54 protein-coding genes and 2 tRNA genes (2 of these 56 only partly in view) are annotated in these 57,671 nt (G+C 32.5%); 34 read left to right on the forward strand and 22 right to left on the reverse strand.

From position 1 onward, the window contains the following. The 10 genes from SM9_RS01680 to alaS form a co-directional block, all read left to right on the forward strand. A protein-coding gene (locus SM9_RS01680) for a pyruvate kinase alpha/beta domain-containing protein (RefSeq protein ID WP_058738491.1) crosses the window boundary here: on the forward strand, positions 1–230 show its 3' end. Its footprint begins 334 nt before the window's first position; the window shows 230 of its 564 coding nt (coding positions 335–564); the start codon falls outside the window, past its left edge; its stop codon occupies positions 228–230. Between the two features lie 125 nt (positions 231–355). Beyond that, complete coding sequence (gene ftsZ, locus SM9_RS01685; protein ID WP_058738492.1) at positions 356–1,492, forward strand: cell division protein FtsZ; 1,137 nt, start codon at positions 356–358, stop codon at positions 1,490–1,492. Between the two features lie 123 nt (positions 1,493–1,615). Further along, positions 1,616–1,795 carry a protein translocase SEC61 complex subunit gamma gene (locus SM9_RS01690; RefSeq protein WP_058738493.1) on the forward strand — a complete coding sequence of 60 codons (180 nt, stop codon included), beginning with the start codon at positions 1,616–1,618 and terminating at the stop codon, positions 1,793–1,795. Between the two features lie 237 nt (positions 1,796–2,032). Next, positions 2,033–2,500, forward strand: coding sequence for a transcription elongation factor Spt5 (locus SM9_RS01695; RefSeq protein WP_058738494.1), 468 nt, complete (start codon positions 2,033–2,035; stop codon positions 2,498–2,500). Next, positions 2,500–2,982, forward strand: coding sequence for a 50S ribosomal protein L11 (locus SM9_RS01700; RefSeq protein ID WP_058738495.1), 483 nt, complete (start codon positions 2,500–2,502; stop codon positions 2,980–2,982). Before SM9_RS01695 ends, SM9_RS01700 begins: the two co-directional genes overlap by 1 nt. A gap of 177 nt (positions 2,983–3,159) precedes the next feature. Beyond that, positions 3,160–3,798, forward strand: a complete 639-nt coding sequence (locus SM9_RS01705; protein ID WP_058738496.1) for a 50S ribosomal protein L1 — start codon at positions 3,160–3,162, stop codon at positions 3,796–3,798. Further along, positions 3,798–4,811 (forward strand): 50S ribosomal protein L10, encoded by a 1,014-nt coding sequence (locus SM9_RS01710; RefSeq protein WP_058738497.1) that lies wholly within the window; start codon positions 3,798–3,800, stop codon positions 4,809–4,811. The genes SM9_RS01705 and SM9_RS01710 overlap by 1 nt, the downstream gene beginning before the upstream one ends. Positions 4,812–4,874: 63 nt before the next feature. Further along, positions 4,875–5,180 (forward strand): 50S ribosomal protein P1, encoded by a 306-nt coding sequence (gene rpl12p, locus SM9_RS01715; protein WP_058738498.1) that lies wholly within the window; start codon positions 4,875–4,877, stop codon positions 5,178–5,180. A 254-nt stretch (positions 5,181–5,434) separates the two neighbouring features. Beyond that, on the forward strand, positions 5,435–17,698 hold the full coding sequence (locus tag SM9_RS01720) for an Ig-like domain repeat protein (protein ID WP_058738499.1): 12,264 nt from the start codon (positions 5,435–5,437) through the stop codon (positions 17,696–17,698). 233 nt (positions 17,699–17,931) lie between these two features. Continuing rightward, the gene (alaS, locus tag SM9_RS01725; protein WP_058738500.1) at positions 17,932–20,631 is read left to right on the forward strand and encodes an alanine--tRNA ligase; all 2,700 of its coding nucleotides are present in this window, start codon (positions 17,932–17,934) and stop codon (positions 20,629–20,631) included. 44 nt (positions 20,632–20,675) lie between these two features. Here alaS and SM9_RS01730 read toward each other — a convergent pair whose 3' ends face one another. Beyond that, positions 20,676–21,428 (reverse strand): zinc-ribbon domain-containing protein, encoded by a 753-nt coding sequence (locus SM9_RS01730; RefSeq protein ID WP_083495805.1) that lies wholly within the window; start codon positions 21,426–21,428, stop codon positions 20,676–20,678. Positions 21,429–21,579: 151 nt separating this feature from the next. Here SM9_RS01730 and thiI point away from each other — a divergent pair, with 151 nt between their 5' ends. From thiI to fbp, 3 genes are all read left to right on the forward strand, one after another. Next, complete coding sequence (gene thiI, locus SM9_RS01735; RefSeq protein ID WP_058738502.1) at positions 21,580–22,728, forward strand: tRNA uracil 4-sulfurtransferase ThiI; 1,149 nt, start codon at positions 21,580–21,582, stop codon at positions 22,726–22,728. Positions 22,729–23,006: 278 nt separating this feature from the next. After that, a complete protein-coding gene (locus SM9_RS01740) occupies positions 23,007–23,405 on the forward strand; it encodes a PaaI family thioesterase (protein WP_058738503.1) in 399 nt (132 codons plus the stop codon). A 145-nt stretch (positions 23,406–23,550) separates the two neighbouring features. Continuing rightward, complete coding sequence (fbp, locus tag SM9_RS01745) at positions 23,551–24,645, forward strand: fructose-1,6-bisphosphate aldolase/phosphatase (protein ID WP_058738504.1); 1,095 nt, start codon at positions 23,551–23,553, stop codon at positions 24,643–24,645. 71 nt (positions 24,646–24,716) lie between these two features. Here fbp and SM9_RS01750 read toward each other — a convergent pair whose 3' ends face one another. After that, complete coding sequence (locus SM9_RS01750; RefSeq protein ID WP_058738505.1) at positions 24,717–24,956, reverse strand: DUF3781 domain-containing protein; 240 nt, start codon at positions 24,954–24,956, stop codon at positions 24,717–24,719. 74 nt (positions 24,957–25,030) lie between these two features. On the opposite strand from SM9_RS01750, the gene SM9_RS01755 reads away from it, so the two are divergent. The 3 genes from SM9_RS01755 to SM9_RS01765 all read left to right on the forward strand — a co-directional run bounded on the left by SM9_RS01755 (position 25,031) and on the right by SM9_RS01765 (position 27,565). Further along, positions 25,031–26,140: an ABC transporter permease gene (locus SM9_RS01755; protein WP_058738506.1), complete on the forward strand. Its 1,110-nt coding sequence runs from the start codon at positions 25,031–25,033 to the stop codon at positions 26,138–26,140. An 8-nt stretch (positions 26,141–26,148) separates the two neighbouring features. Beyond that, the gene (locus SM9_RS01760) at positions 26,149–26,853 is read left to right on the forward strand and encodes an ABC transporter ATP-binding protein (protein ID WP_058738507.1); all 705 of its coding nucleotides are present in this window, start codon (positions 26,149–26,151) and stop codon (positions 26,851–26,853) included. Positions 26,854–26,926: 73 nt separating this feature from the next. After that, entirely contained in the window at positions 26,927–27,565 is a 639-nt protein-coding gene (locus tag SM9_RS01765) for a hypothetical protein (protein ID WP_157064632.1), read from the forward strand. Between the two features lie 8 nt (positions 27,566–27,573). Here the strand turns inward: SM9_RS01765 and SM9_RS01770 are convergent, their stop codons facing one another. Continuing rightward, on the reverse strand, positions 27,574–27,825 hold the full coding sequence (locus tag SM9_RS01770; RefSeq protein ID WP_058738509.1) for a DUF357 domain-containing protein: 252 nt from the start codon (positions 27,823–27,825) through the stop codon (positions 27,574–27,576). Then, complete coding sequence (pgsA, locus tag SM9_RS01775; RefSeq protein WP_058738510.1) at positions 27,822–28,388, reverse strand: archaetidylinositol phosphate synthase; 567 nt, start codon at positions 28,386–28,388, stop codon at positions 27,822–27,824. The genes SM9_RS01770 and pgsA overlap by 4 nt, the downstream gene beginning before the upstream one ends. A 59-nt stretch (positions 28,389–28,447) precedes the next feature. Here pgsA and SM9_RS01780 point away from each other — a divergent pair, with 59 nt between their 5' ends. Further along, the gene (locus tag SM9_RS01780) at positions 28,448–29,029 is read left to right on the forward strand and encodes an L-threonylcarbamoyladenylate synthase (protein WP_058738511.1); all 582 of its coding nucleotides are present in this window, start codon (positions 28,448–28,450) and stop codon (positions 29,027–29,029) included. Positions 29,030–29,037: 8 nt separating this feature from the next. On the opposite strand, the gene SM9_RS01785 is transcribed toward SM9_RS01780, so the two are convergent. Beyond that, entirely contained in the window at positions 29,038–30,639 is a 1,602-nt protein-coding gene (locus tag SM9_RS01785; protein WP_058738512.1) for a hypothetical protein, read from the reverse strand. Positions 30,640–30,752: 113 nt separating this feature from the next. Here SM9_RS01785 and radB point away from each other — a divergent pair, with 113 nt between their 5' ends. The 4 genes from radB to SM9_RS01805 are packed head-to-tail and all read left to right on the forward strand — an operon-like array spanning position 30,753 to position 33,796. Beyond that, positions 30,753–31,457 (forward strand): DNA repair and recombination protein RadB, encoded by a 705-nt coding sequence (radB, locus tag SM9_RS01790; RefSeq protein WP_058738513.1) that lies wholly within the window; start codon positions 30,753–30,755, stop codon positions 31,455–31,457. 58 nt (positions 31,458–31,515) lie between these two features. Continuing rightward, the gene (locus SM9_RS01795) at positions 31,516–32,679 is read left to right on the forward strand and encodes a pyridoxal phosphate-dependent aminotransferase (RefSeq protein ID WP_083495806.1); all 1,164 of its coding nucleotides are present in this window, start codon (positions 31,516–31,518) and stop codon (positions 32,677–32,679) included. Between the two features lie 15 nt (positions 32,680–32,694). Beyond that, positions 32,695–33,414 (forward strand): DUF362 domain-containing protein, encoded by a 720-nt coding sequence (locus tag SM9_RS01800; RefSeq protein ID WP_058738514.1) that lies wholly within the window; start codon positions 32,695–32,697, stop codon positions 33,412–33,414. Positions 33,415–33,418: 4 nt separating this feature from the next. Then, positions 33,419–33,796, forward strand: a complete 378-nt coding sequence (locus SM9_RS01805; RefSeq protein WP_058738515.1) for a putative zinc-binding protein — start codon at positions 33,419–33,421, stop codon at positions 33,794–33,796. A 66-nt stretch (positions 33,797–33,862) separates the two neighbouring features. Here the strand turns inward: SM9_RS01805 and SM9_RS01810 are convergent, their stop codons facing one another. Then, positions 33,863–35,641 carry a ribosome biogenesis/translation initiation ATPase RLI gene (locus tag SM9_RS01810; protein WP_058738516.1) on the reverse strand — a complete coding sequence of 593 codons (1,779 nt, stop codon included), beginning with the start codon at positions 35,639–35,641 and terminating at the stop codon, positions 33,863–33,865. Between the two features lie 142 nt (positions 35,642–35,783). Between SM9_RS01810 and pth2 the strand changes: the two genes are divergently transcribed. The 6 genes from pth2 to SM9_RS01840 all read left to right on the forward strand — a co-directional run bounded on the left by pth2 (position 35,784) and on the right by SM9_RS01840 (position 39,321). Further along, complete coding sequence (pth2, locus tag SM9_RS01815) at positions 35,784–36,122, forward strand: aminoacyl-tRNA hydrolase (RefSeq protein WP_058738517.1); 339 nt, start codon at positions 35,784–35,786, stop codon at positions 36,120–36,122. A 56-nt stretch (positions 36,123–36,178) separates the two neighbouring features. Beyond that, complete coding sequence (locus SM9_RS01820) at positions 36,179–36,835, forward strand: amino acid kinase family protein (RefSeq protein WP_058740290.1); 657 nt, start codon at positions 36,179–36,181, stop codon at positions 36,833–36,835. Continuing rightward, a complete protein-coding gene (locus tag SM9_RS01825; protein ID WP_058738518.1) occupies positions 36,836–36,997 on the forward strand; it encodes a zinc finger domain-containing protein in 162 nt (53 codons plus the stop codon). An 18-nt stretch (positions 36,998–37,015) separates the two neighbouring features. Then, positions 37,016–37,285 carry an elongation factor 1-beta gene (locus SM9_RS01830; RefSeq protein WP_058738519.1) on the forward strand — a complete coding sequence of 90 codons (270 nt, stop codon included), beginning with the start codon at positions 37,016–37,018 and terminating at the stop codon, positions 37,283–37,285. Between the two features lie 93 nt (positions 37,286–37,378). Then, a complete protein-coding gene (locus SM9_RS01835; protein WP_058738520.1) occupies positions 37,379–37,837 on the forward strand; it encodes a MarR family winged helix-turn-helix transcriptional regulator in 459 nt (152 codons plus the stop codon). Between the two features lie 230 nt (positions 37,838–38,067). Next, positions 38,068–39,321: a tripartite tricarboxylate transporter permease gene (locus SM9_RS01840; protein ID WP_058738521.1), complete on the forward strand. Its 1,254-nt coding sequence runs from the start codon at positions 38,068–38,070 to the stop codon at positions 39,319–39,321. Positions 39,322–39,333: 12 nt separating this feature from the next. Here SM9_RS01840 and SM9_RS01845 read toward each other — a convergent pair whose 3' ends face one another. After that, positions 39,334–40,272 (reverse strand): methyltransferase, encoded by a 939-nt coding sequence (locus tag SM9_RS01845; RefSeq protein WP_058738522.1) that lies wholly within the window; start codon positions 40,270–40,272, stop codon positions 39,334–39,336. Positions 40,273–40,380: 108 nt separating this feature from the next. On the opposite strand from SM9_RS01845, the gene SM9_RS01850 reads away from it, so the two are divergent. After that, positions 40,381–41,814: a CpaF family protein gene (locus SM9_RS01850; protein ID WP_058738523.1), complete on the forward strand. Its 1,434-nt coding sequence runs from the start codon at positions 40,381–40,383 to the stop codon at positions 41,812–41,814. A gap of 4 nt (positions 41,815–41,818) precedes the next feature. Further along, entirely contained in the window at positions 41,819–42,706 is an 888-nt protein-coding gene (locus SM9_RS01855; protein ID WP_058738524.1) for a type II secretion system F family protein, read from the forward strand. 30 nt (positions 42,707–42,736) lie between these two features. On the opposite strand, the gene SM9_RS01860 is transcribed toward SM9_RS01855, so the two are convergent. Beyond that, positions 42,737–43,456, reverse strand: coding sequence for a DUF4012 domain-containing protein (locus SM9_RS01860; protein ID WP_058738525.1), 720 nt, complete (start codon positions 43,454–43,456; stop codon positions 42,737–42,739). Positions 43,457–44,182: 726 nt separating this feature from the next. Between SM9_RS01860 and feoB the strand changes: the two genes are divergently transcribed. The 3 genes from feoB to SM9_RS01875 all read left to right on the forward strand — a co-directional run bounded on the left by feoB (position 44,183) and on the right by SM9_RS01875 (position 46,829). Then, positions 44,183–46,201 (forward strand): ferrous iron transport protein B, encoded by a 2,019-nt coding sequence (gene feoB, locus SM9_RS01865; protein WP_058738526.1) that lies wholly within the window; start codon positions 44,183–44,185, stop codon positions 46,199–46,201. 151 nt (positions 46,202–46,352) lie between these two features. Then, complete coding sequence (locus SM9_RS01870) at positions 46,353–46,580, forward strand: FeoA family protein (RefSeq protein ID WP_058738527.1); 228 nt, start codon at positions 46,353–46,355, stop codon at positions 46,578–46,580. A 48-nt stretch (positions 46,581–46,628) separates the two neighbouring features. Continuing rightward, positions 46,629–46,829: a hypothetical protein gene (locus SM9_RS01875; RefSeq protein WP_058738528.1), complete on the forward strand. Its 201-nt coding sequence runs from the start codon at positions 46,629–46,631 to the stop codon at positions 46,827–46,829. On the opposite strand, the gene SM9_RS01880 is transcribed toward SM9_RS01875, so the two are convergent. The 7 genes from SM9_RS01880 to SM9_RS01910 form a co-directional block, all read right to left on the reverse strand. Further along, the gene (locus SM9_RS01880; RefSeq protein ID WP_058738529.1) at positions 46,826–47,665 is read right to left on the reverse strand and encodes an energy-coupling factor ABC transporter ATP-binding protein; all 840 of its coding nucleotides are present in this window, start codon (positions 47,663–47,665) and stop codon (positions 46,826–46,828) included. The two genes, SM9_RS01875 and SM9_RS01880, sit on opposite strands and share 4 nt — an antisense overlap. A gap of 16 nt (positions 47,666–47,681) precedes the next feature. Then, positions 47,682–48,512 carry a cobalt ECF transporter T component CbiQ gene (gene cbiQ, locus SM9_RS01885; protein WP_058738530.1) on the reverse strand — a complete coding sequence of 277 codons (831 nt, stop codon included), beginning with the start codon at positions 48,510–48,512 and terminating at the stop codon, positions 47,682–47,684. Between the two features lie 103 nt (positions 48,513–48,615). Beyond that, positions 48,616–48,903 (reverse strand): PDGLE domain-containing protein, encoded by a 288-nt coding sequence (locus tag SM9_RS01890; RefSeq protein ID WP_058738531.1) that lies wholly within the window; start codon positions 48,901–48,903, stop codon positions 48,616–48,618. A gap of 1 nt (position 48,904) precedes the next feature. Beyond that, entirely contained in the window at positions 48,905–49,552 is a 648-nt protein-coding gene (gene cbiM / locus SM9_RS01895) for a cobalt transporter CbiM (protein ID WP_058738532.1), read from the reverse strand. A 258-nt stretch (positions 49,553–49,810) separates the two neighbouring features. Beyond that, positions 49,811–51,094, reverse strand: coding sequence for an oligosaccharide repeat unit polymerase family protein (locus SM9_RS01900; protein ID WP_058738533.1), 1,284 nt, complete (start codon positions 51,092–51,094; stop codon positions 49,811–49,813). Between the two features lie 12 nt (positions 51,095–51,106). After that, a complete protein-coding gene (locus SM9_RS01905; RefSeq protein ID WP_058738534.1) occupies positions 51,107–51,883 on the reverse strand; it encodes a hypothetical protein in 777 nt (258 codons plus the stop codon). A 6-nt stretch (positions 51,884–51,889) separates the two neighbouring features. Further along, positions 51,890–52,057 (reverse strand): 4Fe-4S dicluster domain-containing protein, encoded by a 168-nt coding sequence (locus tag SM9_RS01910; protein ID WP_058738535.1) that lies wholly within the window; start codon positions 52,055–52,057, stop codon positions 51,890–51,892. 178 nt (positions 52,058–52,235) lie between these two features. Between SM9_RS01910 and SM9_RS01915 the strand changes: the two genes are divergently transcribed. After that, positions 52,236–52,318: transfer RNA gene (locus SM9_RS01915), tRNA-Leu, on the forward strand. A 38-nt stretch (positions 52,319–52,356) separates the two neighbouring features. Beyond that, positions 52,357–52,429: transfer RNA gene (locus SM9_RS01920), tRNA-Thr, on the forward strand. A 15-nt stretch (positions 52,430–52,444) separates the two neighbouring features. Here SM9_RS01920 and SM9_RS01925 read toward each other — a convergent pair. From SM9_RS01925 to hmd, 7 genes are all read right to left on the reverse strand, one after another. Next, positions 52,445–53,005: a UPF0254 family protein gene (locus tag SM9_RS01925; RefSeq protein ID WP_058738536.1), complete on the reverse strand. Its 561-nt coding sequence runs from the start codon at positions 53,003–53,005 to the stop codon at positions 52,445–52,447. Between the two features lies 1 nt (position 53,006). Continuing rightward, positions 53,007–53,660 carry a thiamine biosynthesis protein ThiF gene (locus SM9_RS01930; RefSeq protein WP_058738537.1) on the reverse strand — a complete coding sequence of 218 codons (654 nt, stop codon included), beginning with the start codon at positions 53,658–53,660 and terminating at the stop codon, positions 53,007–53,009. A 5-nt stretch (positions 53,661–53,665) separates the two neighbouring features. Further along, the gene (locus SM9_RS01935) at positions 53,666–54,364 is read right to left on the reverse strand and encodes a Nif3-like dinuclear metal center hexameric protein (RefSeq protein WP_058738538.1); all 699 of its coding nucleotides are present in this window, start codon (positions 54,362–54,364) and stop codon (positions 53,666–53,668) included. Next, the gene (locus SM9_RS01940) at positions 54,365–55,150 is read right to left on the reverse strand and encodes an SAM-dependent methyltransferase HcgC family protein (RefSeq protein ID WP_058738539.1); all 786 of its coding nucleotides are present in this window, start codon (positions 55,148–55,150) and stop codon (positions 54,365–54,367) included. Then, complete coding sequence (locus SM9_RS01945) at positions 55,151–55,630, reverse strand: DUF3236 domain-containing protein (protein WP_058738540.1); 480 nt, start codon at positions 55,628–55,630, stop codon at positions 55,151–55,153. A 36-nt stretch (positions 55,631–55,666) separates the two neighbouring features. Then, on the reverse strand, positions 55,667–56,665 hold the full coding sequence (gene hmdB, locus SM9_RS01950) for a 5,10-methenyltetrahydromethanopterin hydrogenase cofactor biosynthesis protein HmdB (RefSeq protein WP_058738541.1): 999 nt from the start codon (positions 56,663–56,665) through the stop codon (positions 55,667–55,669). Between the two features lie 123 nt (positions 56,666–56,788). Further along, positions 56,789–57,671, reverse strand: partial view of a 5,10-methenyltetrahydromethanopterin hydrogenase gene (gene hmd / locus SM9_RS01955; protein WP_058738542.1) — the 3' portion only. It continues 131 nt past the right edge of the window; 883 of the gene's 1,014 nt are visible here — the last part of the coding sequence; its start codon lies beyond the right edge, outside the window; the stop codon is at positions 56,789–56,791.

Here is a 57,671-nt window from a genome sequence, read left to right on the forward strand (position 1 = left end):
CTTTGGATATAGTTTCAGACACACTACGTATGTTTTCTCATGGTGTAAAAGTGGCATGTGAAATATCAATAATGGCTGCGGATGCTGGTTTAATTCCAGTAGGTGAAGAAATTATCGCAATCGGTGGTAGGGGTTCTGGTGTGGATACTGCAGTTATTTTAACTCCTGTTAATGCTAAAGATTTGTTTAATTTGAAAATTCATGAAATTATAGCTATGCCAAGGGATTAATATAATTAATTGCTAATTTTAATGAAAATCCTTAATATTTTTTATTTTTATAGTTGCATTTAAATATTAGTTTAAACAGAAATATTTAACAATTATTTTTTAAGCAGAGTATGTGGGGTTAATTCGTGAAATTTATAGATGATGCAATTAAAGAATCTGAAGAAAGAATGGAAAAAGTAGATTCCAAAAAAACTATTTCATCCGATATAGACGAAGATTTAATCGGATTTATCAAAAAAACTAATATTTTTGTTGTTGGTGCAGGTGGTGCAGGAAATAACACTATTTCAAGATTAAATGAAATTGGTATTGAAGGTGCTGAAACAATTACAGTCAATACTGATGCTCAAGATTTATATTACAGTCAATCTGATAAAAAAATTCTCTTAGGTAGAAAAACTTCCGGAGGATTAGGTGCTGGTGGAGATCCAAGCATTGGTGAAGAATGTGCTGAAGAAACAGAAGATGAAATAAGAGAATCTCTTGAAGGCGCAGATATGGTATTTGTTACCTGTGGTCTTGGTGGTGGAACTGGTACAGGTTCAGCTCCTATTGTTGCTAAAATTGCTAAAAAATTAGGTGCTTTAACTGTTGCTGTTGTTACCATGCCATTTTCAGCAGAAGGTATTAGAAGAAGGAATAATGCTGATGAAGGTTTAGAAAAACTTCAAGATGCTGCTGATACTGTAATTATTATTCCAAATGATAAATTATTAGAAGTTGCTCCAAATCTCCCATTAACTAAAGCATTTTTAGTTTCTGATGAAATTTTGGGCAGGGCTGTTAAAGGAATCACTGAATTAATTACTAAACCAGGTATCGTAAGTTTAGACTTTGCTGATATTAAAAGTATCATGGAAGGTTCCGGTATGGCAATGATTGGTATGGGCGAATCTGACTCTGGAGACAGAGCATTGGAATCTGTACATGAAGCATTAAGCAGTCCTTTACTTGATATTGATATATCTAACGCTACTGGAGCATTAATTAATATTTCCAGTGGTGAAGATTTAACATTGCATGAATCTGAAAAAATCGTGCAAGTTGTTGCTGACAAGTTAGACCCTGAAGCTAATATTATTTGGGGTGCTCAACTTGATTCTTCATTACAAAGTACTGTTAGAACAACTATTGTTGTTTCTGGAATTAAAACTGGTGATGAAGAGGATATTGCAGATTTTGATGAAGATGATGATGAATCTGTTGGTGAAACTCAATCCAACAATGATCAATTAGATGATTTTATTGATGGAATTTTCTAAAACCATCTTCATTTTTTATAATTTTTTGGATTTATAGAAAACTTTATAAATAATAAATTTCTAAAATAATACTATTATTATTTTATTATAATTTACTAAATTTTTTTATTATTGGGTATTTAAATGAATGTACAAGAACGTTTAGACAAATTTGTTAAAGATAGTAAAAGGGTATTAAAAGTAGCAAGAAAACCTGATAAAGATGAATATTTTGATTTTGCTAAAGTTACAACATTAGGTATTATAGTTATTGGTCTTATTGGTTTTGTTATTTTCTTAATAGCTCAATTAATACATTTATAAAACTATTCTTTAATTTTTTTAATTTGATCCCAAATTAATTATGATGAAATTTTAATTTTTATTTTCAAAATTTTGTTTTTTTTGAAAACTTTATATACTATAATATATAGATATATTCATATTATAGAAATCTATTTTGCAAGATTTTTTTTATCTTGTTACATTGTTTTTATAATAACTTTTAACTTAATATATGATTTTATTAACAATAAGAATATTGAAATAGGTGAATTTTTCATGGAAGATACTAATAGTTCCATATATGCTCTTAAAACCTCTGTAGGTCAGGAAAGAAGTGTTGCTAGACTTTTAGCACGTAAAGCTAAAATGCCTGGTGTTGGCATTTCTTCAATTCTTGTTCCTGAATCCTTGAAAGGGTATATCTTAGTTGAATCTGATACAAAAATAGATTTAAGAAATCCTAATTTAAAAGTACAACATTTAAGAGGTGTTGTAGAAGGAAAAGGCGGTATTACCTTTGAAGAAGCAAAAAGATTCTTAAAACCAGAGCCTATTATTTCCTCAATCCAAAAAGGAAGTATTGTTGAACTCATTTCTGGTCCATTTAAAGGTGAAAGAGCTAAAGTGGTTCGTATTGATGAATCACGTGAAGAAGTTGTTCTTGAGTTAATAGAAGCAGCAGTTCCAATTCCGGTAACTGTTAAAGCTGATCAAATAAGAATAATTCAAAAGGAGGCTGACTGATGGCTAAAGATACAGTCGAAGTTCTTATCGAAGGTGGAAGCGCTACTCCTGGACCTCCATTAGGCCCAGCTTTAGGACCTTTCGGTATTAACATGATGCAAGTAGTTGACGAAATTAATAAAAAAAGTGCTGACTTTGCTGGTATGAAAGTACCTATTAAAGTTACCATTGATAGAGATACTAGAGATTTCGAAATCGAAATTGGTACTCCTCCAACTACAGCGTTAATCATGCAAGAATTAGGCATCGAAAAAGCTTCTCACGAACCAGGTTTGGATATTGTAAATGACTTACCAATCGAAACCGCTTTAAAAATCGCAAGAATGAAATTTGATTCATTACTTTCAAACGATTATAAAGCAGGTGTAAAAGAAGTCATGGGAACCTGTGTAAGTATGGGATTATCAGTTGATGGTAAAGACCCAAGAGAAGCACAAAAAGACGTAGATGCTGGAAAATATGATGATATCTTAGTAGAATAGATATCGGTTAATAAAATTTAAGTTAATATGTAACAGTGTATATGATGTTATGATTTACGGATTATAATTGATATACTGTTTTTTAATTCATGCAATCGTGGAGAATTTTTTCTTATAATCGATTCTCATGAAACCAAAATAAAACCAATGGACAGAAAATGTTCATGGGGGACGAATATGACACAAGATATAGTTAATGCGGTGAAGGAGGCTAAAGAACAATCTAAGCCGAGAAACTTCACTGAGTCCGTAGATATTATTATTAATATCCGTGACTTAGATGTCAAAAGGCCAGAAAATAGGTTTAATGAGGAAGTTACTCTTCCTAACGGCCGTGGCAAAGATGTAAAAATCGGAGTCATAGCTGATGGGGAACTCATTGTTCAAGCTAAAGATGCAGGCCTCGATCTTGTAATCAATAAAACTGATTTAGAAGAGTTAGGAAAAGACAGAAAAGCTGCTAAAAAAGCTGCAAATGCTGTTGATTTCTTTATAGCTCAGGCTGATATGATGCCACTCGTTGGTAGGTTCTTAGGTCCAATTCTTGGTCCTCGTAACAAAATGCCAAAACCAGTGCCAGCAAGTATCAAACTAGCTCCTCTTTTAGAAAGATTACAAAGTACTGTCAAAGTTGGTGTAAAACAACAACCAATCATTCAAATTGTTGTTGGAAGCCAAGACATGTCCGAGGAAGATATAGCTGAAAATGTGGAAACTGTTCTTACAGTCTTAGACCGCAATTTAGAAAAAGGAAGAAGTCAAATCAAATCCATGTTTATTAAAACAACTATGGGTCCAACTGTGAGGGTGATCTAATGGCTCATGTTGCTGAATGGAAAAAAGAAGAAGTTATAGAGCTCAAAGGTATCATAGACGAATATGATGTTGTTGGTATTGTCGATTTATTAAACATTCCAGCAAAACAGCTCCAAGAAATGAGAAGAAATCTCAAAGGCAAAGCTGTTATTAGAATGTCTAAGAAAAACCTTATTGATTTAGCTCTCGAAGATTGTAATGCTAGCAAAAACAACATTGTTGATTTATCTGGACACATGGATGGTCAAGTTGCAATTATTGCTACAGAAATGAATCCTTTCAAATTGTACAAAATATTGGAAGATAGTAAAACTTCAGCTCCTGCTAAACCAGGATCTATTGCTAATGACGATATTGTTGTACCTGCTGGGGATACCGGTTTTGAACCAGGTCCATTTTTAGGTGAATTACAACAAGTTGGAATTCCTGCAAAAATCGATAAAGGTAAAATTGTTGTTCAAAAAGATACTGTTGTTGTTGAAGCAGGTGAAGAAGTATCTAAAGATGTAGCAGCTACTTTATCCAGAATGGATATTAATCCAATGGAAGTAGGAATTGATTTAAAAGCAGTATATGAAGATGAAGCAATTTATACTTCAGACGTACTTGCAATCGACGAAGAACAAACATTAGCAGATGTTCAAAGCGCATTTGCTCAAGCATTCAATTTATCTGTTAATGCAGCTATACCTACTGATGAAACTATTTCCACAATTATTACTCTTGCTTACACTAGAGCAATTAATGTTGGTGTAGAAGCAGCAATATTAACTTCAGAAACTTCAGAACCAATTATCGGACTTGCACAAGCTAAAATGTTGGCTATTGCTTCTGCTGTTGCAGGCAAAGCAGGTGCAATCGACGATGAATTAGCTGAAAAATTATCTAACGTTGCTGTTGCAGCAGCTCCAGCAGCTGAAGAAGTTGAAGAAGAGGAAGTAGAAGAAGAGGAAGAAGAGGAAGAAGCATCCGAAGAAACAGCAGCAGCTGGATTAGGAGCTCTCTTTGGTTAAAATTTAATTTAAAATTTTTTAATTCATAAAAACATTATATTTAAATAAACTAATGGTGATAACATGGAATATATATATGCGGCAATGATTTTGCACAGTGCAGAAAAAGATATTAACGAAGAAAATGTTAAAAGTATTATTGAAGCAGCAGGAATCGAAGCTGATGATGCTAGAATCAAAGCTTTAATTGCAGCTTTAGAAGACGTCGACATTGACGAAGCTATGGAAACTACTGCTATGGCAGCAGCAGCTCCTGCAGCAGCTGCACCAGCAGCAGCTGAAGCTGAAGAAGAAGAGGAAGAAGAAGAGGAAGAAGAAGAAGCATCTGAAGAAGAAGCAGCAGCTGGATTAGGTGCTTTATTCGGATAGATTTTTTAAATCTATCACCTTATTTTCTTTTTTTATTTACTGTTTTTTTTTAAGATTTATTTTTTAAGATTGTTTTTTTTAATGGAAATTTTGAATTATTTCTTTGTTTTTTAGTTATCAATTGAATTATAGTTAATTTTATTGTTCCAAGAATCCACGAATTCTACAAGTCGTGGTAGTTCAATAGAAAATATATATTATGTCGTATTGACAAATATTTTAAACATATAATATAATTATAATCGAGTGTTTACATGAAGTTTAAAAGAATAATTTTAATTTCATTGATTCTATGTGTTTTATCAATGGCTTGTGTATCGGCCAGCGACAATCAAACATCTGCAGATAATCTGCAAATTAATGATATAAATGCTAATGTAATTAATGAAGAAATTAATGAGTATACTAATGATATGAATATTATGGAAGGAAATACTTCTGATAACGGAAGCGTTATCTCCGATAATCTTCTTTCCAGCAGCAATTCTGATGATAAGTTATCCGCTCCAAAAGAAGGAACACGTGATGAATTGAATAATTTGATTATTGCTGCAAAACCAGGCTCAACAATAACCTTGGATAAGGATTATATTTTTGAAAGTGATGTGAAAAGTGTTGATATAACAAAAAATATTGTAATTGACGGTAAGGGACATACTATTTATCCAGGATATAATCCTGTTTTTAATTTTAAGCATAACACCCCTAGTGGAAAGATAGAAATAAAAGATATCACTTTTGTACGTGGAATTGGCAGTGCAATTCATTTTAATGAAGAATCTTGTCCTTTTATAATTTCCAATTGTAGATTTATAAACTGTTCTTCCCAAATTGGAGGTGCAATCGCAGGGGCGGCAAAATATACCTCAAATATTATTAATTGCAGTTTTAAAGGATGCCATGGTATGGGTGAATCCAAGGTTGTTAGAAAAGAAACATTTAACAGTGCTTCATCTAGCGCATTCAGTAGCGGCGGTGCGATATACATGTCCGGTTCAGTTAATGTTAAATCCTGTAGATTTGAAGATTGTTCTGCTGGAGACGGCGGTGCGATAGAGGCATATGGTAACTTCCAAATAATAGATTGTGTTTTTGTTAAAAATTATGCCGGAAGAATTGATTCTTTTAACTCTTTAGAACATGGAGGTGCCATTCGTATTCATGGTGGATCTGGCGCTTTAATTAAGGGATGTACATTCAATGAAAATCATGCAGGACATTATGGAGGTGCAATATCCTCATACGGCAATAATGTCAGAATTGAAGATAATGTTTTCAATTCCAATTACATAGATAATAGTATAAGAAGAGAAGGGGGAGCAATATTTGTAGGTAAGGACTCCAAGATTGGTGACACAAGTATTCAAATAACCAGGTGTGCATTCAATAATAATGGATATAACAACAATAACCATTACTGTAAATATGGTGGAGCAATATATTTCCTGGATGGAATTATTTCAGGAACTGTTTCATATTGTAATTTTACAGGTAATGGTGCATCAAAAGAAGGTGGTGCAATATATGCCTCATCCGATTGCAAATTCCTTACTTTTAAAGGATGTGCGTTCACCAAAAATCAGGTTGAGAAATATGGTGGAGCCATATATCTTGATTCTAAATCTTCAACCATAGTGGATTGTGCATTTGTCGAACAGCCGAATGCAATATATTGCGACAATAAGGGATGCAGTGTTAAATTCTCCGCATTTTTAAATAACGGAAATTATAATGTCTGGTCTACTAAAGAGATAAATATTGCAAACAATTGGTTTGGAAATACTATGGATAACAGGTTTTACGATTTTTCTAAACTCAAAGGCAAAGCAGTCAACCTTAATAATGCGGAAAATCTATATCTAGCTGCCACATCTATGGATAAAAACTACCATAATGGACAGGAATCTACGGTTAATTTAAACTTTAGATATATGCGTGAGGAACCTACATCCTACAACAAATTACCACCATTTAACAATCCTGTGATTAGTTATGCTGTCAGTGGAGTAAATGCAGCTATAGTTTCCAAAAATCTTTATCTGGCTAACGGCAAATCAAGTTTTAAATTCGTATCAGATGCTTCTAAAACTTCATCTTCTCTTACTGTAGATTGTTATGGTGCAAAACTGACTTTAAAGTTTAAGATAAATCCAAATTCGTTCACTGCACTTCAAGCTCTTGTTGACAGTTGTCAAAATGGAGTTTTAAATCTGACTCATAATTATACTCGTGACAAATCTTTCGACGGTGACATGACCGTAACTATTTCAAAAGACCTTGTGATTAATGGTAACGGTTTTACTTTGGATTCAAAAAATAGTGGCGGAGTATTTTTTATGAGTAGCCGTCCTAATGTGGACATAAATAATTTGAACATTGTTAATAGTAAATCAAAGTGGGGTTCGGCCATTTGGGGTTATATAAATAATATGTCAATCAATAACTGCAGGTTCATTAATTGTTCAGCAAAATTTGAGGGAGGTGCGATTAATTTGGTTGGAAAAGTGCTTACAATAACCAATTCCACTTTCATTAACAATACGGCTGATGAAAATGGGGGCTCTTTGATTGTAATGGGTATTAAGACTGTAATTAAGGATTGCATTTTCATTAATTCCCATTCTGGTATGGAGGGATGTTTCATTTATCTTCACGCTAGCAGCAGATTAAATCTCACAGATTCAATATTGTTAACCAATTCAACATCAAAATATATTTCTAAGCCAGAGGGTGAATCACTACGGTGGAATATTTCAGCTAACATTGAGAACAATTGGTTTGGCGGTACAAATGATGATATCTTAAAGAATTATGACAGAATCAATGATTTCAAAGTCAAAAGTCTGCTTTATCTAAATGTCGCACCATCTTTGTATGATATTCCTATGGGAAACACATCAAAAATCAGCCTTAAATTTTATTCATATGATGTGAACTCAAGACGTAGTGCTGCCTTAACCAGCTTCAGAACCATGAAATTTAACGTTAAATTGTTGAAGGAGGGAGGAAGACTCAGTTCCAATTCAATAATATTAACCAATAATGAAGGAAATGTGGTTTATACTTCAAGCTCCAATGGCATAATGCCTGTTGAATTTAACTATGAATTATTCGGCCATAGAATTTATCTTAATCAGTACGGTGATAATTCTTTCACTGCCCTCCAATATTTGATTAATAGTTCAGGAAATGTCATAAACCTCACAAAGGATTATACTTTCTCAAATATTTCCGATTATAAACTGTTTGATGGTGTTTATATTAATAAAGATTTAACAATTAATGGTAATGGCCATGTTCTCAGCGGTAGTGGACAGGCCAGAATCTTTAATATAGACGGACATACAGTTGTTTTAAACAATATCACATTCATTAAGGGTAAATCTGATGATGGTGGAGCAATTTTCGCTTCCCCTACATCTTCCTTGTCTATCGATTCATGCAGATTCGAAAACAATACTGCGAAAAACGGCGGTGCGATTTATCTTAAATATTTCAAAAGCATAATCATGGAGTCATCTTTCTTCAAAAACAATTCCGCCACTGCAACAGGCGGTGCAATCTATTATTATGGAGACTATGGAAATAAGGAATTGTTTAACATAACAGGCACTTTCATAAATAACTGGGCCGGTGTGGATGGAGGTGCGATATATGAACATGATATTGCGAATTATCATCTAAAAGGTAATTTCACAAACAATACTGCCGGAAGAAATGGCGGTGCGGTCTGTTCAGATTCAGTTTTTGTCATTGGAACGATTTCCATTGACGGCATTTTCGATTCAAATGCGGCTGCTTTTGGTGGTGCTGTTTATAGTTTCAATCCATTCGGAAACTTCACAGGCATCTACCAGAATAACAGGGCATCTCAGGATGGAGGTGCAATTTACATGGTCAGAAGTTCTGTAAGATATGGAATGCCTAACACAATCAGCGGCGAATTCTATTCCAACACTGCAAAAGGTCAAGGAAGTGCAGTCTGTGCAATGAATCTCAGTGATAAGGATGTGGATTTACATGATTCCATTTTCATAAAAAATAGTGGAAAATCCACCCTATATTCATCAGGTTATACCTATCTTAATGTTCATGACTCCATTTTTGTTGAAAATAATGATGATAAAGTACTCGACACATCTAAGGATTATGCTGTTGACGGTCGTCTGAAAGCTTATAATAACTGGTTCGGCCACACGGTTGATAATTTTGATAAAAAGCCTTCTGTCGGTGAAAGAGTGATATTGAATGACTGGCTATATGTAGATGTGGATTACGGTAAAACAGAAACCGATCTTAAATCTAAAAATAACATTATTTTTACATTGAAATCATATGACGCTAAAAAAGAAAAAGTTTCAGATTATACTGGCAACTTTAAACTTAATTTAAGTTTAAAATCAGATAGCGGCAACTTCAGTACCAATTCCTTTATTTTAGACAATGCTCCTGTTAAAGTTACATATGTTCCAAACGATTATGGTGAAAATACAGTTGTTGTTTGGGCAAATCTGTCAAAATATTCCCATAAGACATACGAAATTAAATATAATGTAGTTGAGCATCCTAGCGATTCATTTTATGCATTACAATACGAAATAGATCATATGAAAGGAAATGTCCTTAACTTAACTAATAATTACGAGTTCTATCCGGAAAGTGATACTCCAAATGGAATAAAAATTAACAAATCCATAAGCATCAACGGAAATGGATTTGCCATTGACGGTAAAGGAAGCTCCAACATATTCAATATTTCAGCTGACAATGTTGTTTTGGAAAATATCTCCCTAATCAACGGTAATGACATTAACGGCAGCGCAATATACGCTGAAGGAAACAATATCATAATAAGGAATTCCATTTTATTGAATAACACTGATGTGGTTATCTATGCCACAAAATCATTAACTGCAAATTACAACTGGTGGGGAAATACTGCAGACACTTTCAATAAAAAAGCCAATGTCAGCAGCAATGTTATTTTAGATAATGCATTATTTGCAACTTTCAAAGCTAATTCAACTGTTATCGGTGCTGGAAATAATACAACAGTTGTTTTAAACTTAACCAATTTATACAACTTCAATACAAAAACAAATTCAACACATGATGGACTTAACCTGTTTTCATTTGACTTCAATGCTGAAGATGGAAAAATTAATAAAACTTCAGATAAACTCAATAAAGGAATAATTAACGTTTCATTTGAAGTAATAGGTCCACTTTACGCTGAAATTTATGCCAAATATAAAAATGTGGTGTTAAACTACACATTTGAAGTAGTTTATGATGACGATTCATTCACAGCATTATATGCTTTAATTAACAAAACAGCACCTAACGGCATTCTTAATCTGACACAGAACTATAGATTTTATTATTATGATGCGGATTATATTGAAGGTATTCCAATAGATAAGGCAATTACCATTAATGGAAACGGATTTAATGTTAATGGAACAGGTGAGTCCTGTGTATTCTTTGTATCTGCAGACAATGTCTGTCTGACAAATATTAATATTTATGATTCATTAGATGCTATCGAATGGCTTGGAGACAATGGATTGATAAACAATATCACAGTCAATAACAGTAACAGTTCATTAAACGCCTTTGGTTCTAATCTGGTTATAAGGAATTCAAATTTCACTCGTGCAAGCAGATATTCACTATATCTTGAAGATTCAAATAATGTTGTTGACAACTGCAGATTTGTGGACAATTCAGGTCCTTCAATAATTGGAGTTTGCATGAACAATTTAACCATTGAAAATTCAACATTTAAAAATATTAACAGTCCAATTTCAGGAATCGTTGAAATAATAGATTGTAAGGATGCAAATATCTCCGGCTGCATATTCAATAATCAAAATAACCAATCTATAATGATTTTAGAAGGTTCAACAGTTTATTTAAATAATAATACCCTCTCCAAATCAGATTACATCTATAACGATGGTACTATTCTTTCAAAGACATATGCACGCATGAACAAACTAAATTCAAGCTACATGGTCGACACCGAAATTTTATTAAACTCAACAATATACGACGATAACAATAATATTATATTAGTTGATGAGTTTTATTTCAAAATTGGAGAAGAACCTGGTAAGGCCAATCCAAATATTGACACATACGAATATAAATGGACATCAAAAAATGGAACTTGGCTTGTTATGCCAGACATAAACAAAACATCATTTACAAACTGTGATGTTGATTCAGCAGCAGTTAACGTGTTAAAATATAATTCATCCGTTATAATTACAAGCATTAGAGACATCATTTATGGTGAAGATGCAAACATAGAATTTGAGTTTAAAAACAGTACTGCAGTTTTAGTTACAGTGCTTCTGGGCTCTGATGTGATATTCAATGAAACCACAAATAAGACTAACATTACCCTTCATGATTTGAAAACTGGATTATATACTATAATAATCAGCACTTTAGAAACTGAACGTTATCAATCCAGTAATGCTACTTCAGATTTAAGAGTCAATAGAGCAGGATCTTCATTGACTCTTGAAGCAATAATTGATACCTATTACGGAAAAGATGTAATCATAAACTTCACTGTTGAAAATAGAACTGTCGTTACTGCTACAATTTATGATATTGATACCGGAAAATATGTTTTCAACGATGTCGTTGAAGGCAATTTATTAATCCTAAATAATTTGACTGTAGGTTCATACTCAATATCATTAAATAATCTCATTGATCCAAATTACAATCCTAGCGGAGATTATTCTACATTCAATGTTTTAAAAGTCAATTCCACAATCAATATGGATGATGAAACAGAATATGTTTATGACAATGTTACAATCAACTATACTGTTGATAATTTAACAGATATCCTGGTTACTATATTTGATTTGGAAAGTGGCGACATATATAATTTCACAACCACAAACTCAAGCATTAATCTTGATTTGGATGCAGGATCATACCAAATCACATTAATTAATATAGAAACCGAAAACGTTTTCCCAAGCGAGGATTCAAAAACAATCATTGTCCTACCTGCAAACACTTCCGTTAAAATAGATGACATAGACAATGTCCATTATGGAGAAGATGTTGAAATCATCTTTGATGTAATCAATGCTACAAATGTCACAGTCATAGTAAAAAATGAAAAGAATGTCATTATTTATCAAAACAATACAAATGAAAGCTATATATATCTTTCAGATTTAAATGTAGGCAAATATACTGTGGAAATTTATAATTCAGCGACCAATAATTACAAGCCTAGCAATGACACAAAAACATTTAACGTATTAAAAGCAGGATCATTTATTGAAATCGAGTATGATAATTTAACAACCTACGGAATACCATTCAGATTGGACTATGATGTGGAAAATGAAACACTTTTAAACATCCTCATTTATGATTCCAAAGGAAATATCGTTTATGACAAAAATTTCGATGAAATTAGCGAACTTCCAGATGATATGAGTAATCTGACCGAAGAAGCTTATTTAGGTTACTATTTCTTTATCCATAGAAACTTAACAGCCGGAAAATATACATTTGAATTAAGGAATTTAGACACATCCAATGTAATCGGATATATGGTTAACGGCAGTTTTGAAATAATAAAAACCACCTCCGAAGTTGAAGTCTATGTAGAAGACATTGTATACGGTGAAGATTTAGAAATCCATATCGGCGTTATCAATACCACGACCGTCAATATTATAATTAAAGACGATAAAGGTAGCATTGTTTATAATGATAATATTACCAGTTCCCCAGTCATAATCAAAAATTGGATTCCGGGCAATTATACTGTTATCGTTACAAACCTTGATACAGAAAACGTTATTGGAAATTCATCATCACAGGACTTCCAAGTCTTTAAAATCAATTCCACCATCAAATTAAACGACATATCAGACATTTATTATGAAGATAATGTTTCAATTAGTTTTGAAGTCGAAAATAAAACTATTGTAAATATCAGGATTCAAAATCAGGATGGCGAAGTAGTTTATGACAATAACGTCACATCAGACATGATTCAGGTTCCTAATTTGAATGCTGGAAACTACACAGTAACTGTTACAAATCTAGAAACCTTCAATATTACCAAAAGCAGCGATTCCAAATCATTCAGAGTTTTAAAAAGAAACATCAATATTTCAGTAACCGTTGAAAATAACATATATGGTGAGCCAACGGTCGTTAATGTATGCTCTGATATTGACGGCACATTCCCTGTTAATATAGGCACCCAACAAATATTAGTTAGTGTAAAAAATGGTCACGGAAAAAACACTACCAAACTTGGTGCGGGAAATTATACTGCTTATGTCAATTATACAAATGACAATTATAATATCAACATGACCAACAGTTCATTTATTGTATCTAAAGCAGATATCACTTTGAGCATTGAAGTTTCAGATAAAGAATACGCAGCTGATGTAACAGGCAAAGTATTTGCAAGCGTTGACGGCGAATATAGCATTGTCATCGGAGATATTATGAAACTTGTCACTGTTAATAAAGGCGTTGGGGAATTTAATTTGGGTATATTAAAAACCGGAAATTACACAATTAGCGTGATTTATAACGGAACTAACAATTATAAAGCCAATACCAACAAAACCACATTCAAAGTTAGTAAAAGCGAAACTAACTTCAACATAAAAACAGACACAAACAACATAACTTATGGAGACTCATTAAAAATCACTCAAACACTCCCAAGTGATGCAACAGGTACTATAACCTACACATATGCCAATGGAATCATAATAAAAGTTATCAAGGTTAATGAGTCATTTGTTTTATCGAATTTGGATGCTGGATCATATGTAATTTATGCCAATTACTCAGGAGATTCCAATTACAAATCCACCAGCGATAACATAACAGTAACTGTCAATAAGGCTATAAATAACATTATCGTATCTGGTGAAAACACAGTATACCCAGAAAACCCAACAATCCAAGTCATAGCAGATATTGACGGAGAATACACAGTTACTATCGCAGGTAAAAAAATCATTGTAAATGTAATAAATGGAATCGGAACCGGCTCAATCGCATTAGACGCAGGAAAATACACGGCTAATATCAAATACACAAACAAAAACTATGAAAACAACATCAAAACAACCGCATTCAATGTAGCTAAAGGAAACATTACTTTAAGCATTGAAGTCTTAGACAAAGTATATGGCGCTGATGTAGAAGGTAATGTATTTGCAAGCGTTGACGGCAACTATGTTATTGTCATTGGTGATATTACAAAAATCGTTAGTGTTAAAAACGGTATTGGAGAATTTAATTTAGGCATTTTAAATGTCGGCGATTATAATATTTCTGTGAATTATTACGAAAATGAGAACTATAACAGCAATTCCAACACAACAACATTTAAAGTAACAGGAACAGGTACTAACTTCAACATAATTGCCAACAGCACACAAATCACTTACGGTGAAAACATCAAAATAACACAAAAACTCCCTGGTGACGCAACCGGCACCATAACATACATATTCGATAATGGAACAGTTATTAAAATTACTAACGTTATTGAATCATTTGTTTTATCAAACCTTGATGCAGGATCTTATGTAATTTATGGATACTACTCCGGTGATTCCAATTACAAATCCGCCAGAGACAGTATAACAATAACCGTCAATAAAGCCATAAATAACGTAATTGTATCTGGTGAAAACACAGCATATCCACAAAACACAACAATAAAAGTCACAACAGATATTGACGGAGAATATGCAGTAGTAATAGGTGATAAAAAAATCATTGTAAATGTAATAAATGGAATTGGAACGGGCACAATTGTTTTAGATGCGGGAAAATACACAGCCACTATCGAATACACAAACAAAAACTATGAAAACAACATCAAAAGCATTCCATTCAATGTAGCCAAAGCAGATGTTACTTTAAGCATTGAAGTCTTAGACAAAGTATACGATTCTAATATAGGCGGTAACATATTTGCAAGCGTTGATGGCGAATATAATGTTATCATCAATGGCAAAACAATTCCAGTAACTGTTAAAAACGGTATCGGCGAATTTAATTTAGGCACATTAAAAGTCGGCGATTACAGCATTTCTGTAATTTATAACGGAAATAAAAACTACAATAGCAATTCCAACACAACAACATTCAAAGTAACAGAAACCGGTACTAACTTCAACATAATTGCCAACAGCACAAACATCACTTACGGAGAAGACATAAAAATAACACAAAAACTCCCAAGCGATGCAAAAGGCACAATAACATACACATATGCCAATGAAACCCTAATCAAAGTTATCAAAGTCGATGAATCATTCGTTTTATCCAATCTTGATGCAGGATCTCATGTAATTTATGGATACTACTCCGGCGATACCAATCACAAATCCTCCAGAGACAGTCTGACAATAACCGTCAATAAAGCCATAAATAACATAATTGTATCCGGTGAAAACACAGCATATCCACAAAACACAACAATAAAAGTCACAGCAGATATTGACGGAGAATACACCGTTACTATCGCAGATAAAAAAATCATTGTAAAAGTAATAAATGGAATCGGAACCAAATCAATCGCATTAGATGCAGGAAAATACACAGCCAATATAGAATACACAAACAAAAACTATGAAAACAACATCAAAAGCACAGCATTCAACGTAGCCAAAGCAAACATTACTTTAAGCATTGAAGTCTTAGACAAAGTATACGATTCTAATATAGACGGTAACATATTTGCAAGCGTTGATGGCGAATATAATGTTATCATCAACGGCAATACAATTCCAGTAACTGTTAAAAACGGTATCGGCGAATTTAATTTAGGCACATTAAAAGCTGGAAATTATAGTATTTCTGTGATTTATTATGGAAATGATAACTATAACAGCAATTTCAATACAACAACATTCAAAGTAACAGAAACAGGTACCAACTTCAACATAATTGCCAACAACACACAAATCACATACGGCGAAAACATCAAAATAACACAAAAACTTCCAAGTGACGCAACAGGTACCATAACCTACACATACGCCAATGGAACCATAATCAAAGTAATCAACGTCAATGAATCATTCGTTTTATCCAACCTTGATGCAGGATTTTATGTAATTTATGGATACTACTCCGGTGATTCCAATTACAAATCCGCCAGAGACAGCATAACCATTGTTGTCAATCCTAAAGGCAAAGAAAATGCTACAATTAGCATCGATGCCCCTAAAGTCACTGAAGGTGAAAATGTTACAATTACAGTAACATTACCTGATGATGCAACAGGAACAATAACTGCTACAGTCAACGGCAAAACATATTTCGCCTCTGTAGAAGAAGGTATAGCCATAATTACAATACCTGATTTGGATGCGGGCAACTACACAATACCTGTATACTACGCTGGTGATGACAAATACACATCACAAAGCAAAGATGCAAATGTTACTGTTGAAGAAGATAAATCAGACATTATCTCTGCTCAGGATATAACAAAATACTTCCACGGACCAGAAAGATTTGTTGTAACCGTAACAGATTATAAAGGTAATCCATTAGCAAACAAAACAGTTAACATCACTATAAATGGTGTTAAATACACCAGAACAACAAATGCAAAAGGAACTACAAGTATTGCAATAAACTTACCAAGCGGCACCTACGATGCAACCGTAACAGTCGACAATAAAACAATTAAGTCTGTTATCATTGTTTTACCTACCGTAAAAGGAAATGATCTTGTTAAAGTATTCAAAAATGCAACCCAATACTATACAACATTCCTTGACAGTCAAGGAAATTACCTTAAAGAAGGAAGCATTGTCAGATTCAACATCAACGGCGTAATGTATGAGCGTAAAATAACCGGCGATAAAGGCCTTGCAAAATTAAATATTAACTTGCCTGCAGGCGAATATATAATCACTGCAATAAACCTTGAAACCGGCGAAATGGCATCAAACAAGATTACAGTTATTCCAAGAATCATAGAAAACAATGATTTAATCAAATATTACAGAAATGCATCACAATACACAGTTAAATTGATTGGTGACGACGGCAACCCTGTAGGCGCAGGTGAAACAGTAACATTCAATATCAATGGAGTGTTCTACACACGTACAACCAACGAATCAGGTATTGCAAAATTAAACATCAACCTAGATCCTGGACAATACATTATTACAGCAGAATACAGAGAATGCAAAGTTTCAAACACTATTACAGTCCTGCCTGTATTAACTGCTCAAGACATTTCAATGAAATATCATGACGGAAGCAAATTCGTTGCAACACTTGTTGATGGCCAGGGAAAACCTTATCCAAACCAAAAAATACAATTTAACATAAATGGTGTCTTTTATTATCGTACAACTGATAATAATGGTCAAAGCGCATTAAACATCAACTTAGAGCCAGGAAAATACATCATAACATCAAGCTATGATGAATACAATACTTCAAACAAAATAACTATTTCAAGTTGAGATTAAATACTGTCTCAACTATTTTTTTTATTTTGATTGTTAAAAGAAATTATTGACTTTTAATAACCCTTCATTTTTTAACCTAATATTTCGCACTTTTTAAAAAAGGTTATATTAAAAAATAAAGCCTTTAACATTGTTTATAGGGACTATTTTTTTAAGATTAATTTTTCTCAATTTTGAAAGTTATTTAAAATATAAAAAACATATATTTTACTAATCAATCTTTTAAAATGATTATTATGGTAGAAATTTTTGATGAACTTGGTTATAAAAAACAAACATGTAAAACTTGCGGACAGGAGTTTTACTCCCAGGTGGATAGAGACACCTGTGGTGATGCTCCATGTGATGAGTATGAGTTTATTGCAAACCCTGCAACCGATAAGCCATACAATTTATATGAAATCCAAAAGGTGTTTAGAGAATTTTTAGAAAGTGAAGGACATACTCATGTCCATAGATATCCTGTTTTAGCTAAAAGATGGAGAGATGATGTCTTTTTAGTTGGAGCATCTATTTTCTGTTTCCAGCCATGGATTACATCAGGTCTTGTTAAACCACCGGCCAATCCTATTGAAATGGCTCAACCATCAATCAGGCTTAATGATGTAGATAATGTTGGAAGAACCGGTCGTCACATGACCTGTTTTACAATGGGAACACATACAGTTATTAACAAGGAAGATGATTTTATCTATTGGGAAGATGAAACAATCAGACTTTGTCATGAGTTCTTTGCCCACATTGGAATTAACACTGAAGAAATTACTTTCATCAAATCCTGGTGGAGCGGTGGAGGTAATGAAGGGCCATGTTATGAGGTATGCTGCAGAGGAGTGGAACTTGCAACATTGGTTTTCATCCAATATGAAACCTTGGAAAATGGTGATAAAAAAGAAATCCCAATTAAAGTTGTGGATACAGGTTATGGATTGGAACGTATTGCATGGATTTCACAAGGAACTCCAACAGCTTATGATGCTTGTTTTGCACCTGTTGTTGACAAACTAAAAGAATTGACTGGCGTTGAAATTAATGAGGATATTCAAGGAAGAAATGCGCAAATTGCGGGAATGATGGATATTGAGGATATCGGTGACTTGAAAGAATTAAGACAGCAAGTTGCAGACAGTTTAAATCTTTCTTTGGATGAGTACTTAAAAGCCGCTGAACCGATGGAAGCGATTTATATTATTGCAGACCATACTAGATGTTTGGCATTCATGTTGGCTGATGGTATTATCCCATCCAATGTTAAGGAAGGATATTTGGCAAGATTGGTTTTAAGAAGAACTATTCGTTTCATGAAAGAGTTAAACATGAAAGAATCCTTGGCTGATGTAATGGAAATACAATTGGATTTCTTATCTAAATTCTATCCTGAAATCCGTGATTCTGAAGAACATATTATGAATATCATTACTTTGGAAGAAGAGCGTTATGCTACAACCGTCAAAAAAGGTAAAAGCATTGTCAGAAGATCCATCAAAAGACTTAAAAAAGAAGGAAAAACTGAAATGCCTCTTGACATGCTGATTGATTTATATGATGCTCATGGGATCCCTCCAGAAACTGTTGTTGAAATGGCGGGGGATGGATTTACAGTAAATGTTCCGGACAACTTCTTCACTCAGGTTGCAGGAGCACATGAAAAAGACACTTCCAGCAAAAAATCCACATTTAAACTGGACTTCCCTGAAACTGATTTATTGTTCTATAAAGATTTCTACCAACAAGAATTTGAAGCTGAAGTTTTAGGTTTAGTGGAAAAAGACGGCAAGCAATGTTTGATTTTTGATAAAACAACATTCTATCCTGAAGGAGGAGGTCAACCTTCCGATATTGGTGAAGTTTCCATTAACGGAAATGTCTTTAAAATACCTCATGCCGATAAAGTTGACAATGTTGTCCTGCATTATGTGGATGGAGACATCACAGATGATGTGGTTGGACAAAAGGTAACTGGTAAAATTGACTGGGCAAGAAGAATAACTCTTGCACGTCACCACACTGGAACACACTTGGTAATTGCGGCTGCAAGAAAAGTGTTAGGTCAGCATATCTGGCAGGCAGGATCACAAAACGGTCTTACAAGAGCACGTATTGACTTATCCCATTACAAACGTATCACACAAGAAGAATTGAATGAAATTGAAAAATTGGCTAATGAATATGTGATGGAAAACATCGACTTGGACATCCAATTCCATACAAGAGATGAGGCACAGGAATTATATGGATTTGTACTTTATCAGGGAGGTATCGTTCCAGGTAAAATGATTCGTGTAGTTAAAATACCTGGCGTTGATGTTCAGGCCTGTGCGGGTACACATGTATTAAGAACTGGTGTTGTCGGTCCGATTAAAATCAATAAGACTGAAAGAGTTCAGGATGGTGTTGAAAGGATTGATTTCTCAGCAGGTCTTGCAGCAATCGATTCAATGCAGCATGACGGTGAAATCCTGCGTGAAAGTTCAGCAATATTTAAGGTTGAAAATGATCAATTGCCAAAAACCTGTGACAGATTCTTCTCTGAATGGAAATCACAGAAAAATGAGATAGACAAATTAAAATCCGAGATTGCTTCTTTAAAAATGAACTCTCTTGCTGATGACTATGATGAAATCAATGGTCTTAAAGTTGTTCATCAGTTAATGGACAGTGATATTAAGGAACTTCAAAAGATAGCAACTGATTTTACTGACAACGGTAAAGCTGATGTTGTTATCATGGGTAACAATGATGGTAAAATTGTCGGTGCAGCATCCCAAAATGCTATTGACAACGGAGTTAAGATTAATGATATCATTAAAACTGCAGCCGGAGTTTTAGGTGGTGGCGGTGGAGGCCGTCTTACATTAGCACAAGGTGCTGGTAAAAACACTGAAAAGATGGATGAAGCTATTAAAACTGCTGTTGAATTAATATAAAAAATGTAATGAGAAAAGTTATTCTTTTCTCAAAAAACTTTTTTTCATAAACCATAACTGCTTTTATCATAATTTAATTTGTACATGAACTTATAATATTCGTCATGGTTTAGTCTGCCGTCGCCATTGGAATCAGAATCGGCAAACATCTTGTTTTGAATATTTTTTGGTGTATGCGCTATATTCATGTCACTTAAATATACATATCCGTCTCCATTTTTGTCAGTATCTTCAAATGAATGTGAATAGCTGAATGATTGGTAATCTGGTTCTGTCCTTGTTGAAGTTACTTGGCTGCTGATTTCAGTCACTTTGCTTTCAACGGTCATCTTGTTTGTTGCAGAGGATTTAGCATAATTTTCATCTCCTGCAAATGAACATGTAACTTCGTAATCTCCTGGTTCAACATTTGGTGTTATTGAGGATAAACCTTGAGAATTCGTTGCCTGATTGAAAGTATATGTGTTCTGATTATTTTTAAAGGTTATTTCAATAGTTTTCCCGGCTACTCCCTGTGTGTTGCCCATTAGCTGAACTGTAAACTCTCCTGAACTACTTATAGGGGATTGTGTTATTAGATTAATTGATGTATGTTCTCCAAAGAGACCAAATCCATGTGTTATTATTGCTATGGATATAACAAGGATTATTACTACAATTAATAGTCCGTAAATTAGTTTTGTATTGTCTTTTTGTGAAGAGTTATTCTTTTTGGGGATTTTTTCTCCACAGTTAGGACAAAATGATTCATTTTCATCATTCAATTTTTCACCGCATTTACTACAATATTCACTCATAATTGTATATTTGGTAAGATAATATTTATAAATATTAAAATTTAAAAGTTATATTTGCTGTTATATTTTAGTAATATCTAGACATTATGTTTGGATATTGAAGGGATTACTATTATCTTCAGCTATCGTATTAATTGAAAGAGATGTTTAAATGAAGTATGATTTAATCGTAGCAAGATATGGTGAAGTGGGCTTAAAAAGCTCAAAAGTACGTTCTCGTTTTGAAAGAAAATTAGTTAAAAATATCAAGTCTGCAATTGATTGTGATGTTGACAGAAATCAGGGCAGAATTTACATATTTCCCAAAAGCTTTGATGATGCAGTAAATAATTTAAACAGGGTTTTTGGTATTGTATCTTACTCTCCGGCTATTTCTACATACAGTAACTTTGAGGATATTGATAAGACTTTGGGAGAATATGTTGAGAATTTGGCTAGCGAAAACATGATTGATGAGCAGACCAAATTTGCAATTAAATGCAGACGTGTTGGAGATCATGATTTTACCTCTCAGGAGATGGCTGCATTTTGTGGAGGGGTTGTGAGAAAAAGAGTTCTGGCACCTGTTGATTTAACAAATCCTGAATTAACAATATTTGTTGAAGTTCGTGGTGATGACACTTTTATTTATCATGAAAAAATTCCAGGACCTGGAGGATTACCTTTAGGAACTCAGGGAAAAGTGGTTTGTCTTGTATCCAGTGGAATTGATTCTCCTGTTGCAACTTATCTGATGATGAAAAGGGGTTGTGAAGTGATTGCACTTTATTGTGATAATGACCCGTTCACATCCAAAAAAGCTTTAGAAAATTATAATAAATTGGTTGATCAGCTTCAAAACTATGCTGCAGGTGTTCCTATTAAAAAACGTGTTGTCAAATATGGTGAATACTTGAAAAAAGCCAAAGAAGATGCTCCGGAAAAGATGACTTGTGTTTTATGTAAATCAGGTATGTATAAATTGGCTGAAAAATTAGCTAATGAAATGGGGGCACTGGCTATTGTAGATGGAAGCAGTGTAGGCCAAGTCGCATCTCAAACTCTGAATAATATTCTAGCAACTAGATATGGTGTTGATATGCCAATTTTATCACCGTTAATTGGTTTGGATAAGGCAGAAATTACTAAAATTGCTGAAGAAATTGGAACATTTGAAATATCCAAAATTGATGATGGTGGATGCAGTGCGGTTCCAAGATATCCTGAAACCAAAGGTGACTTGGACAGATTTAAAGATGCCTGTGAGGCCATGAATCAGGATGATGTTATTGAAGAGGTTTTTAAAACAATACAGCATTAATAGTAATGTGTTATTGGCAGCATCATTAGACCTGTCAGGAAGATTATGATAAATGTAAGGACATACATTTCCTTATTTTCTATTTTTTTGTTTTTCAAATTAATTATCAAAGGAACTAAAAATATTGGTAGGAATTATCTTGTTTGAACGCCAATAATTATATTTGAACCAACAGGTGTCCATTGCAAGTAATAAAAAACATACATTTTTAGCATTATTTTAGGATAAATAGATATTTTTAATAATCATCATAATTAAACAAATTATTTGGTGTTAAAATGAGTACTTTTAATTCAATCGAAGAAGCAAGAGAATTTTTTAAAGGTGACAAGTTTGCAACAAACCTTGGTGTTAGCCTGGAAAAATTGGATGAAGATAGTTGTGAATGTAGTTTGGAATTAAATGACGGCCATAAAAATGCTGTTGGTGGTGTAATGGGAGGAGTCATGTTCACTTTAGCGGATTTTGCATTTGCAGTTTTGTCCAATAATTTGCATTCTCCTACTGTTGCTCAACAAGTCAGTGTTAACTATTTAAGTGCTCCTAAAGGAAATAAACTAATTGCCCGTGCGGTATGTAAAAAGAATGGGAGAAGTTCATCTATTATAAATGTTGATGTTAGTGATGATACTGGCAGAGATATCGTACAATTCGTAGGTACGGGTTTTAAATTATAACATTCTTTTTTCTTTATTTTCAAAATTAATTTTTTGATTACTACTAATCATAATTATTATATACTAATCCAATCAAAAATATTATCATATGCTTAATTAATTTTTTAAGTTCATATAAGACTTAATATTTTTTGAGGTATTAAAAATGAAAACTACAGTTAGTGTAATTAAAGCTGATATCGGAAGTGTTTCTGGTCACTGTGTTGCACATCCAGAATTAATGGATATCTGTGATGAAGTTTTAAACGAAGCTTTAGAAACTGGTATTTTAAAAGACTATTATGTTTCCCGTTGTGGAGATGACATTGATTTAATCATGACCCACGACAAAGGGGAAGAAAACGAAGAAGTTCACAAAACTGCTTATGATGCATTCATGAAAGCTACTGCAAGAGCACGTGAATTGAAATTATACGGTGCAGGTCAAGACTTATTGTCCGATACTTTCTCAGGTAATATCAAAGGTATGGGTCCTGGTGTTGCAGAAATGGAATTTGAAGAAAGACCATCTGACCCTGTATTAGTATTCTGTTGTGACAAAACCGAACCTGGTGCATTCAACTTACCAATCTTTAGAATGTTTGCAGACCCATTCAACACTGCAGGTCTTGTAATTGACCCAAGTTTACACGACGGATTCAAATTTGAAGTATTCGATGTAATCGAACACAAAAAAGTTATCTTAGATTGTCCTGAAGAAATGTATGATTTACTCGCATTAATCGGTTCAACCGGTAGATATGTTATTAAAAGAGTATGGAAGAAAAACGGCGAAATCGCAGCTGCAATAAGTACTGAAAGGTTAAACTTAATGGCTGGTGAATACGTTGGTAAAGACGACCCAGTAGCAGTTGTAAGAGCACAATCCGGATTCCCTGCAAACGGTGAATGTGTAGATCCATTTGCATTCCCTCACATGGTAAGTGGTTGGATGAGAGGATCCCACAATGGTCCAATGATGCCTGTTTCAGAAGCAGAAGCAAACCCAATCAGATTTGACGGACCACCTAGAGTCGTCGGTTTAGGTTTCCAAGTAGCTAATGGTGAATTAGTAGGTCCTGTAGACTTATTCGATGACCCTGCATTTGATCCTACTCGTGAACAAGCTGCTAAAATCGCAACTTACATCAGAAGACATGGTCCATTCGAACCTCACAGATTACCTGCTGAAGAAATGGAATATACTTCCCTTCCTGGTGTAATGAGCAAACTCGAAAAAAGATTCGAGGACATGGATTAAATTTAAAGAGATTTTCTAATCTCTACTTTTTTTACTTTTTTTAACTAATTTCTAAAATGATGGTTGATTTTTCATTTGTGTGCAGTTATAATTGTATAGCTTGATGCATTAACTGTAATAACACAATTGTCAATATGAACATAGTAATTTTTACCTTTTCGTTCGACAACGGATTCATCCTTGAGAATTTTCTTTTTGCAGTATTCAACAACATCTCCATTAATATCTAAATTTCTGGAAATTCTTCCAACGCCCATTTCAGTTGTATGGATTTTATTGATATTCTGTATTAGGGTTTCCTTTTCATGCATCTTGACACCTCTTTTTTGCATTTTAATATTCATTAAAAGAATTTATTTATATAGTTATTATATAATCTATTACTATGTCATTTTTAAAATTTATTATCAAAAATCCATTCAGGAGAAAGAATAGTGCTATACTGGCTATTGTTGGTATATGTATTGGTATAGTAGTTATTGTCGCTCTTGGTGGTATTACAAATGGTTTGGTATCTACTTTTGAAGACACTGTCCATGCGGGAGGTGCGGATTTTACTATTTCAGGTAAAGAAACGGGAAATTCAGCGTATGGTACTAATACCATTGACGCTAACTGGACTGATAAAATAGCTAATGTAAGTGGCGTTAGTGAAGCCTATCCGATTTATGTTATTTTAACGTCTGTGGGGGATGATTATATGAACACATTAATTGGAATAGATCCGAACGGTACAACTATGGCTGATATTTCAATTAGTGATGGTCGAATGTTTAAGGATAATTCCTCAGAAGTGATTTTGGGAAAGATTTATGCCGATGATAAGAATTTGTCTGTTGGTGACACATTAAAAATTGACGGTGAAGACTTTAATGTTTCCGGTATTTATGAAACGGGTGACTCCAATATGGCGGGGGCGGTTTTCACTTCAATTGAAAAGGTGGCAGATATTAATGATGATTCAGACAGTATATCAAATATCTATGTGAAGGTAGATAAGGGAGCGGATGCTCAGGAAGTTGCAAATAGGATTGATTCTATGTATGGAGATAATATTACCACTGTCTCCTCTGTCATGGAAATGGAACAGATGGCAGACATGTTAAACATGCTTAAAGCATCTTCTTGGGGTATTTCTCTTTTAGCTATTGTTGTTGGTGCATTGGGTATTATCAATACAATGCTGATGTCTGTTTTTGAAAGAACTCGTGAAATTGGTGTGTTAAAGGCGGTGGGATGGTCTAATGCTAAAATTTTAACAATGATTGTTGGCGAATCATTGGTTATTACCGTATTGTCTGCAATCATAGGGTCTGTTCTTGGTGTTGTTTTGTGTACTGTTTTAGGTCCTATGATGAATATTAATGCAGTTTTCACGCCAGATATTTTCATACAGGCATTTGGAATAGCGATTATTGTTGGAATTATTGGGGGATTGTATCCTGCTGTCAAGGCAATTAAATTACCTCCAACTGAGGCATTGAGGTATGAATAGGTGATTTTATGGATAATGTTGTTGAAATTAATAATTTGGTTAAAACATATGAAAATGGCCATATTAAGGCTTTAAATGGTATTGATTTAACAATTGGTGAAGGAGAATTTGTATCAATAATAGGGCCTTCAGGTTCAGGTAAGTCAACATTATTGAACATGCTTGGTGCACTTGACCTGCCGGATTCCGGTTCAATTAATGTTGCGGGATACGATTTGATTTCAAATAAAAAATTAAATGAATTCCGGGCCAAAAAAATTGGTTTTATTTTTCAGTTACATAATCTGATTCCAAATTTATCCGTCGTTGAAAACATAGAAATTCCAATGTTCACCTCCAAATTGTCCAATAGTGAAATGAGGGTCAAAGCATTGGATTTGCTTGATATTGTGGGTCTTCGAGATAAGGCATCACAAAAGCCATCAAAATTATCTGGTGGTGAACGGCAAAGGGTTGCTATTGCACGTGCACTTGCAAATGATCCTTCAATTATATTGGCTGATGAACCAACAGGATCACTTGATTCAAAGACAAGTACTAAAATCCTTAAGCAATTAATTGATTTGCACAGATCCCAAAATGTAACATTGATAATTGTCACACATGATATGGATGTGGCTAAACTTGCAGACAGAACTATTGAAGTTTTGGATGGTAAACTTGTTAATGCTGGTGAAAATTCTCTTTTGGATGATAAGATAAATGTGGATTAATTTCCACATTTTTTATAAGGATGATGTAAAGTATTTAATGCATAAAATACTATTATATTATGGGGTGGAAAAATTGAATATCAAATATTTGGCTATTGTCCTATTTTTTGTCCTTGTTATTTTTTCAATATCTGCAGTCAGTGCTGCTAATGAAACTGTAGCAGATGATGTTAATGAAATTTCAGATAGTTCTATTGATTCCATTAATCCAAGTAATTCTAATGGGAGTTATAATATAAAGTCTCCTGCCGATAATTTAAATGGTAGTTTTGGGTTTTTTTATCCAGATTATCTTTACAGTAATTCTAATAATGCCAATTCTTCTGTTTCAGAGGATGTTTCTTATTTAAATTTTTCAGGAAGTTATTCCAGTGATTTTCCAACTTTAGAAGTATCAGTTAAAACGGATGAAAATAAAGGAATGTATAATTTTATTGATTTGTCTTTAAACTTTGAGGATTATTCTTTAAATATTAATAATAGAAATTTTTTCTTTACTTTAAATCAGAGTTTTAAAAATTCTTCAAATAATCACTTAAATGAGGATAATAATATAATAGATGTAATTACGTCAATAAAAAATAATAATTTATTTTTAAATGTTAATTTTTTAAATTTAAGTAATCAAACTATCGAGTTATATTCTTCAGAAAATTTTTTAAATAATCTATTAAATATGATACTTTCATTTTTTAGTTCATTATTTAAATAATTCTTTTTTTAGTAATCATCAATTGTATCGTGGATGATTCTTAGTGCATCAAGCAATCCGTGTGAATATTCAATGCATCCGAATGCTGTTCTCATATCTTTTTTTTCAAGGTAGTATTTTGAATCATTCCAATAATCAACAGCCCTGTCATATACTTCTTTTTCTTTTCCTGTAAACTCAATGTGAGCAACCTGATTTAAATTTCTTTCCAATTTCTGAATATCTTTAGCTATTTTTTCTGCACTTTCCAAATCACTCATTTCAACGCCTTCCAAACATGATAAATTCTTTGTCCAACAGTAATATATGATAAAATTACAAGGATTATGATTACATAAGTAAAGTAAATTGGCTGTGTAAAGTGTCCTATTAATGCACCAACCATTAATATAATCATACGAACAGCCCTTTCAGCTATTCCAACACTACAGTCTACACCTTGAGATTCTGCTCTAGCACGAACATAACTTACAGTAATTGCAGAATGGATTGCTAAAACTCCTATAAACCAATCGCAATATCCACCAAATATTATACCAATATAAATAATTGCATCTGCAAAACGGTCCATTGTTGAATCAAGAAATGCTCCAAATTTAGATGATCTATTATGATATCTTGCAACAGCACCATCAACAACATCTAAAAATCCGGAAAGTAGGATAGCTACGCATCCCAGAAGCAATAAATGGTTGGCAAATCCATATGCTGCTAAAATAGCAATAAATGGAGAAATCACTGTTACAATGTTTGGATTAATATTCAAATTTCGTGCAAGCGGATTCAATATTTTTGTTAATAATGGTCTTAGACTTTCAAGCATACTTAAATATATTAAGAAATTATCATATATAATTATTTAAAAATCAAGGATTATTAAAAATGAAAATATTAAAAACTGATAATGCAGCACCTGATGAACATGTAATTAATGAAGCCATTGATGTGTTGGCTAATGGTGGAGTTATCATATATCCTACAGACACGGTCTATGGATTAGGTGCTAATATATTCAACAATAAGGCTGTTCGCAATGTTTTTGGTATAAAGCAAAGAAATTTATTAAAACCATTATCTATTTTGGTTTCAGATACCGATGCGATAGATTTGGTTGCAAAAGTTTCATTATATCAAAAAAATACTTTAGAAAAATACCTGCCCGGACCATATACTTTTATATTAAATAAAAATTCTATTATTCCAAGAGTTGTAACTAGTGGTTTGCCGCATGTTGGAGTAAGAGTTCCTAAAAATGAGATTGCATGTAAATTGGCAAGCTTGTTTCCAATAACCACCACAAGCGCTAATTTATCTGATGAGGAAGTATTGTCTACTCCTAAAGAAATTATTGATCAATTGGGTCGTGATGTTGATTTGGTAATTGATGTCGGACCTTTAGATTCTAAAAATGCATCAACTATTGTGGATTTAACAACACCACAACCAAAATTTATAAGAAGATAAAAAGAGAATTAATCTCTTTTTAATGGACAAAATCCAATTATTCCAAGTAAAATTAATAGTATGAGTAATGGATTTCCAGTTGATTTTTGAATATCAATATCTTCTTGCTGATTTTTTTCATTTATGTCTGTTAAATTAGTTTCTGTTGAATTATTAACAGGTATTGTATAAATTGTTTCATAACTGTTTTCTGTTGTGTTGTTTTCTGGTATTGTTTCGTTTTTTATTGTTTCATTTTCTGGTTTTTCTTGTGTTGTGTTGTTGTTTTCTGTTGTGTGGTTTTCTGGTATTGTTTCGTTTTTTATTGTTTCATTTTCTGGTTTTTCTTGTGTTGTGTTGTTGTTTTCTGTTGTGTTGTTTTCTGGTATTGTTTCGTTTTTTATTGTTTCATTTTCTGGTTTTTCTTGTGTTGTGTTGTTGTTTTCTGTTGTGTTGTTTTCTGTTGTGTTGTTTTCTGTTGTGTTGTTTTCTGTTGTGTTGTTTTCTGGTATTGTTTCGTTTTTTATTGTTTCATTTTCTGGTTTTTCTTGTGTTGTGTTGTTGTTTTCTGTTGTGTTGTTTTCTGGTATTGTTTCGTTCTTTATTGTTTCATTTTCTGGTTTTTCTTGTGTTGTGTTGTTGTTTTCTGTTGTGTTGTTTTCTGGTATTGTTTCGTTTTTTATTGTTTCATTTTCTGGTTTTTCTGGTATTGTTTCGTTTTCTGTTGTGTTGTTTTCTGGTATTGTTTCGTTTTCTGTTGTGTTGTTTTCTGGTATTGTTTCGTTTTCTGTTGTGTTGTTTTCTGGTTTTTCTGGTATTGTTTCGTTTTCTGTTGTGTTATTGTTTTCTGTTGTGTTGTTTTCTGGTTTTTCTGGTATTGTTTCGTTTTCTGTTGTGTTGTTTTCTGGTTTTTCTGGTATTGTTTCGTTTTTTATAGTTTCATTATTAGTATTATCATTTTTATCTCCGAGAATATTATTCAGGATATTTTTATAGGTTAATTTATATCCAAAAAAGTTTTGAGCTCCTTTTTTATCAGAATCAAGAACTTCAAAATCAAATATTACTTTCGTTGTATTGTTGATTATTTTTTCCTCACCATGATCTGATATAACCCTACCTGATTTTGCGATATTTTTTATTTCATTTATTATTTCTTTATCTCCGTATTTGTAATCATCTGAAAATGACCAGATTATTTTTTGAGTCTCTCTTGGATTTTTAATTATGTAATCATAAAATTCTACAAATAAAATTTTTAAATAGTTCCCGATTTCATTTTTGTTGTTATTGTTTATTGCTGCAGATGTATCTTTTACTGTAAATCCATCTCCAATTTTTGCTCCTGCCTGTCCTTTGTTAATACAATATCCATTATATCCATCATTAAATGATATATTCAAATAACCTTCATTATTAATTCCTTTGTCTGTTGATTCTACATTTTCACCAATTCTGTCACTTTCATTTTTTGGTGAATTTTCAATATTTCCTAATTTATTTTCTTCTTCAGCATATGGATCAGTTTCCATCATCATTAATTCATTTGTATTATTGTACGCTGATGCTAATGTTATGCATGACATAATTGCTATTATTGAAATAAATAAAGTTATAACCTTTCTTTTCATTAAATTTTCACCTCGTTTTCGGGGTGTTTATTGCTTTAATAAAATTTTACTTATAAAGATTTGGTAACTTTTTAGTGTCAATTTATATATTTTAGAAAAACAAATGGTTTATTATGAAAGTATTAGCTAACTTTGAGGATAATCATAAGATTCCAACAAATTCAAGTATCGATAATTTATTAAACGGGGGATTTGAAAAAGGTACTGTAACCCAAATTTTTGGTCCTCCAAGTTCTGGTAAAAGTAATATTGCTTTGTGTTTGGCAGTTAATGTTGCCAAATCAGGTAAAAAAGCTATTTATATGGATACTGAAGGTGGAATTTCAATTGATAGAATTAAACAAATTGCAGGCAGTGATTTTTCACAAGTTGCTAATAATATAATGGTTTTTGAACCAACTACTTTTCAGGAACAAGGTGAAAACATCGGAGCTATTGAATTGTGGCTTAGAAAGAACCATGCAGATACTGATATATTTATTTTGGATTCTGCCGTAGCACTATATCGTGTGGATGATATGAAATCATCCCGATTAAATAAGGAATTGGGTAAACAAATGGGAATTCTTTCAAAAATAGCCCGGTCTTTTGACATTGCCGTTATCGTTACCAATCAAATATATAATGCATTTGATGATGAAGGAAATAATGATATACGTGCTGTTGGAGGTATGGTACTTCAATATTGGAGCAAAGTCATAATTCAATTGGAGCGTGGTGAAGAAACAAATCAGAGAATCGCCACATTAAAACGCCATCGAAGTATTGGTGAAGGTCGGCAAGCCGTTTTCCGAATTAATTCTCGTGGGATTAATTAGCATTAATTTTATAAATAACTTAAAATAAATATTTACTTTGTAGTTTACATGTGATATTATGAACGATATAAAGAACCCTAAGAAAAAATTTAAAAAGACTGAAAGGGTACCTCCTGAAGGATATGACTCTTCAAATGATTTTTTTGAAGATGTATTCATGGATAAAGATATGATTTGGATGGGTCAAAATACAAATCACCTTCACGGAGACATTATAGCTGATGCAATGGCAAGTTGTGTTATGGAAAAAGAATATTCTAAGTACCCTCCTCCAGAAGGTTTTTCAGAACTTAGACAGTTGATTTTAGACGATTTGAATGTAAAAAATTGTGAAGTACTTTTGACTGCGGGGGCGACAGAATCTTTATATTTATGTATGCAAGCATTACTTGAACCTGATGACAATGTTGTCTTATCCGATCCAGGTTACTTTATCATTGGAGATTTCGCAAACCGTTTTGCAAATGAAGTTAGGTATGTTCCAATTTATAACGAGGAATGCGGATATAAATTAACTCCAAAATTGTTAAGGGAAAACATGGATGAAAATACAAAAATGGTAATTTTAATTGATCCATTAAATCCGTTAGGTTCCGCATACACAGAAGACGAATTAAAAGAATTTGCCGAAATAGCTATTGAAAACGATTTATACTTATTACATGATGTAACTTATAAAGATTTTGCAAGACAACATTTTTCTGCAGAAGATTATGCTCCAGGTCAAACATTAACAATTTACAGCTTTTCTAAGATATTTGGAATGGCTGGTTTAAGAATTGGAAGTGTAGTTTCATCAAAAGCTATTATAGATGTTATTAAAAATGCGGTTGTAAATGATTTGGGTGTTAATATCATAGCACAATACGGTGCAATTGCAGGTTTAAAATCTAAAGATGAATGGGAAGATAAAATTCGTGATATTTCATTCACCAATCAAAAATTAATCAAAGAGATGATTGATGAAATTGATGGCGTATTTTTGCCTGTTTATCCGTCTGATGCTAACATGATGGCAGTTGATGTTTCTGGTGCCGGAATCAATCCTAAAGAATTATCAAATTATTTATTTAAACGCGGAATTTTTGCAAGGGAAGGTGAATATACTTCTGAATTGTTTGGAGATAAGTATTTGCGTATCAGTTTCTCTATTCCAACTGAAGAAATTGAAATATTTTGTGAAGAATTCCCAAAAGCTATAGAAGCATTAAGACAAAAATAATCGAGGGTTAATGATATGCGATTTAGATATCATCATCCCATTCCTAATTTTTTTAAAGTTGAAAATCCAATCAATCCTTTAACTACTATTTCTGAAGATTTATTGAATGAACTGGAAGAATTTATCCTAAATAAAGGCTTCGTTGGTGTTAGCTATTCCAAATTGTCTGATGATTTTAAGGGTATGTGGGATATTGACTGGGATAATATACTTATTTTAAAATATGAAATGTCTGAAGATATTTTAAAGATGAAACCGTCAAAGGAAAAGACAGTACTGGAAGATAAGGAATTTCAGGATTTTGGACATAGAACATTTGATATTGTTGATTTTTTAAGGAAAAATGATTTTGAAGCTGATTTGATTCATCCTTTGGATGATACTGTCAGCTTAAGGTCTATTGCAATGCAGTCCAATGAATGTGTCATAACAAGAAATAACATGTGTATGTTTAAAGAGGGTATTAATTTAGGTCTTTTCATGATTAAAACATCAATAAAAAATTTACCTTATAAAAAAGAAAATGATATGTTGTGGGTTGAAGATTTTTGTTCGACCTGTGGTGTTTGCATTGATAGGTGTCCTGAAAATGCATTTGATGAGGATGGAAAAGTAAAAAGGAAAGTTTGTACTGCCCATAAGGAAGGTTGCAGCAAATGTGTACTGCTTTGTCCTTTCTTCAAGAGGGGTTATGATAAAGTCAAAAAAAGATATGATAGAAAAAAAGTGAGGTAGTAATATGGATGATAAAATAGCTTTGGTTTCTTGTAGTGGATTAAGTCCATTGGGTTTGGTTGTAAGGGCAGCTACTGTTGAATTGGCATTGGATAATGAAAATATTGTAGCGGCATGCATCACAGAATATTCTGCTCAGCCAAATACCTGTTCACCAATACTTGATGATGCAAAAATTGTATCAATTACCGGATGTGCTGATGACTGTGTTTCAACAATTTTAAAAGAGAAGGATGTTGATGTGGTAAAGAATATTGATGCTGAGACTGTTGTTAAAGCATTTAATTTAAATCCTAATGATTCCATAAGATTGGATAATGATGGTGAAGAAGCAGTTAAAGTATTAAAAAGATTCATATTAAGTGAATTGAAGCATATTTAAGAAAAATAATTTTTTCTTTTCTATTTTATTTTTAAATTGGTGTGGTTAATGATTAGAATATGAATTCTAATCGGATAAATAGTAATATTCGCCTTTTTCTTTTTGTTCACGATCCAAATAACTGTCCAGTTTGTTTACTCTTGGACGTTTTGTTTCTTTATCACGTCTGAAAGTAATGTTTAGATTTCCTAAAAATTCGTTCATGGATGTTCTTAAATCTGTTGGTTTTGATGCATGACCTTCAAGACCCGGTGTACCGTTAAATACCATTGCTCTATCTGAAATGTAATCGATAAATACAATATCGTGGTCTACAATAAGTGATGCTGCATTTCTGCTTTCAACCATTTTGCGGATAACTCTTGCAGCAACAAGCCTTTGTTCCACATCTAAAAATGCTGTCGGTTCATCGAATAAATAAATTTCAGCATCTTTTGATAATGTTGCAGCTATTGCTAATCTTTGAAGTTCCCCACCACTTAATTTTGAAACCTGTTTTTCCAGCATGTCATCAAGTGCAAACGGTATCATTATTTCACTTTCAAATATTTTACTGCCGTAACTAGGTGCATTCATGTATAAAAAGTCACTTACGCTACCTTCAAAGTCACTAACTAAGTATTGTGGCTTGTAAGCTATTGTAACCTCTTCATCAACTTCTCCGGTAGTTGGCTTTTCAACGCCAGCTAGCATTTTAGCGAAAGTGGTCTTACCGATACCGTTTGATCCGAATGCAGTTACAATTTCATCATAAAATATGTCACCTGCGTCCGCACTTAATTTAAATCCATCATAATCTTTGGAAATATCTGAATAACTTGCAAGGGCATCTCCTTCATCTTCAGGTGTTGGTGGCCTTATTGTAAATTCAATAGGATTTCTTCTGATTCTTACATTTTCTTCAGTTAAAAATCCATTAATATATGCATTAATACCAATTCTCACACCTTTTCTCCCGGATACAACACCGTATCCTCCAGGAGTACCATATAATATGTGGACATTGTCTGACAATGCGTCAAGGGTTGCTAAATCGTGTTCAATAACCAAAACACTTTTTCCTTCTTCTGCAAGTGATCTTATTACTTTAACAGCATTCAATCTCTGGGATACATCTAACCATGATGTAGGTTCGTCGAAGTAATAGAAATCCCCTTCTCTTAATACTGTAGCAGCTATTGCAACTCTTTGAAGTTCTCCACCACTCAGGTTTTCCATTTTTCTGTCTAAAACATTTTCAAGTTGTAACTCTGTGCAGACATAGTCAAGTTTGCCTCTTTCATTCACATTTTCAAGCAGGTCTTTTACTTTACCTTTAACAACTTTTGGTAACTGGTCTACCATTTGTGGTTTTAAAATAGCTTTTATTTCGCCATTGGATAATTTTGAGAAGTAACTTTGAAGTGCTGAACCTTTATAATATTCAATTACTTTATCCCAATTTTCCTGTGGGTTTTCAAAGTCTCCAAAGTTTGGAATTAAGTTTCCAGATAATATATTCATTATCGTTGACTTACCGATACCGTTTGGCCCTAAAAGCCCTAAAACAGTTCCTTCTTCTAAATTTGGAAGTCCGAATAATTCAAATTGGTTTTGACCAAATCTGTGGATAGGTTCACCAACGGCTTCTGGTAAGTTAATAATACTGATTGCATCAAATGGGCATCTGTTTGTACAAATACCACAACCTTCACATAACTGTTCTGATATTAAAGGTTTTTTAGTATCTTCGTCAATAACTATGGTGTCTTCATCCATCCTAACACCAGGACAGTAATTAATACAAAGATAATCACATTTTTTTGGTTGACATCTGTCCTTGTCAAGTATTGAAATACGAGTCATTGTTATCTCCTTAAATTAAAAAATAATTATTAATAATAAAATTATGTATTTAATAATTTTTAAACTTTAATATTTTAGATAAAATTTATATTAAATTAAATAAAAATAATAATAATTAATCATCATAGTTTAAAGTGATTTTATGAAACAGGTAATGGTCGTTAGAACAGATTTAAAAATGGGTAAAGGTAAGATTGCAGCCCAATGTTGTCATGGATCTATTGGGGCTTATAAAAGAACCTCTCCTGAAAAAATTAAAAAATGGGAAAATGAGGCTTATGCTAAAGTTGTTTGTAAAGTGGGCTCTTTAGATGAATTATTGGAAATTAAAAAGCAGATTGCTCAAAGAAATATTTCATATTATCTTGTAGTTGATGCTGGAAGGACTCAAATACCTACATCATCCGTTACGGTTTTGGGAATCGGCCCTGATGAGGATGAAATTATTGATGAAGTGACCGGTGATTTAAAACTTTTATAATTGATTATTGGTTTAATTATAGCTATTTTTAATTAAATGTGGGTGTGATCATTATCATAAAGCAGGTTGTAAAAATTGGCGGTAGCTTATTTCCGGAAAATGCGATAGAATTGGCAAAAAAACTTAAAAATACTAATTCATTAATTATTTTGGGTGGTGGTGAATTTGCAAATCTTATTCGCAAATATGACTCAAATTTAACTTTTTCTAGTGAAGTAACTCATTATACTGCAATTGATTGTATGGATATAATTGCAAAATTGGTTAATGATAAGGTTGAATCTGCTAGATTAGTTTATTCTATTGATGAGGCTCAAAAAGTATCTGATAAAAATTTAACACCAATTTTTGTCGTTTCTGATTTCTTAAAAAAAGAAGATCCTTTTGAATGCTCATGGGATGTCACTTCTGATTCCATTGCTGCATATATTTCACACCTTTTAAATGCAAACCTTTTAATAGTAACAAATGTAAATGGTATATATACCCGAGAACCAAGTGAGGAAGGTTCAAAATTTATTGATAAAATTGATGCAAAAAAACTGCTAACTTTTGAAGAGTCATCAATTGATTTAATGTTGCCTTCTCTATTAATTGAATTCGGGACTAATTGTTATGTTGTAAATGGAATGTATCCTGAAAGGGTCTTATCTCTTATAGATGATAATATAAATGATTACAATTTCGATTACACACTAATAACAGGTGATTAGATGAAAGAAGTAGAATGTATTTCATGCAAACAAGAAATTCCATTAACTGGACCATTTGTTGAATTCGAATGCCCAGAATGTGGAGCTAAAATCGCAAGATGTGAAAAATGTCGTACCTTTGGTCACGCTTACAAATGTGAATGTGGATTTGAAGGTCCTTAGATAAATGGAGGAATTTATATGGCAGATGTATTAGCAACTATGAAAATTATGCCTGAAAGTCCTGAAGTAGACTTAGAAGCATTAAAAGAAACTATTCAAAATGGATTACCGGAAGATGCTGAATTCCAAAATATTACTGAAGAACCAATCGCTTTTGGTTTAGTAGCTTTAATCTTAAACTTCACTATTGAAGATGGTGAAGGTGGAACTGAATCTACAGAAGAATTCATCTCTGGTTTAGATGACGTAGCTAGTATTGAAATTACTGGTATTGGAAGATTAATGTAGATCTTTCAAATCTTTTTTTATTTTTATTAAAACAAACTGTTGCATTAAGCAACATTTATATATGAGAAATTTCATATTATTGTCTGTGATAATATGAAAAATTATGAAGATATTATAAATAATTCACCATTCATTTTAAATCATTTAATTTCACTTAAGGAAACTCATGATTACTATTTAAAGCAATTTCTTAAAGAAACCGAAATAACTTATTCTCAATATTATATGTTTATGCTTCTTTATTATGAACCTAATGTCAATCAGTCAGACATTGCAAAAGCATGCTTTATGAATCGCAGTGGTGTGTCAAGAGCATTTTCAGATTTTGAAAAGAAAGGACTTATTGAACGTAAAATAAATCCTAATAATAAACGAGAATATATTACTACGCTAACTGATAAAGGATTAAAAACTGCCAGATTTTTGGAAGAAAAAGAGCTTGAATGGGATGCGATGATTTGTGAAGAACTAGATTTAACTCATAGTGAATTAATGGATTCACTTTCTAAATTATCTATGAAATCTTTATTGTTTAACAGAAAAAATTTCTAATCATCGCCATATAATTCATAATATTCTGTTTCATCAATCAGGTCAGATCCGCATTCTTCACAAACCATATTTGATGGGTCATTTAAACATCCGCACACTGAACATGTAATCATATCATCACCTCTTGTATATATTTTGTGTATATCTATATATAAATATTATTAACTTAAATCAATTTTTTTAAGTGACTTCAACAAGCTTTAAAAAGTATTTTGACTTATCAAATACCTATGTTTGAATTAGTAATTGCATGTTTTATAGGAATATTGATTGGTACAACAACAGGAATGGTGCCGGGAATTCATGTCAATACGGCAGGAGCAATACTTTTTGCTTCATCTACATTTTTGCTGACTTTTTTAAGTCCTGAATTTCTTTGTGTGCTGATGGTTGCAATGTCAATTGCACATGCGTTAATTGAATTTGTTCCCTCAATGCTTTTAGGTGTTCCCGAAGAAGGAACGGCCACATCAATTCTTCCAGGACATAGGATGGTATTGCAGGGCCGTGCAAAAGAGGTTATAAGGATTGTGTGTGTCGGAGGATTTGGTGCTATTATTGTTACAATATTGATGCTTCCTGTTTTCAATATTGTTTTGCCAATGTTGCATGAAGTGTCGAAGCCATTTACATGGATGATCTTACTTTTTGCTTCTATTTATTTAATTTATTCTCTTACAAGCACTCACAGGGACTTTTTATGGTCATTGCTTCTGTTTGTACTTTCAGGAATTTTGGGCTGGGCGATTTTTCAAACTCCCATATCTTCAGGTGTCACATTAATGTGTACCTTTTCGGGCTTATTTGGAATAAGTACAATTTTATTTAGTTTAAATGACAATTCCACACTTCCACATCAAAATTCCTTTTATGATTTGGATATTGATTTAAATAAGTTCAAAAGTATTTTTGCAGGAGGCATCACTGGTGCTATTTTGGGATTTTTACCAGGTTTCGGACCGGCTCAGGGAACAGTTATTGCACAGGCCGCCAGCGGAGCCAGTGATAATGATGACGATGATACAGTTAATTTTTTGCTTGCTACTTCTGGGCTGAACATTTCGGATTGTCTTTTTTCATTGATGGCGATTTACATTATTGGTAATCCTAGAAGTGGAATTGCGGTTTACATGTCTTATCTTATTTCACAGATGACTTTAAACCATTTGATAATTTATATTTTTGCTTCACTTCTTGCAGTATCAGTATCATTGGTTTTGGCATTGAAAGTAGGTGACTCATTTTCTAAACTGATGGGCAATGTTGATTATAAAAAACTTTCAATAGGGGTTATATTGCTTCAAATAGTAATCTTATTTATTTTCATATTCTATTATGAGGCACCTTTGTGGTATATGATTTTAGCTTTAATAACATCAACCGCTATGGGAATGCTGCCTCATTATTTGGGTGTTGGTAAATCTCATCTGATGGGAGTTTTGATTATTCCCGCCATTATTATATATATGCAGATGTTTTTGTAGAAAAAATGGATTTCAGATAATTAAAACATTATCTGCTATTTTTTCTGCTTTTTTTATTATTTCTTCTGCATCATCATTTGGAAATGCATCAATTACGCATAAATCAACTTTTTCGACTTTTAAATCTTCAAAAGCCTCGTTGTATATTTCATAATCTCCATTAACTTTATTAACTTTTAATGTTTCTTTTAAATTATCAATGGCTTCAGGATAAATATCATTAAAAATTACCTTTTTAAATCCATATTTTAACAGGTATGTTCCTATGGCGCCACTGCCGCACATTGCATCGATTGCAGTACCGGTTTTGATGTCATTGTTATCCAGATAGTTGTGAAGCTTAATTAACTTTGATTCTGTTGTTGGAGCAACTTCGATGTGGTGTTTGCTTTGATGCTTGTTGATTATTATTTTATCTCCAAGTATTGTTCTCATAACATTTGTCTGCACGTCACAGCCTTCGAGCAATTCAAAATGATTGATTTCGCTATTTTTATTAAGTTGTCCAACAGTATCCTGAGGACTTCCCTTTAGAACTCCTTTTACTTCTGGAACTTCATTAATTAATATTTTGGCTATTTCATTGTTGAAATCTGGATGTAATAAAATTAATGATTTTTCATTGATGAACTGTGGATTTAAGCTGCTGTAATAGAATTCACTTAAGGGAACTGGGCTGTTTCGACGAAGTGAAGCATTTTCTGGAGCAATATTTTCTTCAATCATTATTTTTAGTATATGGCTCATAACAATGTCGATTGGTCTTTTGCCGCAAATGCATTTTTTATAATCTCCAGTTAATTCATTAAAATCGATAACCTCTTTTAATGGACTAAATTTCTTGATTTGAATATCTTCACAATTTTTGCATTCATGCAATTTTTCAATTTTTTCATCTAAATTTTCAAAGTCTGTATAACAATTTTTTCCGCAGCCACATTTTCCTTTCATGTTCTTATATTGATTTTACTTCATAATTATAATTTCACTCGTAATAAAAATTTATTAATAAGTAATACTAATCTATTTTTACAAAATATTTTCAAAAACGGTGATTACATGAATCAAGTAAAAAATACCAATAATCTAATACAGACTTACGAAGTATTTAAACAGAAATATACTCCTCAGGAGGAAGCTCTTTTAGTAGAAATCCGAGAAAATCTTGTTGATTTAGCAATTTCTACTGGTGAGAATTTCCAGCTTGATGAAAATAAATTACTGAAAGACATTAAAAATTTTTTACTTTCCAGACTCTCTTTTGAATCAGATAATGTGTCAAATGAATATGTTGATTCGCTTGCTCAGAAATTGCTTCAGGATATAGTTGGATATGGTCAGATAGATCCGTTAGTTCATGATGATGATTTGGAAGAGATAATGATAATTGGCATAAACAAGCCCGTTTTTGTATATCACAGGAAATACGGTATGATGAAAACGAATATTGTATTTAGGGATGAAGAGGAATTGATAGACCTTATTGATGTAATGGCAAGACAAATCAACAGGAGAATAGACCAGGAATCACCTATACTTGATGGTAGACTAAGGGATGGGTCAAGAATAAATGCAACTATTCCTCCTGTTTCTGCTGATGGCCCTTCATTGACTATTCGTAAATTCAAAAAAGACCCTTTAACTATAGTTGATTTAATTAAATTCAATACGATATCTATTGAACTTGCTGCATTCTTATGGTTATGTTTTGATGGTTTGGGCGTTAAATCAGCTAATGCTATTATCTCTGGAGGAACAAGTTCAGGTAAGACTACAACATTGAATGCATTGACTGCTTTGATTAATCCGAAAGAGAGGATTATTACAATAGAGGATACATTGGAGCTTCAAATTCCTCATGAACATGTGATAAGGATGGAAACAAGACCATCTAATACAGAAAATCGTGGAGAACTGACGATGAATGATCTTGTTAAAAACTCATTGAGGCAAAGGCCTGACCGTATAATTGTGGGAGAAGTTCGTGCAAATGAGGCTATAACATTATTTACTGCATTAAATACTGGACATTCAGGTTTTGGAACATTGCATTCAAATGATGCAAGAGAAACAATTACAAGGCTAACTAATGATCCAATGTCTGTTCCTGAAATTATGATAACAGCTATTGATTTTATTATTATGCAAAATAGAATTTATCGTCCTGATGGGGTGTCATATAGAAGAATCAGTGAAGTTGCAGAAGTTGTTGGCATTGAAGAGGGTACGGTTCAACTGAATAAGATATTTGAATGGAATCCTGAATCGGATAAAATAGAAAATGTCAGTATCGCTTCAAAAACATTAACAGAAATAGCTAAATTAACCGGACAGACATTAAATGATTTATATAAAGAAATTGGAAATCGTCAATTGGTTTTGGAGCACATGATTAATAAGAATATTCGTTCGGTTGAGGGTGTTCAGGCGGTATTGGAATTGTATTACAAAAATCCTCAAAATGTTTTAAGTCAGATTATCAAAGGACAGTGATTCAATGCTTGATAAACTATTTGTCAATGTTGGAAATGTTGTTTTAATAATTTATAATTTCATTATTAACTTTAAATTTCCATCATTAGATTTTAATAAAAAAGAACAGTCATTGGCTTTTGATATTTCACAAATTCAGAATATTAAAGATGAAAACAACTCTTTTGATGAAATGAGAATTTCTTTTTTAGAATTATTCATTACTAAAAAAGTTGTATTTGTTTTGTCATTAATTGCAATGATTCTTTTGATTTTTTTAGGATTGGAAATATCATTGATTTTCATGGTTTCAATGTTTATGCTATATGTTTTTTTAAAGATTTATCCTCAACTGAAACAGAAAAGAGCTTATGGTGATTTAAATCAGGAGTTGCCATATGCATTGCGCCATATGGGAATTGAACTTAAATCTGGAAAAGGTCTGCAGGATACATTGCTTACCGTTGCCAATGCAAATTATGGATCATTTTCCCGGGAATTAACAAGAGTTTTGGAACATGTGCGCTATGGCCAATCAATGGAAAGTGCTCTTTTGGAAATGTCAAATCGCATTAATTCTGAAGGTCTTTCAAGGTCTATTCAGCAGATTGTCGGAACCCTTCGTGTCGGAGGTAACTTGGCTCATAGTCTTGAGATAATTGCCGATGACATATCATTTGATATGCATGTCAAACTAAAGGATTACTCTCAGAGATTAAATTCATTCATATTGATTTATACATTTGTGGCTATTTTGGCTCCGGTTATCTTGTTGATTATGCTGATGGCAGCTTCTACTGTTATGGGTGATATTCTACCATCTAATATAATAATGTTGATGTATGTGGGTCTTTTTCCAATGGTTGTGGTGTTTATGGGTTTATTTATTAAAAAATTGGAACCTAAAATTTAATAGAGTACATCTATTAAATTAGGTTATTTTTTAGTGCAGTATGTTTTCAATACCTTTTGTTGCAAGCAGCCCTACAAAAGATCCTTGTGGTGTCATCACAATGTTTCCTTTTGAATATTGGTCCATTGCAACATTAATCATTGTTGATTTTTTATTCGGATCAGTTGCTGATTCAGCTACTGCTTTTACAATATCCAATACAGCATCTCCTCTTGATTCTCCACCTGTTGCTTGCTCTTCACGAATAATGTCAATACCACTCGCATTCACATAGCTTCCATTAACTTTTAATGGTGATGCTGCAGCTAATATTCCATCCAATCCTTTGCTGTTAATCGCTACAACGGCATCTATTGGGATTTGAGTTTGATATTCAACAATTTCCTTTGCAAGTTTCATAGACTCTTCATTATTGCTGCTCCAGAATGAATCGTGAAGCAACAGTTTTGATCCTGCACCTTGTGCTTGAGCTTCAGCAGGTTCAGATGCATTAGGGTGTGTCATTCCATGAGGATAAATTGCTGTATAATTTTTTATTTCTCCATTTTGTATGTTTATGACAAAAGCCATGTCGCATGCACCCATTCCAGGTCTTGGTTCACTTTCATCAATTGCACAAACTAAAATATTTCCATTTCCTGACGCTAAGTCTCCTCCACTATTTAAAAAAAGAGCACCTGCAATAATTGTTATCAATCCTACTAAAATAACAATAATTATTGCAATAATTATTTTTTTCTGCCTATCCATAATAGCTACCTCTCACTATTAATTATAATTAAATTTAACCCTATTGTTATTTAATAATTTGTATAAAAATAGTTGTTTTCTTAATTTAATTATAAAGAGTTTGGATGTAAAATGTGGTGGTATAAATAGGTGAAATTAAATATGATAAACATATTTAATTTCGTGAGAGTAGTTATATGCCTTATTAAATTAGAAAGAGAGATAAACTAATTTAATAACAATCGGAGTGTAGTATATTGTTTTTATTAAACAACACATTAGTAATATCAAATTAGGTATTTTAGGTTTACCTAATTTTTATCACTACTAATAGATAAGTTTTCATCATATATAAATCTTTTCATTTTTTTAGGTTAACCTAAATTTCATGTTAATTAATGATTAAAAATAGTTTGAGGGGATTAATTTTGGTTTTATGCTTCTTTTTTGAGAAAACAATAATAAGATTTATTTTTTAAAATTTTTGGATTTTTGTTTTAAGTAATATATTGTCAATGATTATCATGTCATTGATATTGTATGTCTCTCTATTTTTTTACGTATGCCTAAACATTTATATAATATAAAATTGTAATTTATATATATGTTTAGGTTAGCCTAATTTATAAAATTTTAAAGTTAGTTGAAACTTAAACTAAAATGATTTTTTTAAGTAATCGATGTTTTATTAAGAATATTTTTCTTAATAAACTTGTTTTACATAAAATAAAAATGGGAGAATGGTTAATGAAAGAATTAATTGTAGGATTAGCTGGCAACCCTAATGTGGGTAAAACTACAGTATTCAATCAATTAACCGGTATGCGCCAACATGTAGGAAACTGGCCTGGAAAAACTGTTGAAAGGGCTGAAGGTAGTTTCAAACATGGTGACTATGAATATGATATAATTGACTTACCGGGAAATTATGCATTAAGTGCTCATTCTATGGAAGAAATCGTATCAAGAGATTTTATTGTAGATGATGACTCTGATGTAATAGTTAATGTTGTAGATGCTGCTAATTTAGAACGTAATTTGTATTTAACAGTTCAAATGATGGAGTTAGGTGCTAATTTAGTAATGGCTCTTAACATGAACGATTTTGCTAAGAAAAAAGAACATATAATTGATATTGAATTAATGAGTGAATTATTAGGTTTTCCAGTAATTGAAGTTAATGCGAAAACTAAAGACGGTTTTGATGAATTATTAACTACCGTTGAAAAAGCCGCTGCAAAACCTATTGACGCAAGTGTTAAACTTTCTTATGGTGATGAGTTAAAAGGACATTTGTCTGATCTTCAAGCACTCATTGAACAGGATAAAAGTTTAATGGATGTTCCTTCCGTTTGGACTGCTATTAAGTTATTAGAAAAAGATTCTATAGTTATAGAAAAAGTTCAACAATCCAGCATGAGTTCCAAAATCATGATGGAAGTTGACAAAGTGAGCAAACACCTTATTGACATTTACAATGAGGGTGCAGAAGAAGTTATTGCAAATGCAAGATATGCATTTATTGACGGTTTAGTTGCTGAAGCTGTTAAAAAACCTGCTGTTGAAAAAGAATCAACAACTGATAGAATTGATAAAATTGTTACTAACAGGCTTTTAGCTCCTTTCATATTTTTAGGTATTATGTTTGTAATGTTCCAGTTAACATTTACAATTGGTGCTCCTTTCCAAGATGCAATTGATCAATTATTCGGGTCCCTTGCTGAAGCTGTTGCAGGAGTTATTCCAAATGAATATCTCGCTTCATTCATCTGTGATGGTATCATTGGTGGTGTAGGTGGAGTTCTTACATTCTTGCCTATTATTATTCTAATGTTCTTGTTCTTAAGTATCTTAGAAGATTGTGGTTACCTTGCAAGGGCTGCATTCACATTGGATATTGTAATGCACAAATTAGTTGGTCTTCACGGTAAAGCATTTATTCCTATGATTTTAGGATTTGGTTGTGGTGTACCTGCTATTATGGCAACAAGAACTATGGAAAATGAAGGGGACCGTATGCTTGCTATGATGCTTGTTCCGTTCATGTCTTGTACTGCAAGATTACCGATTTATGCTATTTTTATTGGAGCATTCTTTGCTGAGAATCAAGGATTGATGTTGCTTGCAATTTATGTATTAGGTATTGTTGTAGCACTTATCGTTGCAGGTATCCTTAAAAGAACAATGTTTAAAGGAATGTCAACTCCATTTGTTATGGAGCTTCCAACATATAAAGTACCATCATTAAAAGGTGTATTATTACACACTTGGGATAAAGTTAAAGGATTCTTAAGAAAAGCAGGTACTATTATTCTTGCTTGTTCCATCGTATTATGGGCTTTAAGTAGCTTCCCATTAGGTGTAGAATACGGATCTGCTGACAGTGTTTTAGGTATGATTGGTAAGGTCATTGCTCCTATATTTGCTCCTTTAGGATTTGGATTCTGGCAAGCTGCTGTAGCAATTATTGCTGGTTTAGCTGCTAAAGAAGTTGTAGTTGCAACCTTCGGTACATTAGCTGGTATGGAAGAAGACGATGAAGAAGGAATTACTTCATTAGTACAAAGTACATTCACTCCATTGTCCGCATTCTCATTCATGGCATTTACTTTGTTATACACTCCATGTTTCGCAGCTATCGGTGCAATCAAACAGGAAACCAACAGTTACAAATGGGCATTAACTATGTGTGCTATTACTTTAGTAACTGCATATATTGTATCATTCTTGATATTCAATATAGGTACATTAGCTGGATTTGCATAAGTGAATAATCTATAGAAAAATTGAATTGTGATGATTAGATTTTTTCTAATTATCATAAAATTTTTGGGTTTGACTAAAATATTTATATAATACTTCATACAAACTTTAGTATACCTAAAAATTATTTCTAATATATTAATTTGGTGATAAAATGAAAACATTAAAAGATGCAAAACCTGGTGAAACTGTAACTCTAGTAAAATACCACTCCACTGGGGATATTGATTTAAGAAGACACTTATTAGGTATGGGTTTTGTTAAAGGAGCTAAAATTCACATTAAAAAAGTAGCTACTTTAGGTGATCCAATCGAAATGAGTATCAAAGGCTATGATATTTGTCTTCGTAAAGAAGAAGCTGAAAACATTGAAGTAGAATAAACTTCATTTTTTCTTTTATTTTTTTATTTATTTAATAACGGTGTTATTATGAAATGTAGAGTTTGTGGTTTTGAGTTTGATGAAAATGAACTGGAAAACCGCGGATGTTCAAGTTGCGGTAAACATGATAACTGCAATCAGGTTCATTGTCCTAACTGTGGATTTGGTAATCATCCTCAATTGGATGAGGAATTTGAGTTTATTACAAAACTCAAGGACAGATTCAAAAGACGTAAATCTGCAAATTAATCTTTTTTTATTTTAATTATTTCTTCAACAACTTCATCAATGCTTATTTTTGTTGTATCAACATTATATCCTTTTTCTTTAAGAGTATATAATATCTCTGTTGTTATTGGTGCTTTTAAATGTGCTTTTTTTAATAATTCTTTATTGGAGAATATTTCATGTTTGTCTCCACTTTCAAGAATTTCTCCATTATTTAAAACAAAAATCTTTTCGGCAAATTCATTTACCATTTCTATGTCGTGAGATGATATTACAATACTCATTCCTTCTTTGTTTAAGTTATCAAGTATGTCTAATACTTTTTCAACACCTTCAGGATCTAAACCTGCTGTTGGTTCATCAAGTATCATTATTTCTGGTCGCATAGCTATAATTCCTGCAATAGCTACTCTTTTTTGCTGGCCTCCACTTAAATGGTGTGGTGTTTTATCCATATATTGCTCCATTCCAACCATAGTTAATGCTTCATCAACACGTCTTTCCACTTCTTCATAGTCAAGACCCAAGTTCATTGGTCCAAAGGCAACATCTTCTTTAACGGTCGGTGCAAATAGTTGGTCATTAGGATCCTGAAATACAATTCCCACTTTTTGTCTGACTTCTAAGAGTGTATCTCTATCATATTTTATGGCTTTTCCATCCACTTCAACATGTCCTGATGTTGGTTCGGTCAATCCGTTAAAATGGGAGAACAATGTGGACTTTCCTGCACCATTAGGTCCCATTATTGCAACTTTCTGGCCTTTGTAAATATCCATGTTAATATTTTTCAGTGCATGGGTTCCGTCAGGGTAAGTGTAACTTAAGTTTTTCGTTGAAAGATGTACTTCATTCATTTTAATTCCAGCCTCATTAATTTATAGATAAGTTCTCTGCAAAGTATCCTAATTGATTCGTATATTTGATTAAAATAATCTCTGCTACTATGATTAATAAAATTATCGTAACAATGTATATGTAGTCATATTTTTCTAGTGATTTCTTTTCATTATATAAATCTGACTTGTCTGAATAACCTCTACTAATCATACTTTTGTAAACTCTTTCACCTTGCTCGTATGACTTTACAAACATCATGGCAATTGAATATCCAACTTGCTTTACTCTCCATTTATATGGGGTTAACTTGGAGTGTATGTGAAAGTTTCTTGATTTTTGAGATTTTCTAATTGCTGCCAGCTCATCAATAAATACGAATAAGAATCTAACCATTATACTTAAAATCATTGCAAGATCTTTTGGCATCTTCAATCTTCTAAATGAAGCAACAATCTGTTGCATAGGACTTGTGGAAGATAGTATCACAATTGATGTTAATGATACAATCATTCTTGTAAGTAGTAAAATTGCCCAGTTTAGTCCAACATCAGTTATCGTCAACCAGGAATAGCTCCATAAAATATTTCCTGGATGAATGAATGGTTGAAATATAATTATCGCACCACCAAATGGAAGTAAAAGAGCAAGTCTTTTAAAAGAGTCAATGTAGGATAATTTTGCAATGCGAAGCACTATCAATAAAAAGATTTCCAATATAATCGGTATGAAAAGATTATTTGAAAAAGCAGCAACCACAATTATTAAAATTGCAGATATTAGTTTGATTCGTCCATCTAAATTGTGGATTGGACTGTCTCTTGATGCTAATTCATCTAAATTCAATGCTTTTGTAATATCTGCCATATTATTTCTCTAAAAAAATTTATTATTTTAAGTAATAATTATTATATAAAAAATAGTATAAAAAGATAGAAGTTAAATAAACTTCTTCTTTTTACAATTCAACTTAACTTCTTCTTTTTACAATTTGGCCAACAGCCAATGCACAGAGAAGTGTTAGCAGCACACCTAATATGAGCACACCAACTTCACCAATGACTTCAAGAGGTTCGTATGTGTAGTCGGGGAATGGTGAAGCTACTACTTCTGTTGTCTTGTTTTCAGGTACGCTTGCATCTTCAGCAGATTTTTCTAATCCATCAGGATCACCTGATGCAATGAATGGGGAAAGACAACAAATCACAACACATACTGCAATCGCAATAATTATTAAAGTTTTATCACGTTTATCCATGTTATTCTCCTCCCTCTGCTATTTTATTTTTGTTCCAGGCTAATAAATCTGGTCTGAATTTTTCTAAAGCCATAATTACAATTACTGTTAGTACGGCTTCAATTATACCGATAAATATGTGGTATGTTACCATTGAAGCAATTCCTACGTTCAATGGGAATGTTCCAGCTATTGCCATTTCAATTGCACATGCTAATGCTGCAATTACTGTTGCTAACCATGCTCCAATTCCTGCAGAAGCATAGATTCCAATTTTTCCTTTTAAACCTTTAAATGTGTATAAACCAACAAATCCTCCAATGATTGCCATGTTCAATACATTTGCTCCAAGTGCAGTAATTCCACCGTCTCCAAATATTAATGCTTGTATTAATAATACTACGGTAAATACGAGGACTGCTGCTTCAGGTGCACAGAATATGATTGCTACTAATGCACCACCAACCATATGTCCACTTGTTCCAAATGGAATTGGCATGTTCATTGACATAATAGCAAAAATACCTGCTGCAAGAACGGCTAAAAGAGGTATGCGTTTTTCGTCAAGGTTGTTTCTTGCCCATTTGCTTGCAAAGTATAATGCTACGATTAAGATTATATAGTATATTGCACATTGCCAGAATGGGATAAATCCGTCAGGTATATGCATTTATTTTTTCCTCCATTTTTTCAAGTATTACTTATTTTAAATAAAAAACATCTTAAAGTAATACTTATTTAATAAAATATCAAGTTAAAATTCTTATTATTTAATTTAGTTAATAAATTTTTTTAATTATAGCTTGATATTAGATAAATTTGCTATTTTTATTATATAAAGATTATTAAAGTAATACTTTAAACCCAATTTTTTTAAAAATTGTAATAAAAAAGTATTACTGGTTGCTTAAAATTTTTAATTTTTGTATTACTTATTAAAAATAGATTTTAAAATTATTGTAGTGTAAATGAAAAATGCTACTGCAAAGTAGAATAAAACCTGAATATCCAGTATTCCTGTTTCAACACCCAATATTGCATAAGTTAAAAGAAGACTATAAAGTCCGATATAAAAATAATCTTTTGTTTTTCTCATTATTTTAAATCCGATTCCTAAAATGAAACCTAAAATACACATTTCAACTGCAACACCAACTTTTCCAAAGTCTGCAACCATTTGTCCGATTAATGTCGGTGTAATAGTCACTTCAGTCCTCCATGCAATTAATTTACCCACCATCATTCTCGGTCCAAGTTCGCTTCCGGGTATTGTGCTTGCAATCAATTGTCCGTGTGTGGTTCCAAAGTTTCCTCCGATTATGTCAAGTAAATTCAAAACATGCAATGTAAAGTCAGCCCTGCTTTTCAATGTATAGAACGGGTCTATTGCACTGCTTACAGTCAATTCATGTATTGATCTGAAATAACCGATTCCGATTATTGCACCTACACCAATCAATCCTCCAAGTACAACTTCCCAAACTGCTACGATATTTCCATAGTAACCTAAAATAATTAGCAGTAGTAATGCTGCAAGTAGTGGTGTCCTATAGCCTAAAGTTAATAAAAGTGCAATATCAATTATGAGCAGTACGAGGAATCTGAATCGGACCTGTGAACGGGTAATCAAATTGTCCTGAAAGTCTTTTAAATAAACGCTTGCCAATATGCAGGTTCCAGGAATTATCAAAAATACGGGCATTGTAAATGCTGGTTTTAATAGGTATCTGATTGATGGTTTTAAAATAGGAATTCCGCCAACTGATGCTATGCTTATGAAGAAAAATCCAATGCTTACTAATATTAAACAAAAGCCAATTGAGTATATGTCTCTTCTGCTAAATGTTATGACGCTTTTCATGTCGTTTAAAAAAAATCTTGGTAAAATATTGGCACCAATGAAGAAAAATACAAAAGCTATTATTAGTGTTATGGTTAAGCTATACGAAATTCTGCTTAAAGATAATGCTAAAAATGCTGAAAAAATAATTAATACGATTAATGGGTTAAAAATATGATTTTTTATGATTGAACTTTTTTTTAAGAAACTTAAAAAATTTTCTCCAGGGTATAATCCCTTGAAGAAACTATTAACCCACTGGTCTTCAATAAAATATAAAATTGAGAAAATAGTTGTGAATAAAAAAGATTTATGAAATTCATCATTGATAATATTTAAAAAGGATGTTAATTTTGAATAAATGAAGCTCATAAATCACACAACTTAAAATTTTTGGATATTAGTGACATTATAATTGTTTTTAATATGATCTATGTCATTATCGCTGCAGTTATAAATTCTGATTGTTATTTCATTTGAAATTCCATTAAAGTTGCTTAAAATATTATTCACTTCAGATAGTTCAGAACCTGTTGCTCTGACTAGGAATATCTGATTAGTTAAACCACTATTTGATCCTTTAATTGATATTCTTCCATCTTTTTGGAATAATATGTTTGAAATTTCTTGTATTTTCATACTTTCAACAGAATCGGTCGTTACTATTGTTGTAATCTCATAATCTGTATCATTTGAAATACCTGAAATCAAATCATTTATTGAAGTGATATTTTTCGGATTGACCTTAATTTCAGTTAGATTTTTATATTTTTCTCCGTTTATTTCAAGAGTCATACTATTAATGTAAACATCTGCATTAGGAACATGATTATAAAGCCCAACAATAAAATCACTGCCATTTGAGTTAACAAGAGCTTTCACATTGCTTCCCCTGTCATCATCTAGCCATTTAATGTTTCCTGATAATGTGACGGGTTTTCCATCTGTAGAATTATATCCGTGAACAGTAGTGTTTACAATATATCCCTGTCTGTAATATGTCAAGTATTTCTCAGAAATTTTACTTAATGTTGATGAGTCATAAGATGTTTTTTCATTGACTGTATCATCATTAGAAGTAACATGAATAAACGCAAAGACTATTGCGCATATTACTAATATTATAATAGCATAATCAACTAATGTAAATCTTTTTTTCATATTTGATCATTCTTCATAAATTGCACCAACAGGACAGACATCAACACATTCTCCACATGAATCGCATTTGTCTGGGTCAATAATTACTTTATATGCTTTTTTTGTGATTGCTTCTTCCATACAAACGTCTATGCAATCTTCGCATATTCCACATTCTTCCATATCTATAATCATCAATGTACTACACCACAATTTAATTATTTTATAAAATAATTTTAAATATAACTTATTTGTTATATTTTATTTTCATAATATTTAAATAGTATTTTTTATTAAAAAATTTGTTGATTGCTTTTATTTCCACATAAAAAGCAAACATTTATATATAATAAAAACATACATTATAGTGTATGCAGGGGTGCCCGAGCGGCCAAAGGGGGAGGACTTAAGATCCTCTGGTATAGGCCTTCGAGGGTTCGAATCCCTTCCCCTGCACTAGATTTTTTAAAATTTTTTTTCATATTCTCGATTATGCCTTAGTGGCTCAGCCGGTAGAGCGCCACCTTGGTAAGGTGGAAGTCGGGGGTTCGAATCCCCCCTAAGGCTTCTATTTCTTAAAAATTATTTTTCTATAATTTCAATATTTTCTATGGTGTTTAGTTCGTTGATTTTGTTATTTAAAATGAGTAATATTATTTTAATAGTCTTTTTTATTCCGCTGATCTGTCTTTGGTATAATTCTTCACTATTAACTTTTCTTAAATCACTATAAACATCGCTTATTGTTGTTATTTGGTAGTTTTGGGTGATGATTGTAATGGCGCCATGACCAATTCCTGCAGTGGTTCCGATTGCAATATCGCAGTTTGTAAGTTTCATCACTGCTTCAGCCATGACCTTGCTTGTTTTTTTATCGCCGGTTTCGTCATAGACTTTTATTCCTTTTATAAGATAATCTGGTTTGGGTGGATTTTCAACTTTTAATATGTCTTTCACTGCATCAATTGTTGGAATAAATAGGCTGCAGATAATGCTCAAATCATTATAATTAAACTCTCCGTATTCATCTAAATTTTTTATATATTTGCTTCCAAAATTTCCTTTGTAATTCTGGGCGAGGGCGTGTAGTTCCAATCCGATTTTTCCATGGGTGAAACATTCTGCAGTAGCTATTGTAATCATATTAATCAGTTTGCTCTTTTAATAATTTTAATGCATTTATCGTAATGAGTTTTGCAACATCATCTAAAACGTATGGTGTTACCGGTTCATTGTCTCTTATTAATTTGTTTGTTGTTAAAACCAAATGGTTTTCTGTAATCCCATGTTGTCTTAATTCCTCAACAGCAGGGTTGTTGTTGTCATATTCGCTAATGTCCTTAATTTCAATATTTTCATCACCGAATCCGAATATTCCTGCAGTACCAATTGTTTTAGCACCAATATTATGTGCATGCTTAACGATTTGTGAAGCAGTTGAAATTGTGTTTCCTCCGGCAATAACAATGATGATAACATCACCATTAATCTGGTCTATATTTTCTTTTGTTATATATTCAGGATGGCTTTCAATTTTTCTAAATTCTTCATCATGAGTGCATATTCTTTTTAAGAAATCCGGTTTTGATTCACCAATTTCTGCACCATATAATGTGAATATCACATCTCCTCCAGATATCTCCTGACCGTCAAAAGCCCCAATTACTTTTGGCCCGCCCCTATGTACCTGCATCAGGTTGATGCCTATTCTTAAGCCTAATCTTCCAACGCCAATTATGTCAATTTTACCTTTTGGCACTTGTTTGTCTTCCATTTTTTGTATTTCATCAACTACCATATTAATCACTGTAATTTATTGATTGGATTTTTATCAATAACTTCACAATCAATATCTAATTTTTCTATAATTTTTTTAAGATAATAAAGACCGGGAATTTCACTGTTGTGATGCCCCAGATCAATCAATGTTAAATCTAAATTTATTGCAAGTATTGCAGTTTCCTGTGTCAGGTCTCCAGATATTAATATGTCCAAATTATTTTCTTTAGCCATTTTAATATAATCCGGATTTTTCAAACCGAATCCTGAGATAATGCCAATTTTTTTTATTGGTTTATCATTTTTTGGCTTATTGACAATATTAACATCATGGAAATTATCTAAAATTATTTCTTTTATTTCATTAAATTTATAGTCGGATTTACATATGCGTCCAATATTGGTTTTTTTGTCAAATGATTCGACAATCTCTAGATTTAGTTTGTTTGCCAACGCTTCATTTGCACCGCCTTTGATAATGTCCCAGTTAGAATGGATGGTAAATGTTGGAGTTTTTGGAGTGAATAATGTTGGATGATGTGTTATTATTAGTGTATTTTCATCAAAATTATCATCTTTGGGATATAAATCCATAAATATTTTTATTGATTTAATATCTTGGTTTAAATCGTAATCTCCCATAAAACCAATATTATCATTACTTAATGCTAAATCACGAGGCATCTCATCATCTAAAAATTTAATAATTTCATTTAGCTTCATTTAAATCATTTTTGATTCTATTTTATTTATTTCTTCTAAAATTATTTCATCTAAATCAAATGGGTTAATTGTGGATACTTTAACTGCTTTTTTGTTAGTTAATTCTATGAATTTGTCGATATTTTTTTCTTTAAAAATAACTTCTTCAAAAAAGCCCATTTCACAAGCACTGTATAATACACCCTCTTTTTTAGAAATTTGGTTTAAAACATTTGTTAAAACACCAATAGTTAATGTCATTGTTCCTGATGTTTTGGTGTCAATTCCTTTTGTTTTAATAATTGATTTATTTTTTGAGTTGACAACATTTAACCTGTCATGAATATTATTTTTGTTTTTCAATAGTTCATCATTGTCTTCAGCTACAGGATCTTCTATTAAAAAAACATCCACATCAAATTCAGATGATTGTTCTACATTAATGCCTCCAAACCCTGTCGTGTCGATGACAATGTCTCCATCATATATCAAATCTAAATTGGATGAGAATTTCACATCATTTATTAGTTTCCCACCAATGTTTGTGTACAATAATTCTTCAAGATGAGGATAAATGTCAATTAATAGGATATTATTGTATTTTTCACTTAATTTTTTGACAATACCTATGCCTGTAAAATAAGTGCCGATTACGGTAATTTTAGCATTGGGATTTATATTTAGGTTATCAATATAATCAACACATGCCTGTGATTTTTTTTCTATTATTCTATTGAAAATATCGATTAATTTGATTTCTGATTTTATTGTCAAAACTTCTTGGGTGATTCCAGTATCAATGTCCATTTAAATCACTTTTTCAAATCCAATCTTTTCTAGAGCTTCTACAGCCTCTTCATATACTGCTTCTTCAAGTGATTTTTGATGAATTACATGTGATGGGGACATTCCTGCAGTCAATATTCTTCCTTTGTTATCAATAAAAATTAATAATGAACCTGACCCGGGAATGCCTAATCTACCTCTGGCTATTATTAGGTCACATTCACTTTGGTCTAGTGCCATGTATGCTTTGGCCAATGCAGGAATTCTATTGGTGTCTGCAGTATTAGTGTTAATTTGCAATATCTCTGCTTGAGGCAATCCATATTCATTTAATACTTTATTCAAAACCTCAACTTTGACACCATCTTTGTTTGGAATATAAATTTTTTCAGCATTTTTAATATAGTCTTGAATTTCTTTGATTTCTTCAAGTGTATCTCCAAATCTGCAATTGTTTCTTGATTCATCAAATGCATTTTTAATCATTTTTTCAAAGGCCATAAAAACACCATGTATTATTTTTAAAATAGGATTATGTTATATTTTTTGAGGTTCCAATCCTAATTGTTTAATCACATCAGTCACATCTGCATAATTACCATAAGTTGGTGATCCTACTCCTTTCACTTCTAATGGATAATTGTCTGCTATAACTGTAGCTAAATTATTGGCTCCCGCATTTAATGTATATTTGACATTTCTAGGACCAACAGTCGGTGTTGGAACGGTAATTCTTATATGTGGATACATTATCCTTGTAACAGCTATGAATTTTAACTGTTCCTTTAATGGGAATGGCGGATGATTTGCCATTGGTGTGTCTTCATAAGGATTAAAACCCATAATTGGTATTTCACCTAATGTATCAAAGTTATTTAAAAATCTTAAATGTTCTATTCTATCTTCAGCACTTTCTCCTAATCCCAGAAGCAGTCCTGAGGATAATTCTATGCCTGTATCACTTATCATTTGACATACATCAATTCTCTGCTGAAGTGTTTCTCCAGGTTTTGCTTCATTATAGACATCTTCATTTATTGTTTCTAGGTTGCAACAGATAGTATCACAGTTTAAATCATATAATTGATTTATGGATTTTTCTGTTAAATCTCCTCCGACATTAACCAATACTTCCAAATCCGTATTTTCCTTTACAATTCTGGTTGCATTAACTGCTTGTTTTCCTTTATATCCATATCCTCCGGAGCAACTAACTCTGGGAATGCCAGCCTCTTCAATTGATTTGGCGGCATTAAAAATTTCTTCATCGGATTTATAAAATGCATTATAATAACCTTTGGAAGAAGTCTCTTCGGCAAAACCGCAGTATTTGCATCTAGGTTGGATTTGACATTTGTTGGTGATGTGTATTGTTGATGTTAATTTAATAACTTTGGAAATGTTGTCCCTAATATTAACGGCAGTTTCAAAAAGTTTTTGCAAATCATTTTCGTTTTCTATATTTAATAATTCTAAAAACTCTTCATCTGTTAATTTTTTATTTTTGCTTGCTTTTTCTAATATGTCATCAATCAATTTAACACCAAACTTCTTTAAAAAATAGTAACTTATTTTTTAATAGCTAATTGACTCAACTATTAAAAAATAAGTTAAAATGTTGATTTAATTAAAAATCAACAACTAACTTACATAATGTGTTTATTTGTCTTTACCTAAGTAATCTAATACGGTAGGAACGATTTCTGCTAATGAACCGAAGTTCATTGAGTCAGCAGTACCTAATAATGCAGCTGGGTTTAAAGCATCGTCCATTTTGTCGATACCTTCATTTTGCATTAAAGCGGTTACTTGGGTTAAAGCTTCGTTAGCCATCATTTGTGCAAATCCAGCAGGTGCACCTAAGATTTGGGTAACAGTGTCTCTGTAAGCTAAGATACCTGCGTAGGTAATAGCGGTTACAGCTGAACACATATCACATACAGGACCAACCATGTTTGCTGGTAAGGTGAATGCAGATCCTCTTGCTTTTTGACCTAAGTCTAATAAAGTGTCAATGGAAGCTTGGTCTGCGAAACCTTCTGCGATGTAAACTTGTCCTTTCATTTCAGGTACTGCACCTGGGTGGTAGGAAGCTACGTTAACATCAGTTCCTAAGTCTTCGAAGATTTTGTTTAATCCTGTAGTAGGAATAGTACATGCGTGGGTTACGATTGCACCAGGTTTAATAGCATCAGCGAATTTTTCGATTATAGCAGGTTGCATACCACCTTCAGGTAACCAGGTCATAACCCAGTCAGCGTCAGCTACAGCTTCACGGTCATCGGTAGTACATTTCATACCTAAGTCTTCAGGGTGGGTGAAGTGAATTGCACCTTTTTCTGGTTTTGGTACAGTTTCAGCTAATTTTGCAACTTTTTCTCTGATAGCAGGCATTACTTCTTCTGGATTACCTGCTTTGTGAGCTGCCATTACTTCAGCGTAGTCAAAGTCATCTACAACAGTGAATTCTCCGTCGAATACTGGGTCGGATACAACAACTTCGTCTACTCCAGCTAATTCTAATAATTCTGCACCCATTTCG

The sequence above is a fragment of the Methanobrevibacter millerae genome (assembly GCF_001477655.1).
GTDB lineage: Archaea > Methanobacteriota > Methanobacteria > Methanobacteriales > Methanobacteriaceae > Methanocatella > Methanocatella millerae_A.

What these genes read in the sequence shown, in the direction of transcription:
- SM9_RS01690 (WP_058738493.1), top strand. Translation starts at nt 1,616, where the DNA reads ATGAATGTACAAGAACGTTTAGACAAATTTGTTAAAGATAGTAAAAGG.
- SM9_RS01695 (WP_058738494.1), top strand. Translation starts at nt 2,033, where the DNA reads ATGGAAGATACTAATAGTTCCATATATGCTCTTAAAACCTCTGTAGGT.
- SM9_RS01700 (WP_058738495.1), top strand. Translation starts at nt 2,500, where the DNA reads ATGGCTAAAGATACAGTCGAAGTTCTTATCGAAGGTGGAAGCGCTACT.
- SM9_RS01705 (WP_058738496.1), top strand. Translation starts at nt 3,160, where the DNA reads ATGACACAAGATATAGTTAATGCGGTGAAGGAGGCTAAAGAACAATCT.
- SM9_RS01710 (WP_058738497.1), top strand. Translation starts at nt 3,798, where the DNA reads ATGGCTCATGTTGCTGAATGGAAAAAAGAAGAAGTTATAGAGCTCAAA.
- rpl12p (WP_058738498.1), top strand. Translation starts at nt 4,875, where the DNA reads ATGGAATATATATATGCGGCAATGATTTTGCACAGTGCAGAAAAAGAT.
- SM9_RS01720 (WP_058738499.1), top strand. Translation starts at nt 5,435, where the DNA reads ATGAAGTTTAAAAGAATAATTTTAATTTCATTGATTCTATGTGTTTTA.
- alaS (WP_058738500.1), top strand. Translation starts at nt 17,932, where the DNA reads ATGATTATTATGGTAGAAATTTTTGATGAACTTGGTTATAAAAAACAA.
- SM9_RS01730 (WP_083495805.1), bottom strand. Translation starts at nt 21,428, where the DNA reads ATGAGTGAATATTGTAGTAAATGCGGTGAAAAATTGAATGATGAAAAT.
- thiI (WP_058738502.1), top strand. Translation starts at nt 21,580, where the DNA reads ATGAAGTATGATTTAATCGTAGCAAGATATGGTGAAGTGGGCTTAAAA.
- SM9_RS01740 (WP_058738503.1), top strand. Translation starts at nt 23,007, where the DNA reads ATGAGTACTTTTAATTCAATCGAAGAAGCAAGAGAATTTTTTAAAGGT.
- fbp (WP_058738504.1), top strand. Translation starts at nt 23,551, where the DNA reads ATGAAAACTACAGTTAGTGTAATTAAAGCTGATATCGGAAGTGTTTCT.
- SM9_RS01750 (WP_058738505.1), bottom strand. Translation starts at nt 24,956, where the DNA reads ATGCATGAAAAGGAAACCCTAATACAGAATATCAATAAAATCCATACA.
- SM9_RS01755 (WP_058738506.1), top strand. Translation starts at nt 25,031, where the DNA reads ATGTCATTTTTAAAATTTATTATCAAAAATCCATTCAGGAGAAAGAAT.
- SM9_RS01760 (WP_058738507.1), top strand. Translation starts at nt 26,149, where the DNA reads ATGGATAATGTTGTTGAAATTAATAATTTGGTTAAAACATATGAAAAT.
- SM9_RS01770 (WP_058738509.1), bottom strand. Translation starts at nt 27,825, where the DNA reads ATGAGTGATTTGGAAAGTGCAGAAAAAATAGCTAAAGATATTCAGAAA.
- pgsA (WP_058738510.1), bottom strand. Translation starts at nt 28,388, where the DNA reads ATGCTTGAAAGTCTAAGACCATTATTAACAAAAATATTGAATCCGCTT.
- SM9_RS01780 (WP_058738511.1), top strand. Translation starts at nt 28,448, where the DNA reads ATGAAAATATTAAAAACTGATAATGCAGCACCTGATGAACATGTAATT.
- SM9_RS01785 (WP_058738512.1), bottom strand. Translation starts at nt 30,639, where the DNA reads ATGAAAAGAAAGGTTATAACTTTATTTATTTCAATAATAGCAATTATG.
- radB (WP_058738513.1), top strand. Translation starts at nt 30,753, where the DNA reads ATGAAAGTATTAGCTAACTTTGAGGATAATCATAAGATTCCAACAAAT.
- SM9_RS01795 (WP_083495806.1), top strand. Translation starts at nt 31,516, where the DNA reads ATGAACGATATAAAGAACCCTAAGAAAAAATTTAAAAAGACTGAAAGG.
- SM9_RS01800 (WP_058738514.1), top strand. Translation starts at nt 32,695, where the DNA reads ATGCGATTTAGATATCATCATCCCATTCCTAATTTTTTTAAAGTTGAA.
- SM9_RS01805 (WP_058738515.1), top strand. Translation starts at nt 33,419, where the DNA reads ATGGATGATAAAATAGCTTTGGTTTCTTGTAGTGGATTAAGTCCATTG.
- SM9_RS01810 (WP_058738516.1), bottom strand. Translation starts at nt 35,641, where the DNA reads ATGACTCGTATTTCAATACTTGACAAGGACAGATGTCAACCAAAAAAA.
- pth2 (WP_058738517.1), top strand. Translation starts at nt 35,784, where the DNA reads ATGAAACAGGTAATGGTCGTTAGAACAGATTTAAAAATGGGTAAAGGT.
- SM9_RS01825 (WP_058738518.1), top strand. Translation starts at nt 36,836, where the DNA reads ATGAAAGAAGTAGAATGTATTTCATGCAAACAAGAAATTCCATTAACT.
- SM9_RS01830 (WP_058738519.1), top strand. Translation starts at nt 37,016, where the DNA reads ATGGCAGATGTATTAGCAACTATGAAAATTATGCCTGAAAGTCCTGAA.
- SM9_RS01835 (WP_058738520.1), top strand. Translation starts at nt 37,379, where the DNA reads ATGAAAAATTATGAAGATATTATAAATAATTCACCATTCATTTTAAAT.
- SM9_RS01840 (WP_058738521.1), top strand. Translation starts at nt 38,068, where the DNA reads ATGTTTGAATTAGTAATTGCATGTTTTATAGGAATATTGATTGGTACA.
- SM9_RS01845 (WP_058738522.1), bottom strand. Translation starts at nt 40,272, where the DNA reads ATGAAAGGAAAATGTGGCTGCGGAAAAAATTGTTATACAGACTTTGAA.
- SM9_RS01850 (WP_058738523.1), top strand. Translation starts at nt 40,381, where the DNA reads ATGAATCAAGTAAAAAATACCAATAATCTAATACAGACTTACGAAGTA.
- SM9_RS01855 (WP_058738524.1), top strand. Translation starts at nt 41,819, where the DNA reads ATGCTTGATAAACTATTTGTCAATGTTGGAAATGTTGTTTTAATAATT.
- SM9_RS01860 (WP_058738525.1), bottom strand. Translation starts at nt 43,456, where the DNA reads ATGGATAGGCAGAAAAAAATAATTATTGCAATAATTATTGTTATTTTA.
- feoB (WP_058738526.1), top strand. Translation starts at nt 44,183, where the DNA reads ATGAAAGAATTAATTGTAGGATTAGCTGGCAACCCTAATGTGGGTAAA.
- SM9_RS01870 (WP_058738527.1), top strand. Translation starts at nt 46,353, where the DNA reads ATGAAAACATTAAAAGATGCAAAACCTGGTGAAACTGTAACTCTAGTA.
- SM9_RS01875 (WP_058738528.1), top strand. Translation starts at nt 46,629, where the DNA reads ATGAAATGTAGAGTTTGTGGTTTTGAGTTTGATGAAAATGAACTGGAA.
- SM9_RS01880 (WP_058738529.1), bottom strand. Translation starts at nt 47,665, where the DNA reads ATGAATGAAGTACATCTTTCAACGAAAAACTTAAGTTACACTTACCCT.
- cbiQ (WP_058738530.1), bottom strand. Translation starts at nt 48,512, where the DNA reads ATGGCAGATATTACAAAAGCATTGAATTTAGATGAATTAGCATCAAGA.
- SM9_RS01890 (WP_058738531.1), bottom strand. Translation starts at nt 48,903, where the DNA reads ATGGATAAACGTGATAAAACTTTAATAATTATTGCGATTGCAGTATGT.
- cbiM (WP_058738532.1), bottom strand. Translation starts at nt 49,552, where the DNA reads ATGCATATACCTGACGGATTTATCCCATTCTGGCAATGTGCAATATAC.
- SM9_RS01900 (WP_058738533.1), bottom strand. Translation starts at nt 51,094, where the DNA reads ATGAGCTTCATTTATTCAAAATTAACATCCTTTTTAAATATTATCAAT.
- SM9_RS01905 (WP_058738534.1), bottom strand. Translation starts at nt 51,883, where the DNA reads ATGAAAAAAAGATTTACATTAGTTGATTATGCTATTATAATATTAGTA.
- SM9_RS01910 (WP_058738535.1), bottom strand. Translation starts at nt 52,057, where the DNA reads ATGATTATAGATATGGAAGAATGTGGAATATGCGAAGATTGCATAGAC.
- SM9_RS01925 (WP_058738536.1), bottom strand. Translation starts at nt 53,005, where the DNA reads ATGATTACAATAGCTACTGCAGAATGTTTCACCCATGGAAAAATCGGA.
- SM9_RS01930 (WP_058738537.1), bottom strand. Translation starts at nt 53,660, where the DNA reads ATGGTAGTTGATGAAATACAAAAAATGGAAGACAAACAAGTGCCAAAA.
- SM9_RS01935 (WP_058738538.1), bottom strand. Translation starts at nt 54,364, where the DNA reads ATGAAGCTAAATGAAATTATTAAATTTTTAGATGATGAGATGCCTCGT.
- SM9_RS01940 (WP_058738539.1), bottom strand. Translation starts at nt 55,150, where the DNA reads ATGGACATTGATACTGGAATCACCCAAGAAGTTTTGACAATAAAATCA.
- SM9_RS01945 (WP_058738540.1), bottom strand. Translation starts at nt 55,630, where the DNA reads ATGGCCTTTGAAAAAATGATTAAAAATGCATTTGATGAATCAAGAAAC.